Source organism: Sulfurovum sp. AR, from assembly GCF_000296775.1.
Lineage (GTDB): Bacteria > Campylobacterota > Campylobacteria > Campylobacterales > Sulfurovaceae > Sulfurovum > Sulfurovum xiamenensis.
The window spans coordinates 56,758-114,428 of sequence record NZ_AJLE01000002.1; the positions used below are offsets into that span (position 1 = coordinate 56,758).

Annotated in this window: 59 protein-coding genes and 1 pseudogene (2 of these 60 only partly in view); 40 read left to right on the plus strand and 20 right to left on the minus strand. The window is 40.0% G+C overall.

Features of this window, described 5'->3' with window-relative positions:
- Positions 1–621, minus strand: partial view of a metallophosphoesterase gene (locus tag SULAR_RS01880; RefSeq protein WP_008242411.1) — the 5' portion only. 273 nt of this gene lie to the left of the window's left edge; 621 of the gene's 894 nt are visible here — the first part of the coding sequence; its start codon is at positions 619–621; its stop codon lies off the left edge, out of view.
- 194 nt (positions 622–815) lie between these two features.
- Here SULAR_RS01880 and SULAR_RS01885 point away from each other — a divergent pair, with 194 nt between their 5' ends.
- The 6 genes from SULAR_RS01885 (at position 816) to trpB (ending at position 5,345) form a co-directional block, all read left to right on the plus strand.
- Positions 816–2,246, plus strand: a complete 1,431-nt coding sequence (locus tag SULAR_RS01885; RefSeq protein ID WP_008242412.1) for an SDR family oxidoreductase — start codon at positions 816–818, stop codon at positions 2,244–2,246.
- Positions 2,247–2,349: 103 nt separating this feature from the next.
- Entirely contained in the window at positions 2,350–2,898 is a 549-nt protein-coding gene (locus SULAR_RS01890; RefSeq protein WP_008242413.1) for a lipocalin family protein, read from the plus strand.
- Complete coding sequence (locus SULAR_RS01895) at positions 2,888–3,253, plus strand: sirohydrochlorin chelatase (protein ID WP_008242414.1); 366 nt, start codon at positions 2,888–2,890, stop codon at positions 3,251–3,253. Before SULAR_RS01890 ends, SULAR_RS01895 begins: the two co-directional genes overlap by 11 nt.
- Positions 3,254–3,311: 58 nt before the next feature.
- On the plus strand, positions 3,312–3,854 hold the full coding sequence (locus SULAR_RS01900) for a flavin reductase family protein (protein WP_081501814.1): 543 nt from the start codon (positions 3,312–3,314) through the stop codon (positions 3,852–3,854).
- On the plus strand, positions 3,851–4,021 hold the full coding sequence (locus SULAR_RS11085; RefSeq protein ID WP_155993677.1) for a hypothetical protein: 171 nt from the start codon (positions 3,851–3,853) through the stop codon (positions 4,019–4,021). Before SULAR_RS01900 ends, SULAR_RS11085 begins: the two co-directional genes overlap by 4 nt.
- Positions 4,022–4,136: 115 nt before the next feature.
- Positions 4,137–5,345 (plus strand): tryptophan synthase subunit beta, encoded by a 1,209-nt coding sequence (gene trpB / locus SULAR_RS01905; protein ID WP_008242419.1) that lies wholly within the window; start codon positions 4,137–4,139, stop codon positions 5,343–5,345.
- On the opposite strand, the gene SULAR_RS01910 is transcribed toward trpB, so the two are convergent.
- The gene (locus tag SULAR_RS01910; protein WP_008242421.1) at positions 5,323–5,781 is read right to left on the minus strand and encodes an SRPBCC family protein; all 459 of its coding nucleotides are present in this window, start codon (positions 5,779–5,781) and stop codon (positions 5,323–5,325) included. The two genes, trpB and SULAR_RS01910, sit on opposite strands and share 23 nt — an antisense overlap.
- A 150-nt stretch (positions 5,782–5,931) precedes the next feature.
- Between SULAR_RS01910 and SULAR_RS01915 the strand changes: the two genes are divergently transcribed.
- The 18 genes and pseudogenes from SULAR_RS01915 to SULAR_RS02000 all read left to right on the plus strand — a co-directional run bounded on the left by SULAR_RS01915 (position 5,932) and on the right by SULAR_RS02000 (position 20,709).
- On the plus strand, positions 5,932–6,699 hold the full coding sequence (locus SULAR_RS01915; RefSeq protein WP_008242424.1) for an SDR family oxidoreductase: 768 nt from the start codon (positions 5,932–5,934) through the stop codon (positions 6,697–6,699).
- 10 nt (positions 6,700–6,709) lie between these two features.
- Positions 6,710–7,132: a nuclear transport factor 2 family protein gene (locus tag SULAR_RS01920; RefSeq protein ID WP_008242426.1), complete on the plus strand. Its 423-nt coding sequence runs from the start codon at positions 6,710–6,712 to the stop codon at positions 7,130–7,132.
- A gap of 4 nt (positions 7,133–7,136) precedes the next feature.
- Complete coding sequence (locus SULAR_RS01925) at positions 7,137–7,427, plus strand: hypothetical protein (protein WP_008242428.1); 291 nt, start codon at positions 7,137–7,139, stop codon at positions 7,425–7,427.
- Positions 7,424–8,692 carry an MFS transporter gene (locus SULAR_RS01930; protein WP_008242430.1) on the plus strand — a complete coding sequence of 423 codons (1,269 nt, stop codon included), beginning with the start codon at positions 7,424–7,426 and terminating at the stop codon, positions 8,690–8,692. The genes SULAR_RS01925 and SULAR_RS01930 overlap by 4 nt, the downstream gene beginning before the upstream one ends.
- 25 nt (positions 8,693–8,717) lie before the next feature.
- Positions 8,718–9,143: an isoprenylcysteine carboxylmethyltransferase family protein gene (locus SULAR_RS10990; protein WP_238536350.1), complete on the plus strand. Its 426-nt coding sequence runs from the start codon at positions 8,718–8,720 to the stop codon at positions 9,141–9,143.
- Between the two features lie 82 nt (positions 9,144–9,225).
- Positions 9,226–9,741, plus strand: coding sequence for a lipocalin family protein (locus SULAR_RS01940; protein ID WP_008242435.1), 516 nt, complete (start codon positions 9,226–9,228; stop codon positions 9,739–9,741).
- The gene (locus tag SULAR_RS01945; RefSeq protein ID WP_008242437.1) at positions 9,738–10,973 is read left to right on the plus strand and encodes an NAD(P)/FAD-dependent oxidoreductase; all 1,236 of its coding nucleotides are present in this window, start codon (positions 9,738–9,740) and stop codon (positions 10,971–10,973) included. The genes SULAR_RS01940 and SULAR_RS01945 overlap by 4 nt, the downstream gene beginning before the upstream one ends.
- On the plus strand, positions 10,970–11,710 hold the full coding sequence (locus SULAR_RS01950) for a DUF1365 domain-containing protein (RefSeq protein ID WP_008242440.1): 741 nt from the start codon (positions 10,970–10,972) through the stop codon (positions 11,708–11,710). The genes SULAR_RS01945 and SULAR_RS01950 overlap by 4 nt, the downstream gene beginning before the upstream one ends.
- A 1-nt stretch (position 11,711) precedes the next feature.
- Positions 11,712–12,938 (plus strand): cyclopropane-fatty-acyl-phospholipid synthase family protein, encoded by a 1,227-nt coding sequence (locus SULAR_RS01955; RefSeq protein ID WP_008242442.1) that lies wholly within the window; start codon positions 11,712–11,714, stop codon positions 12,936–12,938.
- Complete coding sequence (locus SULAR_RS01960) at positions 12,935–13,489, plus strand: DUF3833 domain-containing protein (protein ID WP_008242444.1); 555 nt, start codon at positions 12,935–12,937, stop codon at positions 13,487–13,489. Before SULAR_RS01955 ends, SULAR_RS01960 begins: the two co-directional genes overlap by 4 nt.
- A gap of 76 nt (positions 13,490–13,565) precedes the next feature.
- Positions 13,566–14,048, plus strand: a complete 483-nt coding sequence (locus tag SULAR_RS01965; RefSeq protein ID WP_008242448.1) for a glutathione peroxidase — start codon at positions 13,566–13,568, stop codon at positions 14,046–14,048.
- A gap of 83 nt (positions 14,049–14,131) precedes the next feature.
- Entirely contained in the window at positions 14,132–14,950 is an 819-nt protein-coding gene (locus tag SULAR_RS01970; protein ID WP_008242449.1) for a TIGR01777 family oxidoreductase, read from the plus strand.
- 105 nt (positions 14,951–15,055) lie between these two features.
- Positions 15,056–15,966: pseudogene (hemH, locus tag SULAR_RS01975) on the plus strand (ferrochelatase).
- Positions 15,966–17,387 carry an NAD(P)/FAD-dependent oxidoreductase gene (locus SULAR_RS01980; protein WP_008242458.1) on the plus strand — a complete coding sequence of 474 codons (1,422 nt, stop codon included), beginning with the start codon at positions 15,966–15,968 and terminating at the stop codon, positions 17,385–17,387. The pseudogene hemH and the gene SULAR_RS01980 overlap by 1 nt, the downstream one beginning before the upstream one ends.
- Positions 17,380–18,387 carry a sensor histidine kinase gene (locus SULAR_RS01985; protein WP_008242459.1) on the plus strand — a complete coding sequence of 336 codons (1,008 nt, stop codon included), beginning with the start codon at positions 17,380–17,382 and terminating at the stop codon, positions 18,385–18,387. Before SULAR_RS01980 ends, SULAR_RS01985 begins: the two co-directional genes overlap by 8 nt.
- Complete coding sequence (locus SULAR_RS01990) at positions 18,368–19,063, plus strand: LytTR family DNA-binding domain-containing protein (RefSeq protein ID WP_008242460.1); 696 nt, start codon at positions 18,368–18,370, stop codon at positions 19,061–19,063. The genes SULAR_RS01985 and SULAR_RS01990 overlap by 20 nt, the downstream gene beginning before the upstream one ends.
- A 111-nt stretch (positions 19,064–19,174) precedes the next feature.
- Positions 19,175–19,948, plus strand: coding sequence for a glutamate 5-kinase (gene proB, locus SULAR_RS01995; RefSeq protein WP_037999868.1), 774 nt, complete (start codon positions 19,175–19,177; stop codon positions 19,946–19,948).
- A gap of 179 nt (positions 19,949–20,127) precedes the next feature.
- Positions 20,128–20,709, plus strand: coding sequence for a hypothetical protein (locus SULAR_RS02000; RefSeq protein ID WP_008242465.1), 582 nt, complete (start codon positions 20,128–20,130; stop codon positions 20,707–20,709).
- A gap of 14 nt (positions 20,710–20,723) precedes the next feature.
- On the opposite strand, the gene SULAR_RS02005 is transcribed toward SULAR_RS02000, so the two are convergent.
- From SULAR_RS02005 to nifJ, 3 genes are read right to left on the minus strand one after another with little or no spacing between them, the layout of a single operon-like run.
- Entirely contained in the window at positions 20,724–21,131 is a 408-nt protein-coding gene (locus SULAR_RS02005) for a PGPGW domain-containing protein (RefSeq protein WP_037999870.1), read from the minus strand.
- A gap of 29 nt (positions 21,132–21,160) precedes the next feature.
- Positions 21,161–22,156 (minus strand): dihydroorotate dehydrogenase-like protein, encoded by a 996-nt coding sequence (locus tag SULAR_RS02010; RefSeq protein WP_008242469.1) that lies wholly within the window; start codon positions 22,154–22,156, stop codon positions 21,161–21,163.
- A gap of 2 nt (positions 22,157–22,158) precedes the next feature.
- Positions 22,159–25,725: a pyruvate:ferredoxin (flavodoxin) oxidoreductase gene (gene nifJ / locus SULAR_RS02015; RefSeq protein WP_008242471.1), complete on the minus strand. Its 3,567-nt coding sequence runs from the start codon at positions 25,723–25,725 to the stop codon at positions 22,159–22,161.
- A 251-nt stretch (positions 25,726–25,976) separates the two neighbouring features.
- Between nifJ and SULAR_RS11315 the strand changes: the two genes are divergently transcribed.
- From SULAR_RS11315 to trxA, 6 genes are all read left to right on the plus strand, one after another.
- Entirely contained in the window at positions 25,977–27,188 is a 1,212-nt protein-coding gene (locus SULAR_RS11315; protein ID WP_008242473.1) for a cation:proton antiporter, read from the plus strand.
- Positions 27,178–29,856, plus strand: coding sequence for a calcium-translocating P-type ATPase, SERCA-type (locus tag SULAR_RS02025; protein ID WP_008242475.1), 2,679 nt, complete (start codon positions 27,178–27,180; stop codon positions 29,854–29,856). Before SULAR_RS11315 ends, SULAR_RS02025 begins: the two co-directional genes overlap by 11 nt.
- Positions 29,847–31,097, plus strand: coding sequence for an MgtC/SapB family protein (locus SULAR_RS02030; protein WP_008242478.1), 1,251 nt, complete (start codon positions 29,847–29,849; stop codon positions 31,095–31,097). Before SULAR_RS02025 ends, SULAR_RS02030 begins: the two co-directional genes overlap by 10 nt.
- Before the next feature lie 176 nt (positions 31,098–31,273).
- Positions 31,274–31,744 carry a phosphate-starvation-inducible PsiE family protein gene (locus SULAR_RS02035; protein WP_008242486.1) on the plus strand — a complete coding sequence of 157 codons (471 nt, stop codon included), beginning with the start codon at positions 31,274–31,276 and terminating at the stop codon, positions 31,742–31,744.
- A 23-nt stretch (positions 31,745–31,767) separates the two neighbouring features.
- On the plus strand, positions 31,768–34,494 hold the full coding sequence (locus tag SULAR_RS02040; RefSeq protein ID WP_008242487.1) for a cation-transporting P-type ATPase: 2,727 nt from the start codon (positions 31,768–31,770) through the stop codon (positions 34,492–34,494).
- A 215-nt stretch (positions 34,495–34,709) separates the two neighbouring features.
- Positions 34,710–35,081 (plus strand): thioredoxin, encoded by a 372-nt coding sequence (gene trxA, locus SULAR_RS02045; protein ID WP_008242488.1) that lies wholly within the window; start codon positions 34,710–34,712, stop codon positions 35,079–35,081.
- Positions 35,082–35,184: 103 nt separating this feature from the next.
- On the opposite strand, the gene SULAR_RS02050 is transcribed toward trxA, so the two are convergent.
- The 7 genes from SULAR_RS02050 to SULAR_RS02080 all read right to left on the minus strand — a co-directional run bounded on the left by SULAR_RS02050 (position 35,185) and on the right by SULAR_RS02080 (position 41,869).
- Complete coding sequence (locus SULAR_RS02050) at positions 35,185–35,463, minus strand: hypothetical protein (RefSeq protein WP_155993680.1); 279 nt, start codon at positions 35,461–35,463, stop codon at positions 35,185–35,187.
- Between the two features lie 215 nt (positions 35,464–35,678).
- The gene (locus SULAR_RS02055; RefSeq protein ID WP_008242490.1) at positions 35,679–36,806 is read right to left on the minus strand and encodes a hypothetical protein; all 1,128 of its coding nucleotides are present in this window, start codon (positions 36,804–36,806) and stop codon (positions 35,679–35,681) included.
- Positions 36,793–37,464, minus strand: a complete 672-nt coding sequence (locus SULAR_RS02060; RefSeq protein WP_008242492.1) for an ABC transporter ATP-binding protein — start codon at positions 37,462–37,464, stop codon at positions 36,793–36,795. Before SULAR_RS02060 ends, SULAR_RS02055 begins: the two co-directional genes overlap by 14 nt.
- Entirely contained in the window at positions 37,461–38,696 is a 1,236-nt protein-coding gene (locus SULAR_RS02065) for an ABC transporter permease (RefSeq protein ID WP_008242494.1), read from the minus strand. Before SULAR_RS02065 ends, SULAR_RS02060 begins: the two co-directional genes overlap by 4 nt.
- Complete coding sequence (locus tag SULAR_RS02070) at positions 38,689–39,909, minus strand: ABC transporter permease (RefSeq protein ID WP_008242495.1); 1,221 nt, start codon at positions 39,907–39,909, stop codon at positions 38,689–38,691. Before SULAR_RS02070 ends, SULAR_RS02065 begins: the two co-directional genes overlap by 8 nt.
- 11 nt (positions 39,910–39,920) lie before the next feature.
- Positions 39,921–40,652, minus strand: coding sequence for an outer membrane lipoprotein-sorting protein (locus tag SULAR_RS02075; protein WP_008242496.1), 732 nt, complete (start codon positions 40,650–40,652; stop codon positions 39,921–39,923).
- 41 nt (positions 40,653–40,693) lie between these two features.
- Positions 40,694–41,869, minus strand: coding sequence for a YbfB/YjiJ family MFS transporter (locus SULAR_RS02080; protein ID WP_008242497.1), 1,176 nt, complete (start codon positions 41,867–41,869; stop codon positions 40,694–40,696).
- Positions 41,870–42,155: 286 nt separating this feature from the next.
- Here SULAR_RS02080 and SULAR_RS02085 point away from each other — a divergent pair, with 286 nt between their 5' ends.
- The 4 genes from SULAR_RS02085 to SULAR_RS02100 all read left to right on the plus strand — a co-directional run bounded on the left by SULAR_RS02085 (position 42,156) and on the right by SULAR_RS02100 (position 46,433).
- Positions 42,156–43,913: a bifunctional diguanylate cyclase/phosphodiesterase gene (locus SULAR_RS02085; RefSeq protein ID WP_238536346.1), complete on the plus strand. Its 1,758-nt coding sequence runs from the start codon at positions 42,156–42,158 to the stop codon at positions 43,911–43,913.
- A gap of 91 nt (positions 43,914–44,004) precedes the next feature.
- The gene (amrS, locus tag SULAR_RS02090; protein ID WP_008242499.1) at positions 44,005–45,015 is read left to right on the plus strand and encodes an AmmeMemoRadiSam system radical SAM enzyme; all 1,011 of its coding nucleotides are present in this window, start codon (positions 44,005–44,007) and stop codon (positions 45,013–45,015) included.
- Positions 45,012–45,818 (plus strand): AmmeMemoRadiSam system protein B, encoded by an 807-nt coding sequence (gene amrB, locus SULAR_RS02095; protein ID WP_008242500.1) that lies wholly within the window; start codon positions 45,012–45,014, stop codon positions 45,816–45,818. Before amrS ends, amrB begins: the two co-directional genes overlap by 4 nt.
- Positions 45,819–46,433, plus strand: coding sequence for a protein-L-isoaspartate O-methyltransferase (locus SULAR_RS02100; RefSeq protein WP_008242511.1), 615 nt, complete (start codon positions 45,819–45,821; stop codon positions 46,431–46,433). It begins immediately after the preceding gene.
- A 55-nt stretch (positions 46,434–46,488) separates the two neighbouring features.
- Here the strand turns inward: SULAR_RS02100 and SULAR_RS02105 are convergent, their stop codons facing one another.
- From SULAR_RS02105 to SULAR_RS02115, 4 genes are all read right to left on the minus strand, one after another.
- Entirely contained in the window at positions 46,489–47,040 is a 552-nt protein-coding gene (locus SULAR_RS02105; RefSeq protein ID WP_008242513.1) for a cation transporter, read from the minus strand.
- Positions 47,041–47,121: 81 nt separating this feature from the next.
- On the minus strand, positions 47,122–47,358 hold the full coding sequence (locus SULAR_RS11440) for a GDCCVxC domain-containing (seleno)protein (RefSeq protein ID WP_081501818.1): 237 nt from the start codon (positions 47,356–47,358) through the stop codon (positions 47,122–47,124).
- Between the two features lie 79 nt (positions 47,359–47,437).
- Positions 47,438–47,896 (minus strand): bacterioferritin, encoded by a 459-nt coding sequence (locus SULAR_RS02110; RefSeq protein WP_008242516.1) that lies wholly within the window; start codon positions 47,894–47,896, stop codon positions 47,438–47,440.
- A gap of 193 nt (positions 47,897–48,089) precedes the next feature.
- Complete coding sequence (locus SULAR_RS02115; protein ID WP_008242517.1) at positions 48,090–48,494, minus strand: hypothetical protein; 405 nt, start codon at positions 48,492–48,494, stop codon at positions 48,090–48,092.
- Between the two features lie 109 nt (positions 48,495–48,603).
- Here SULAR_RS02115 and SULAR_RS02120 point away from each other — a divergent pair, with 109 nt between their 5' ends.
- Positions 48,604–49,422 carry a Sir2 family NAD-dependent protein deacetylase gene (locus tag SULAR_RS02120; protein ID WP_008242519.1) on the plus strand — a complete coding sequence of 273 codons (819 nt, stop codon included), beginning with the start codon at positions 48,604–48,606 and terminating at the stop codon, positions 49,420–49,422.
- Positions 49,423–49,436: 14 nt separating this feature from the next.
- On the opposite strand, the gene SULAR_RS02125 is transcribed toward SULAR_RS02120, so the two are convergent.
- Complete coding sequence (locus tag SULAR_RS02125) at positions 49,437–50,243, minus strand: hypothetical protein (RefSeq protein WP_008242521.1); 807 nt, start codon at positions 50,241–50,243, stop codon at positions 49,437–49,439.
- A 144-nt stretch (positions 50,244–50,387) separates the two neighbouring features.
- Here SULAR_RS02125 and SULAR_RS02130 point away from each other — a divergent pair, with 144 nt between their 5' ends.
- From SULAR_RS02130 to SULAR_RS02140, 3 genes are all read left to right on the plus strand, one after another.
- Positions 50,388–50,966, plus strand: a complete 579-nt coding sequence (locus SULAR_RS02130; RefSeq protein ID WP_008242523.1) for a ComF family protein — start codon at positions 50,388–50,390, stop codon at positions 50,964–50,966.
- Positions 50,967–51,235: 269 nt separating this feature from the next.
- Positions 51,236–53,413 (plus strand): catalase/peroxidase HPI, encoded by a 2,178-nt coding sequence (gene katG / locus SULAR_RS02135; protein ID WP_008242526.1) that lies wholly within the window; start codon positions 51,236–51,238, stop codon positions 53,411–53,413.
- A gap of 126 nt (positions 53,414–53,539) precedes the next feature.
- Complete coding sequence (locus tag SULAR_RS02140) at positions 53,540–53,722, plus strand: hypothetical protein (protein ID WP_008242528.1); 183 nt, start codon at positions 53,540–53,542, stop codon at positions 53,720–53,722.
- A gap of 66 nt (positions 53,723–53,788) precedes the next feature.
- Here SULAR_RS02140 and SULAR_RS02145 read toward each other — a convergent pair whose 3' ends face one another.
- The gene (locus tag SULAR_RS02145; protein ID WP_008242530.1) at positions 53,789–54,217 is read right to left on the minus strand and encodes a rhodanese-like domain-containing protein; all 429 of its coding nucleotides are present in this window, start codon (positions 54,215–54,217) and stop codon (positions 53,789–53,791) included.
- A gap of 161 nt (positions 54,218–54,378) precedes the next feature.
- On the opposite strand from SULAR_RS02145, the gene SULAR_RS02150 reads away from it, so the two are divergent.
- Together SULAR_RS02150 and SULAR_RS02155 are read left to right on the plus strand one after the other, a co-directional pair.
- The gene (locus tag SULAR_RS02150) at positions 54,379–55,659 is read left to right on the plus strand and encodes a nitrate/nitrite transporter (protein WP_008242532.1); all 1,281 of its coding nucleotides are present in this window, start codon (positions 54,379–54,381) and stop codon (positions 55,657–55,659) included.
- Between the two features lie 110 nt (positions 55,660–55,769).
- Positions 55,770–56,603: a mechanosensitive ion channel family protein gene (locus tag SULAR_RS02155; RefSeq protein ID WP_008242543.1), complete on the plus strand. Its 834-nt coding sequence runs from the start codon at positions 55,770–55,772 to the stop codon at positions 56,601–56,603.
- A 21-nt stretch (positions 56,604–56,624) separates the two neighbouring features.
- Here the strand turns inward: SULAR_RS02155 and SULAR_RS02160 are convergent, their stop codons facing one another.
- Both SULAR_RS02160 and SULAR_RS02165 read right to left on the minus strand, forming a co-directional pair.
- The gene (locus tag SULAR_RS02160; RefSeq protein WP_188084874.1) at positions 56,625–56,930 is read right to left on the minus strand and encodes a hypothetical protein; all 306 of its coding nucleotides are present in this window, start codon (positions 56,928–56,930) and stop codon (positions 56,625–56,627) included.
- 171 nt (positions 56,931–57,101) lie between these two features.
- Positions 57,102–57,671, minus strand: the 3' portion of a protein-coding gene (locus tag SULAR_RS02165) for a GyrI-like domain-containing protein (RefSeq protein WP_008242545.1). 294 nt of this gene lie beyond the right edge of the window; the window shows 570 of its 864 coding nt (coding positions 295–864); its start codon lies off the right edge, out of view — the gene reads right to left on this strand; the stop codon is at positions 57,102–57,104.

A 57,671-nucleotide genomic window follows, 5' to 3' on the forward strand; every position in this document is an offset into this window, starting at 1 on the left:
TTGCATGGTTCCTAGTTGTATGGCTGTAAGTTTTTTTCCATAAGAACACCCTGTATCAATACCATAAAAATTTTCTTCTGATATAACTTCATCAAAGACACAATGCCCGAAAATATTGATTACCTCTTCATTTTTAATTTTCATGCCATCCTCATATCTGTTGAGTAAATAGTCATTGTAATAAACAGGGTTGTTTCGGTGTTCATAAAATGGCAATGCAAAACCATGTGTTATGAAATATCTATCTATTTGTATATACATAGGTAGGGTTCTGATCCACTCGAGATGGGAGAGTATTTTGGTATGATCACCTTGATAACTCTCAAGGGTAACCATCCCACCGTAGCGTTTGTCTGAACTCCATGGACCGTGTTTGTTGTGAAAAATCGCATCTTCCAAGTAGGTATCCATGAGATGTTCATGATTCCCTTTGACACAAGCATAACCTTTTTCAATGACAAAATCGATAACATCTTTTGAGAAGTTACCTTTATCACACAAATCTCCAACAAATATGAGTTCAGCACCTCTTGGAAGACGTGCAATGAGGTTTTGTAAAGTATATAAGCATCCATGTACATCGCCTACAACATATATATTTTCGATTTTTAAGTCGTCCATAATGTATGCCTCCTTTTTTATCTGATTATAATGTGATTTCATCTACTTTCATAGTAAAAAGATGTCAATTCATTATAATACAGATGATGAACAGTCATAAGAACACTATGAATAATAATTTGTTTAGACTATACTTAAGCATAAGATATATGTATTTTATACAGTGCTTGTTATAATGTTAGAAAGGATACATGATGAAAGTTCTGCTTACAGGTGCAAACGGGTATATAGGAAGACGCCTCAAACAAACGCTTTTAAATGAAGATGTATTCTTACGCCTGCTTGTGCGTAATCCTAAAAGTCTTGATTCTAATCTAAATGCTGAAATAGTACAAGGTGATACTTTTGATATGGACTCTTTGGAGCGTGCACTTGAGGGCATTGATGTTGCCTACTATCTCATACACTCTTTGCAACACAAAAACTATAAAGAACTTGACAAACAAAGTGCGCAAAATTTTCTGGATGCAGCCATCAAAAAAGGGGTTAAACGTATCATATACCTGGGTGGACTTGGTGTGAAAGAACATGCAAGTGAACATCTTTTAAGCCGAATAGAAACAGGAGAAATACTTTCAAGCAGACCTGACAAGATAGAGACCATCTGGATACGTGCAGGGGTGATCATAGGTTCAGGAAGTGTCAGTTTTGAGATCATCAGGCATGTTACAGAAAAACTGCCTATCATGGTCACACCTAAATGGGTCAATACCTTAGCACAGCCAATAGGAGTAGATGATGTCATTGCCTACTTGAATGCCTCAAAGGATCTTAGTATAGATGGCAATCTTGTAGTGGATATAGGCAGTGAGAAGATGACCTATAAAGAGATGATGCTAGCTTGTGCCAATGCACTGGGTCTTCGACGCTGGATCTTTCCGCTTCCTATACTGAGCATTAAATTCTCTTCTTATTGGCTGAATCTCTTTACCCCTGTACCTTATACGGTTGCACGTCCACTTATAGAAGGACTATCGTCTGAAGTGCTCATACAAAATGACAATGCCAAGAGGTACTTTAGTCATATACACCCTATGAAATTTAATGAAGCAGTTAAAAAAGCGATCAAAGAGATGGAAGAGAATCAAGTTCTCAGTCGATGGAGTGATGCGAGTGGTGGACAGGACATGTGGGAGAAACAGCATAAACATGACCCTGCATCAGCAGTTTTGATGGATCGTCAGTCTATAAAGCTGCGTGGTATTCCAAAAGAGACAATATATTGCACTTTTTGCTCCATAGGTGGGGAAGAGGGATGGTTCGGATATGATTGGCTTTGGGAGATCAGAGGCTGGATGGATAAAATGATCGGTGGTGCAGGATTGAACAGGGGACGAAGAGACTGTCGACAACTTAGAATAGGAGAGAGTGTGGATTTCTGGAGGGTTGAAGATTTGAGTGTCAATGAAAGACTGCTTCTCTATGCACAAATGAAAATTCCGGGTAAGGCTTGGCTGGAATTCAAGATAAAAGGGGATGAGCTGGTGCAAACTGCTTATTTTTCTCCACGTGGACTATGGGGCAGACTCTATTGGTATATTCTTACTCCTGTGCATTATTTAGTATTTCGTAATATGATAAGGTCCATATTAAAAAAAGCACAAAACGATGAACAGACAAAATAAAACTATGAATACGTTGATAGAATGGCTAAAATAAAATAAATGGATTTACTCATACTTTATGTTGCAGGAATACTGTATTTCACTATTATAGAAAAGGATAAACATGAAAAAATTACTATTATCACTCGCACTCTTATTTGCGTTATTATTGACAGGGTGTGAAGAGAAAAAACCAGAAAAAGTAGCACCCGTTGAAAATTTCAAACTCACCGAGTACCTTGGAACATGGTATGAGATAGCAAGATTGGAACACAGATTTGAAAGGGGTATGGAAGCGATATCGGCAACCTACAGTATGAGAGAAGATGGTGGGGTTAAAGTACTCAATAAAGGATATAAAACACAAGAGAAAGAGTGGAGTGAGGCCGAAGGTAAAGCGTACTTTGTAAAAGATCCTGACAAAGGCTTCTTAAAAGTATCCTTCTTTGGGCCTTTTTATGGCTCCTATATCGTGATGGATACAGATTATGAAACTTACACGATGATCAGTGGACCAGATCTGAGTTACTTCTGGATACTCTCTAGAAAACCCACACTTGATGAGACAACACTGAAGAGACTTTTAGCGCAAGCAAAAGAAGCCGGCTTTGATACAAGCAAACTGATCTATCCGGACCAAAGTATGAATACAAGTAGGAATAATGACAAATAAAGCACTCATCATCGTAGCACATGGAAGCCGAAAAGACTCTTCCAATGAAGAGGTCAAGGCACTTGGAGAGAAAGTAAGATCCCTACAGATTAAAAACTATGCATTTGTCATGACGGCATTTTTGGAGTTTGCTGCGCCTTCTTTGGAAGAGAGTATGCTCTCCTGTGTTGAGAAGGATGCCAGTGAGATAGTCATCTTACCTTACTTCCTGGCTTCGGGTAACCATGTTACCCGAGATATCCCTGAAGTGGTTCATAAGATACAGGCATTATACCCGCAAGTAAAAATAACACTCAAAGAACATGTAGGCAGTTCCTCTGGTATGGTGAAGCTTCTTAGCGATATGGCAGAGTAGATATTTAGTATGAATTGACATAATTTCTATACGAAATACTGTTGTATCAGTATAAAATATGAGAAAAAATGAGGAACCAATGTTTAAAACCTATGATACTTTAGAACAAGCAACACACGCACAACCAAGAGTCACGGCTTTGCTCGCCTGCCAAGATAATCTCATGCCGGCTTCATGGCATATGCCTATCTCTAAGTCACCTTTTCGTTATGCAGTGGCGGTACGTGAAGAGAACTACACGCATGCACTACTGGAAAAACATCGAAGCTTTACACTCAATTTTTTACCATTTGATCATTATGAAACTATCAATATTTTGGGGAAAATACATGGTGACAGTGAAGATAAATTGGCTAAAAGTGGATTAAAGGTTGAGGGTAAAGATAGCCATGAAAATGTATTACTCAGTGCTTCAGACTTTATCTATGAATGTAAGGTATGTGATACTTATAAAAATGGTGATCATACCATTTTTATAGCAGATGTCACCAAAATATATGTGAATGATAAGCAAAGTGAGAAGCCTATGCTATTTTCTGGTCGTGGGAAGTATGGGACAGTGGAAGAGACATTTACATTATCAAAAAGGAGTATAAAATGACTTTAGAAGAAATTGAATTTGAATTGGAGCTAGCAGGGTTGAGTAGAGAACAACAGATCAAATTAATATCATCGATTAAAAGAAATGGTTTTGATGCAAAAACAGTGGATAAAAAATTACAACTTATGGGATTTGAACCGATCTTCACTATTTATGATGAAGATTGAGAAGATATCTATATAAAAAAACTAAGTGCAAAAAAGTGAGTGTATTTTTTAATCGACATAAATATACTACGAAAACTTTTTTAAACTGTATAGTATAGGTTATAAAGGAGTTTTCATGAAACCGTATATACCAACAGAATTTAGTTTTGACCCGGATGAAAGAGGCCACTTTGGCAAGTTTGGAGGCAGATATGTACCTGAGACACTGATGCCCATACTTATTGAACTTGATGAGGTCTATAAACAATACCGTTTTGACAAAACCTTTTGGAATGAGGTTAATGCACTCTACAAAGACTATGTAGGACGTCCATCCCCTTTATATAAAGCACAGAACATCAGTGATGAAATAGGTGCAGAAGTCTATCTGAAACGTGAAGATCTCAACCATACAGGTGCACACAAGGTGAATAACACCATTGCCCAGGGTCTTTTGGCTAAGCGTATGGGGAAAACGAAGATCATTGCTGAGACGGGTGCAGGACAGCATGGCGTAGCTACTGCAACTGTCGCAGCACTTATGGGTCTTGAGTGTGAGGTTTTTATGGGTGCAAAAGACGTAGAGCGCCAACAGCTCAATGTCTTTCGTATGAAACTGCTTGGAGCCAAAGTACATGCAGTGGAATCCGGCAGTAAAACACTGAAAGATGCGATGAATGACGCTATAAGACACTGGGTCACCCATGCCAGAGACACTTTTTATGTTATAGGTACCGCTGCAGGCCCCCATCCCTATCCTTTGATGGTACGTGATTTTCAGGCCATCATTAGTTATGAAGCCAAAGCACAACTCTTAGAACAGGCGAATACGCTGCCTGATTATGTCATTGCCTGTATCGGTGGCGGATCCAATGCATTAGGTATGTTTGCCCACTTTATAGAAGAAGAAAAAACAGAGTGCATTGGCATAGAGGCAGGAGGAAAAGGATTGGATAGCGGGGATCATGGTGCTTCTCTGGCATTAGGTAGACCCGGTGTTCTTCATGGACAGTTGAGTTATCTGTTGCAAACAGATGACGGACAGGTAGAAGAGGCTTATTCTGTCTCTGCTGGGCTTGACTATCCGGGGATAGGTCCTGAACACTCATTTTTAATGGAGCAGGGCAAAGTGATCTATGACTCTGTTACCGATGACGAAGCGATGGATGCCTTTGTATGGCTTAGCCGCACTGAAGGGATCGTTCCGGCATTTGAAAGTGCCCATGCCATCGCCTATCTTAAAAAAATGCCTAAAGAGAAGATCAAAGATAAAACAATTATCATCAGCCTTTCTGGAAGAGGAGATAAAGATATGATACAGGCTATGGAGATTTTGAAGCTATAAGCTCTTGAGTCTTTTGATGTCTGTAGGCAAACATTTTTTTCATATCTCGTTTGATCAGCCATACAATAGCTGTAGTCAGTGGCTCAAAAGGCAGCGAAAAAGTAATTTCGTCCCGTAGTACACTGTGTGAATCATCCACTTGTATAAAGTGATGTTCATGCCTGAAGCTTTTAAAGGGTGACTGTGTTGCTGTATCAATGATAAGATCCGGATATTCTACTTTTTCAAATGTCAGTTTCCAGACAAAAGAAAACCATCCTTTTTTAATGCGTAGCACGGCTTTATTTCCCTCTTTCAAAGGTGTATCAAGTTTGAGTATCTCAAGACTGGTATCTTTGGGTGTAATCAGAGGAAGATTCTTTGTGTTTGCATGAAAGTCAAAAAGGGTTTTGACACTGCATGGTATTGGAGTTTCAAATATTAGTGTATGTTTCATATTTGCATTATGTCATGGGATATAAATCTTTTGTATAACCTTTTTGTCAATTCATTATTTTTCAATCGACAATAAATGACTACAAAGATAGGTATAAAAATCATAAACTTACATAAAGATGAAAATAAAATCTCATAAAAGGAACCACAAATGAAAAAGCGCATCTGGATTGTCGGTGGAAGCAGTGGGATTGGACTGGAACTTGTAAAAAAGTGGTTACAAGAGGGTATGTATGTTATTACCAGTGCCAGAAAGGCGAGCAGTACAAAAGAACTTTTAACGCTCAAACAAATTTATGAAGAACAACTACAGATCGTAGACATAGATGTGACCTCTATAGCATCTGTAAAAAAAGCTGTACCTCAAGCATGGAAACGTTTTGAGGGTATCGATATATGGTTCTATAATGCAGCAGTCTACGAAGTGATGTCTACAGAAGAGTGGGATGTTGAACATTTTGAAGCGATGATGCAGATCAATTATATGGGAGCAGTACGTGTGATGAGTGAACTTTTACCATATTTTGAAAGAAAAGGGGAGGGAAGGTGGATATGGAATGCCAGTCTCTCAAGCTACTTTGGCCTTCCTCTTGGAGGTGGGTACAGTGCACCTAAAGCGGCATTACTGAATTTGGCTGAGTCTCTACAGCCTGAGTTGAATGTCAAGGGTATAGAACTTCAGGTGATCAATCATGGTTTTGTGAAAACAAGACTGACACAGAAAAACAGTTTTGATATGCCAGAACTTATGACACCTGAAGAAGCAGCAGAAAATATTATCAGAGCGACAAAAAAACCATATCGTTTTGAGATACATTTTCCGTTTAAACTCTCTACCTTTTTGCAGGTATTACGCTTGATTCCCTACAGGATCTCTTTGGCATTGACTAAAAAGATGCTGCCTAAAGACATTTCGTAAGGATGCTATGATGAACCAAGAGAAATTGAGCCATTATTTTGAAACACTGAATGAAGGTGTTGACATTGAAGATTTTCGTACTATCTATGATGATGCTGTTGTTTTCAAGGATCCCTTCAATGAAGTAAAGGGTATACGAGCAGTATATGAAGTATTTGAACATATGTATCAGACTCTGGATAAACCAAGATTTATCATTAAAGAATACATAGACAAACAAAATGTGGCCTACGTCAAATGGGATTTTACCTTTGCATTTAAAGGTGAAAAGAATGAAAACAGGTTTGAAGGGGTAAGTCGCTTGCAAATAAATAACCAAGGAAAGATTATATCGCATGTTGACTTTTGGGATGCGGCTGAGCATATATATGAAAAGATGCCTGTAGTAGGGTCTGTTCTTAGATTGATCAAGCGCAAGATTTCGAGAAGTTGACCTTATGCAAAACTCAAAAACCTTAGGAATATGTGCTACCTGTTCTCGTCATACAGCATTGACAAAACACCACCTTATACCGAAAAAAAGACATAAAAAAATGAAAAACAGTTCTATCAATGAATTGCTTGATGCGGTTATTTATGTATGTCGTACCTGTCATAACGGTATACATGATTTGTATGATGAACATACCCTTTCTAAAGAGTTTAATACACTTGAAAAACTCTGTGCTGATGAGAGATTGCGTAAACATTTTATGTGGGTATCAAAATGTAAAAAGGGTGTACAATGAAACAAGAAAAACTTACATATTTTACATTGATCTCCTACGCTTCAACTGCAATACCCCTTGCTATGTTAGGACTTCCACTGTATATCTATCTGCCTACCTTTTATTCACAGAGTGTAGGAATAAGTGTAACACTAGTAGGTCTTATTCTTTTTTTTGCACGACTCACGGATGTTATTACAGATCCACTGGTAGGACTTTACAGTGATAGACTTCAAAGCAGATATGGGAAAAGAAAACCTTTTATACTTACAGGTTCCTTGATCTTAGTTGCAAGTTTTTATGCACTGATACATCCACCTGAAAATCAGACTGAACTATGGCTTTTTAGTTTTTCAATATTGGTTTACTTAGGATGGAGTATTGTATCCATACCCTATCTTGCATGGAGTGCCGAGATCACTTCAGACTATCATGAAAAGACCCGTTTGAGTGGAGCAAGAGAGCTTTTTACTATACTCGGTGCATTGGCAGCACTTCTTATACCGTACCTTTATAGTGTTTCAGAATCCGCAGATAAAAGCCTGAGTATCTTATATACTGCATTTCTGATAGCACTCATTTTGATGCTTCCTCTTACCCTTACGGGTATTAAAGAAAGTAGAGTAAAACCTACTAAGCACATTACATTTAGAGAGGTTAAAACACTCTGGCAGAAAATACCTGCACTTAGCCGACTGCAATCAGCTTTTACACTTAACTCACTGGCAAATGCTCTTCCTGCAACACTTTTTTTGTTTTTTGTTCAGCTTGTCTTGGAAGAAGAATCAAAAACAGGTCCACTGCTTTTACTCTATTTTGCTTCAGGTATAGCAGGCTTACCTTTTTGGACTATGTTAGCCAAAAAGATAGGCAAACGGAAAAGCTGGCTGGGTTCTATGTTACTTGCTTCTACTGCCTTTGTCTTTGTTCCCTTTCTCGGTAGTGGCGATCTTGTATGGTTTGCATGTATTACTTTCGTCTCAGGGCTCTCTTTAGGTGCAGATATGGCATTGCCATCTTCCATTCAGGCAGATGTGGTACAAAAGATAGAAAAAGAAAAATCTTCTTATGCCGGCATACTGTTTGGAATCTGGGCTATGTTGACCAAGTTTGCACTTGCACTATCTGTGGGTATAGGGTTTGTCATATTAGGGGCAGTGGGGTTTGATCCTCATGAACCTACACCATTGGCACTGACTACACTTGCCTTACTCTATGGCGGTGCACCGGTTTTTTTCAAAATGATCGCGTTTTGGATTATGAAAGATTATCGTGAAACAGTCTAACCTTAGTCCTTCAATTTTATTTTTAATGACATTTATTTTAGGTGTATATCTTTCGTGGATTCAACCTTTGAATTTTAAACTTTATATAGATAGTGATAGTGATGTAATACGATTTATAGGGCTAATTTTACTTTTCGTTAGCCTGATACTCACTATCTTGGCTTATAGAATGTTTAAAAATCATTTCACCCCTCATGCCCCCTTTTCTACACCTACGGTACTTATAGACAGCGGTGTTTTTGCTATGAGTAGAAACCCTGTCTACTTGGCATTGGTATTGTCTCAATTTGGTTTGGGTTTTGTATTAGATATGGTGTGGCTTTTGCCTTCTGCTCTGATTTTATGGATTACCCTTTATTACCTGATTGTACCAGATGAAGAAAAGATTTTAGAAAGCCTATTCAAAGAGAGATATACACACTACAAACAACACACACGTCGCTGGTTTTAATCAACTGACAAAATAACAATACAAAAAGATTTAAAAACAGCATAAACTACAGTTAGAGTAAAAAACTGTAAAGGAGCTAGAGATGAAAAAATTGTTATTTATTTTATTTTCAACATTTTTGTTTTCTAACGCCCCTTTGCCTGTACCTCATGTAGACGTTAAAGCGTTTAGCGGTCTATGGTATGAAGTAGCAAGAACTTATAACAGTTATCAAAAAGATTGTGTTGCATCGTCGGTTGAATATGCATTGCAAAACGACAGTACTTACAAAGTTTTCAACCGATGTTTTGAAAATATCATAGGTGGAGATCTTATAGAGTACAAAGGTACTGCGGAGCCTAAGAATGGAAACTCTATGTCAAAGATAGACATGACCTATTTTTATATTTTTACACGTGAATACCGTGTTATTTACTTAGAAAAAGATTACTCTGCTGCAGTGGTAACAGATGAAGAGATGGATCAGGTCTGGGTGCTGAGCAGAAAGCCTCAGTTGCCAAAAAGAAAACTCAAGAAGATTCTATCGAAACTTGAAAAAAAGATGGATGTGAAGAGACTGATCTTTACACCACAAGACAAAAAAGGACGTTACAAATGAAAATTGCAGTACTTGGAGCAGGCATCAGCGGTTTGGGTTCTGCCTATCTTTTAAGCCAAAAACATGAAGTAGATCTGTATGAAAAAGAAGGACGTCTTGGAGGACATGCACGTACTACCATGGTAGAGGAAGATGACAAACGTTTTGGTGTTGATACAGGTTTTTTGGTATTCAACCATGAGACCTATCCGCTTTTGACCAAACTCTTTTCAAAACTGGATGTCAAGATAGAAAACAGTGACATGAGTTTCGGTTTTTGGGACGAAGTATCCAATACGGCCTATAATGGTCAATCTCTTAGTGGTCTATTCTTCCAGAAAAGAAATCTTTTTTCATTGTCTCACTACAGAATGATAGCCGATATTATGCGGTTCAATAAAACGGCTAACATCGATATAGACGAAAATAGTTCTGCACTAGATGGTACTCTTGGAGAATATCTTGAGTCCTATTCGAAGGTATTCAAAGAACGTTATATCATACCGATGGGAGCTGCTATCTGGTCAACACCGAGTGACAAAATGCATGATTTTCCTGCAAGGACTTTTGTACAGTTCTTTAAAAACCACGGACTGCTTGGTGTTACGACACAGCATCAGTGGCTTACTGTAAGCGGAGGTTCAAAAAATTATGTAGAGAAGATTAAAGCGCACATTTCAGGAAAGATCATTTTGAACAGTGATGTGGTGGGTATTAAGCGCCATGATGACTATGTGATACTTCTCCATCAAGACGGGAGTGAGAGCCATTATGACAAAGTAGTCATGGCAATGCATGCACCTGAGGCATTAGAGTTGCTACAGGATGCCACAGCTGAAGAAGAGGAGATACTTTCTGCTTTCCCTTACAAGCAAAACGATGCACTACTGCATAATGACAGTAAGGCACTTTACCCGGACAAGAAGATCTATGCAGCATGGAACTATAAAACAGGTGGGAAAGAGAATGCCGTGACACTCTCTTACTGGATAAACAGGCTGCAAAATCTTGACAGTAAGAAAGAGTATTTTGTCTCTTTGAATGAAACTTCAGAGCTGGAAAATGTGATAGAACAGATCTCTTATGCACATCCGCAGTTTGACAGCAGGGCGATCATGATGCAATCCAGACGTGAAGAGATCAATGGTCAGAACCATACGTACTATGCGGGTGCCTACTGGCGTTACGGTTTCCATGAAGATGGACTCTGGAGTGCCAACACGATAGCCCAGAGCTTTGGATGTGCATTATGAGCCATAGTTTTTTTGAAGGAACGGTCTATCATAAACGGTATACACCAAAGGTTCATGAATTTACCTACCCCTTCTATCTGTTGGATATCGATCTGAGCTTACTGAATACACTGAAAAACAAGCTTTTCTCATTCGAAGGGGTGAACCTTTTTTCTTTCAAAAGTAAAGATCATTTTGGCCAAAGTGAAGATTTTAAGCAGAATGTAGAAGCATTACTCCAGAAGTTTGAACTTACACCTAGTGAAAATATGCATTTTATGACCCTTCCAAGAGTTGCAAATTTTGTATTTAATCCTATAAGTGTACTGATACTTTTTAATGAGAAGACACCAACACATCTTTTTGCTGAAGTACATAACTACAACGGTGGGAGAGTCGTCTACCCTGTGATATTAGAGACAAAAAAGAATGATGTCTATGAAGGCAAAGTAATGAAAGATATGTATGTTTCTCCTTTTTTGGAAACGAAGGGAGAGTACCGATTTACACTGCAGTATCAAGAGACAAAAATGTCACTGAAAGTGGATCTCTATGAAGAAGGAAACAAAAAACTGACTGCTTCTTTCAGAGGCAGAGCAAAGCCCTTTAAGAGTACAACGGTTGTAAAACTGTTTGCACGTCACTCTTTTTTAACATTTTGGGTGGTTACAAGAACATTGTGGCAAACCTTAAAGCTTTGGCGAAAAGGATTGACCTGGTATTCGCCAACAGCAGCAGATCAAATAAGGAGGTATTGAAATGAAAGGATTTTGGAACAAATTCGGAGACAGATATTTAAAGCGTATTGAACAGGGAACACTGAAAGTAATCTACAGTGACGGAACCAAAAAAATCTATGGAAACGGTGAATCTCCAAAAACAAGTATGATCATACATGACAGCCGCTTTTTTAGACGTCTTGCACTTTATGGTGATATAGGATTTGCAGAGAGTTACATGGACGGTGATTTTGAAACTACCGACCTAACGAACCTGATCAGTATTGCACTGCTGAACTCAAAAGCATTGGCAGCAAAAAGTGAAGATAAAAGCACTAACCATTTTATCAACCTATTGCCTCAGCTCAACAAGATAAAGCACTGGATGCGTAAAAACTCTAAAACGCAGTCACAAAAAAATATCTCACAGCACTATGACCTCTCTAATGATTTTTTTGAATTGATGCTGGATGATACGATGATGTATTCCAGTGCAGTATTTGAACACCCGGAAGAGTCACTGTATGAAGCACAACAAAGAAAGATCAAACTGCTTTCAGACAAGCTACGCCTTAAGCCGGGGGCTAAAGTACTTGAGATAGGTTCGGGCTGGGGAGCAATGGCGATTCACCTGGCCAAAGAGAAACAGTGCGAGGTGACAACAGTTACACTGAGTAAAGAGCAAAAAGCACTTTGTGAAAAGCGTTTTAGAAAAGAAGAGGTCGATAACCAGATAGAGATCCTGCTTAAGGACTACAGGGATCTTGATGGCACTTTTGATGCCATCATTGCAGTAGAAATGTTTGAAGCAGTCGGAAAAGAATATTTTGATGTTTTTTTCAAAAAATGCGAATCACTCCTCAAGCCTTCAGGTGTAATGGTGATGCAGGTTATTACTATGCCAGATCAGCGCTATGATGCCTATAGTAGAGGAACCGACTTTATCCAGAAGTATATTTTCCCGGGAGGACATTTGCCAAGTGTCAGCAAAATACTTCAAACAACGACAAATCACACCCGTTTAAATCTTTTACATATGGAAGAGTTTACAGAAGATTATGCGAAAACTCTAAGATTATGGCATGATGCGTTCAGGTCCAAGCTTCATAAGGTTAAAGAACTCGGATTCGATGAATACTTTATACGGATGTGGAAAATGTATCTTTGTTACTGTGAAGCAGCATTTTTAACGCGAAATATCAATTTGGTACAAGTGGCTTTTACCCGTGATCAGAACATACATTTGAATAAAGGATTGGTAGCATGAAACTCAAATCTATTTTAACACTTGGAATATGCGGACTCTTAACAGGGTGTGGCAGCAGTATGAAGATTGATGATTTCTCCAACACTACACCTGAGTTCATCCCTCAAAAGTATTTTAACGGACCAATGACCGCATACGGTATAGTGAAAGACAGAGATGGAAAGATCATTAGGCGTTTCAAAGGAAAACTAGTAGGAAGCTGGGACAAGAATGGTGTAGGTACCCTGGATGAGAAATTTGTCTATGATGATGGAGAAACACAGACACGTGTCTGGACCCTGACACCTACTGGAGAGAAAACCTTTACAGGCACTGCCGGAGACATTGTTGGTGAAGCGCAGATGATTGCAAAAGGCAATACAGTTATGATAGACTATACGATGCGTGTCCCGTACAATAAGTCAACGATAGATATCAATGTACGTGACTGGCTGCATCTTCAAGAAGATGGTGTAATTTTAAATCATTCTAAAATGAAAAAATTCGGTTTTGAAGTGGGTGAACTGGTGATCACAATCATTAAAGATTTTCCTGCCGATGCAATGGATTAAAGGAGACAGTATGTTAAAAGGTATCTTATCTTTATTGTTTATATTGAGTGTGAATACGTTAGCAAAGGATGTACAGATGAAAACAATTTATGATTTTAAAGTTAAAACTATTGAAGGGAAAGAGACAACACTGGAACCATACAAAGGAAAGGTGTTGCTTATCGTAAATGTTGCGAGTAAATGTGGCTATACACCTCAATATGATGGACTTGAAACACTCTACAAAAAATATAAGGATCAAGGATTGGTGGTACTTGGATTTCCATGTAACCAGTTTGGTTCCCAGGAACCAGGTTCTGAAAAAGAGATACAGAATTTTTGTCGTGTGAACTTTGGTGTGACTTTCCCTATGTTCTCCAAGATCAATGTCAACGGCGATGATACGCATCCACTTTACAGATATCTTAAATCAGAACAGCCGGGAATTTTGGGTACAGAAGCGATCAAATGGAACTTTACGAAATTCCTTGTGGATAGAGAGGGTAAGGTAGTTGAGCGTTTTGGTTCATCTACCAAACCTAAAGAACTCGAAGAAAAGATAGAAGCACTACTAAAATAGACCTGATCTGTTTACTCTATGTAATATATTATTGCACACGGAGTACATAGAGAGTCTCTACAATAATAAAAAGGAGACAAGTGATGAAAGTAGCACTGACTGGAGCCAGCGGGTTCGTTGGAACGGCTTTACAGAATCATTTTAAAGAGTGTAGTGTCATAGACAGGAAAGATGACATCTCTATGATAGTAAAAAAATTAGAAGACGTTAATGTTGTCATTAATCTTGCCGGTGCTCCTATTATCAAGCGATGGAGTGATCCTTATAAAAAAATTCTTCTTCAAAGCCGTATAGAAAGTACAGAACGATTGGTAAAAGCGATCAATCAAAGTCATGTGAAACATTTTATTTCTACTTCAGCCATTGGTATTTATCCTGATGATCAAAAATGTGATGAAAGCTGTACAGAAATAGCAGACGATTTTTTGGGTGAACTTGCCCATAAGTGGGAAGAGGAAGCTAGATTGTGTGAGAAACCAACCACTATATTACGTTTTGGTGTGATACTTGGCAAAGAGGGTGGTGCATTGGCACAGATGCTTACACCATTTAGATTGGGTGTTGGAGGCATTATTGGAAATGGGAAGATGATGACCAGTTGGATAGCTATGAAAGATCTGGTACGCATCTATCAATTCATTATTGATAAGCATCTTACCGGTGTTTTTAATGCTGTTTCCCCCAACCCTGTTACAAATTATGTTTTAACCAAAGCATTAGGAAAGGTTTTACATCGTCCTACCATACTGCCTATTCCTGAATTTGCTTTGCGCATCATGTATGGGGAAGCCAGCTCTGTCCTTACAGGTTCGAAAGAAGTCTATCCTACTGCACTCCAGGAACAAGGTTTTGTCTTTGAATATACAGACATAGAAAAAGCGCTAAAACACCAGTTAACCTAGTTTTTACAATGAATCGACATTATGAGGCTACGAACACAACCCTATTATTTGTAAAATAAACAAAAAAGTGAGGTTTCCGTGAAACGAGCCATAGTATTAATGAACATGGGTGGACCCAATAACTTGGATGAGGTAGAAGTTTTTTTGAACAATATGTTCAACGATAAACGCATTATTTCAGCACCAAAGCCTATACGTAAGATGTTAGCAAAACTTATTACATGGAGAAGAAAAGAAGAAGCCAAAAGCAGTTATGCTGCTTTAGGAGGAAGATCACCTTTGGTAGGGTATACAAAACAACTCATATCAAAACTTGAAGAGGGTATTGATGCTACCGTACATATGGCTATGCGTTATACCCCTCCTTATTCATTTGATGCACTTCAAGGACTTAAGCATGTGGATGAGATCTATGCTATCCCTCTATATCCGCATTACTCAAGTACAACGACACTTTCAAGTATGGAAGATCTCGAAGAGAGTATCAAAAAGCAGGGTATTCATGCAAAAGTAAAAACACTGCATAGTTATTACCGTCATCCAGATTATATCGCTGCAAGTGTAGAGCGGATCAAAGAGGCACTTGGTACAGACAATCCTGAAGAGTTTGAGTTGGTTTTTTCTGCACATGGACTACCCAAAAAGATCATAGATAATGGAGATAACTATCAGCGTCATATCAAGTACAATGTATATCATGCTCGTAAAGCATTGCTCGAAGCAGGTATTCAGTTTCATAAGACCCATCTTGCCTACCAGTCAAGACTTGGACCACTGGAATGGATACGTCCCTATCTTGAGGATAAACTCAAAAGTCTAAAGAAAAAAAAGTTATTATCTATCCGATAGCCTTTACCATTGATAATTCTGAGACAGAGTTTGAACTTGATGTAGAGTATAGAGAGATCGCTGAAAAAATTGGGTTTGTGGAGTATCGTGTGGCAAAGGCCCCTAATGATCATCCCTCATTTGTCAAATGCATAGCAAATCTATATGAGAGTATGAAAGTCTCCTAATGATCGAGTATGCAGTAGTTGGTTCTGGTATAGGTGGCAGCAGCATGGCTGCATATCTGGATGCTAAAGGGTATGAGACTGTTTTGTTTGAAAAAGAGCCATATCTTGGTGGATGCAGTTCGACCTTTGTACATGGAGGTTATGCTTACAATACCGGTGCTACGACACTGGCTGGATATCAAGAGGGTCATATTGTAAAATCAATGTTTGACAAAATAGGCTTTACGCCTGAACTTCTGGTCACAGACCCTACAATCGTTATTATACAAAATGAAAAAATCACACCTCGTTTTTCCGACTTGGAAGATTTTTTAGAAGTGCTTGAAAAAAACTATCCTCATCCTAAAAATCGTGAATTTTGGACATTGGTTCATAGACTTGGAAAAGAGTTTTATGCTTTGCATGGACATTACTACTCTAATCGTTCTCTATGGCATAAACTTATATCACTGACAAGTTTTTTCCCTTTATTGGTCAGATTTCAACGTTTCTTACGGACCAATGCCTATGATTTTATCAACGATTTTTATGGAGATATTTCGGAAGAGTATCAAAAATTTCTAGAAGCACAGATCCTCATCGTTGCACAGGCTCATTCAAAAGAGATCAATTTTTTTACTGCAGCACTCTCTTTGGGATATTCTTTTAATGAAACTCATTATGTACCAGGTGGATTCGGAAGATTGTTTGATCAGATGACAGCAAAGATGAAGTATATCAAACGTAACACACAAATAGAAAAGATTGAACGACACAGTGATCATTTCACACTACATACCAAAAATGAGTCACTAAAAGCCAAAAAAGTGATACTGAACAGTACCATTTATGACAGCGAAAAACTTTTTAATGATGAAAAAGTAAAGAACTATTATCAAAAGTATGAAACACTCAACAATCACCAAAGTTCATTTATGCTCTATATGACAATAAGAAGTGACAAGAAGTATGAACATCATTATCAACTGATACAGGATGAACAATATACACACAGCATATCCAATGCAGTCTTTGTTTCTTTTTCAGATGTGACAGATAACATGCTTACACCTGAAGGGCACTATAGTGTGACAGCATCCATACATACTGATGTAAGGTTTTGGGAAGATAAGCAAACCTATCAGAGTAAAAAATCAGAACTTCAAACTCAAATGCTAAAGAGTATCTGTGCTATACTTGATATCAATGAAGAGGAGATAGTGCATCAGTTCGCTGCTACACCTAGAAGCTTCAAGCGTTATATTAACCGTTCACAACTTGGAGGAAATGCTATCACTATGAAAAACTTCCTACCAAAACTTCCTTCCAATGATACTCCAATTAAAGATTTATATCAGGTAGGTGATACAGTCTATGCAGCACAGGGATGGCCTGGAGTGATGTTGGGTGTTGAAAATCTCAGAGGATTGCTGGATGTATAATATCGCTTTGCGTATCAAGGTACTTGATTGGCTTTACATTTTACTTATTGGCGTTGTTTTTGCGATGTTGCTCTCTTCTTTAGGGTATGTGCTTTTAGGTCTTGAATGGGTCCAAGGTATGTATTTTGGAGCTATGCTTGGTTTTTCTATTACATTTTTCTCTCTTTTGTTCATTACGTTTATGAATCAAACTATTTTACCAAAGATCTCAAAAATATTTTGGCTACCATTGGCAATATTCTTCTCGTTTCTTTCTGGTTTTTTAGGTACTTTATTAAGTACTGAAATTGCAGAGTTATGGGATATTGATCTTATCCCCTTATTTCATACCCACCATGTCCAAATAGCTGTTACCATAGGTGTTCTGACGTATATAGTAGGTGCTTTGCTGTATCGTTTTGTAAAGATGCGTAATGAAAAAGAAGAGGTTGATCATCATTATTTGCAAAGCCGTCTCCGTTCATTGGAGACTCAGCTCAATCCACATTTTCTTTTTAATGCTTTGAATTCTATAGCAGAACTCATTCACCAAGATCCGAACAAAGCTGAGACTGCCATATTAAAAGTATCTACTTTTTTACGCAATACTATGGATGAAAAAGCACTCATTCCATTGAATGATGAACTCAGAAATGTGCGTGATTATGTCGAACTTGAGAATATACGTTTTTCAGGTAAGATCCATATGCATATTGATGATTCTATACCTAAGATAAAAGTACCGAAATTTTCCATTCAGTTACTTGTAGAGAATGCTATAAAGCATGGTTTTATAGACAAAAAAATATTAGAAATATCTCTATTTTATGATCAAAGTCAAAATACACTGATATTGAAAAATAATGGTAGAGCAATGAAAAACACCAAATTTGGAACCGGCTTAACGAATCTAGCCCAGCGTCTAAAGCTTCTCTGTAAGGGAAAGATAGAAATAACAGACAAAGAAACCCCCACTTTTACTATCTATTTAGGAGATTGTCATGAAAATACTCATCGTTGATGATGAAGCTTTAGCACTTAGCAGACTGAAAAGAATGCTTAATACACTTGGATATGAAGATATCATAGAAGCAGAGAGTGCGACAGGTGCACTTCAAGCGATCAAAGAGAATCATGTTGATCTGGCACTATTAGATATTAACATGCCTGGAAGCAGTGGACTTGAACTGGGGTATGAACTACGTTATCATCAGGAGGACATAGCCATCATATTTCAAACAGCGTATGATGAACATGCGCTTAAAGCGTTTGATATCGGTGCAGTAGGGTATCTGGTCAAACCTTTCAGTATAGAACAGTTAGAGCAGTGTATAGCACGTGTTAAAGTGGAAAGTAAAAGCAGTAATGATCTTCGTTTGATGAGTAAGACGGGTGAGAGCTATTATCTACTGAAACCAGAGGAGATCTATTATGTCAAAGCGGATCTCAGTGAAGTGATGTTACGTTCTTCGAAAGGATTTTCTTACTATGCCCAAAAGATCTCTGATCTTGAAAAAAGATTATTGGCTTATCATTTTGTACGTATCCATAGATCCTATCTGATCAATATTAACAAGATCAAAGAGATAGAGACCATAGAACAGAGTAAACTCCGTTTTTCATTTCAAGATATCCCTGATCAGATAGAATCCAGTAAAGATGGAGCAAAAGCATTTAGAAACCAATTTTCTGTCTAAAATGTTTTCACTCATTCTTCATGGAGTAAAGCATAGTGCTTGATGAAGTCTATAACTTTAAAGTTATTTTGTTATTATCGTCCGCTACATCAAAAATCGATTAAGGTTACTATGAATCAATATAACAGAGTCGTTATAAAAGTAGGAAGTTCTGTGTTAACAGAGAAGGGTGAGATCGCAAAAGAGCGTATGCTTAATCTCGTTTCTTTTATCGTAGAAGTTCGCAAAAAATATGAGGTTATATTTGTAAGTTCTGGTGCAGCAGCAGCAGGGTACACAGCTTTAAAATTAGACAAAAGAGAACATATTAGCAAGAAAGTACTGGCTGCAATTGGACAGCCTATACTCATGAGCTCTTACAAAAAAAAGTTTGATATCTATGATACGGATATTGCTCAAATTCTTTTGACCGAAGATGATTTTAACTCCAGAAAACGTACAGAGATATTTAGCCAGATCATACAAACATCATTTAAAGAAGACATCATTCCTATTGTCAATGAGAATGATATTTCAAGTACACCTGATCAGATATTTGGAGATAATGATCTACTTGCAGCCAAAGTGACCCATCATACAGACTCGGATCTCTTGGTTATTTTGAGTGATATAGACGGTTACTATGACAGCAATCCAGATGAAAATCCTCATGCACAAATGTTAAAAGAAGTGAATAGTATTTCAGAAGATGAACTTGCTGCAGTATATAGACCTCATAATGAATTTACATCAGGCGGTCTATATACTAAGTTGGTTGCTGCAGATTTCCTGATCAATAAAAAACGTGAAATGTTTCTATGTAGCGGGTTTGATCTTTCGACTGCCTATGAGTTTCTCATGGATGGTAAACATACGAAAGGAACGCTTTTTAGAGCAAAGAACTAGTGCATCCTGACCATTTGGGATTGTAGATTCTGTTCATGCTTGGTATGCTCTTCCAGCATTCAACTTTTTACTACTGCTTCACGGCACTCTTTTATTTACACATATTATAATAATTACATTGATACCATAGAGTTAACTCTGTATAATAAGCAAGAATTGAAACATATGAAGGGTTATCTATGAATGATAAGATAAGAGAAATGATTGAAGAGATCGACAAGATGAAGGTGAAACTTGCAAAAGAGATCGACAAACAAGAGAATCATATCTCTTATGAGATCAAAAATGGCTATGTGACATTTGAACAAGAGGTTTTGGCCAAACAAAAAGAGAATATGAAAAATCTTTTAACCTGGTTTAGGGAAGTGCCTTTTTTACATTTGCTTACGGCACCTCTTATCTATGTGATGGTCATTCCTGCTATCATCTTTGACGTGTTGCTCTTTATCTATCAACAGATCGCATTCAGAATTTTTAAGTTTGAGTTTATCAAACGAAGTGACTATATGCACTTTGACCATCATTACCTTGGATATTTAAACGCTATTGAAAAGCTCAATTGTCTTTATTGCTCTTATTTTAATGGCCTAATGCTGTATGCTTCAGCCATTTCTGGTAGAACCGAACTCTACTTTTGTCCTATAAAACATGCGAAGAAGGTGATAGCGCAACATAAGTATTATGAGGAATTCCTCTCTTATGGTGATGAAGAGGATTATCAAGAGAAGTTAAAGGATCTTCGGGAAACTTCTCAACAGTAGAAAACAGTGAATTTTTAGATCACTAAAGGGCGCTTTTTTGCTTTCGTACGTAATTTATTGACAGATTTTAGCACAAAAGGGTGTTTTATGACCCAGATCTCAAATCTGTATTTGTAGGGAAAATCTATGATAAGCAATCCTATCAGGATGGTAAGTATTCCCTGACCGGGTAAAAAAAGCAGGAAAATACCTCCTATGATGAGCAGCACTCCAATGATATTTTTAAGGAATATAAACATAAAGCGTACCATTTTTGGTTTTTGACAGCATAGATACCTTTGGCGTTTTGGATGCGTAAAATAATCTGCAGGTATTTGAGTCACTATCCAAGGAATCAACAGTATCGAGGCGATAAAGCTCATGATCGACACTAGCGTTAACCCAAACAATAGATTTTCATGATTATCAATAAACTCCATCATTGCATTATTTCTATTTCTTTATTGTAGCATCAGCGGCGATACTGCTGTAAAGCGTACATATAGGAGTTGCGTTCATACGCAGCCGGGTTATCGGTATGGGTCAGAGAGATACTTCCTTTCATTTGCGAGATAGAGTCATACTCGTATTCCTGCATCCATTGGGTGATTTCATTGAGTATCACAGCTGCCTGGGCTTCTCCTTTGGTAAGAAGTATGGAAGCCAGTGCCACTGCATCTGCTCCACTCATGATGGCTTTGAGCACATCTTCACCGCTGTGTATCCCTGTACCCGCACACATTGAGCAGGAAAGCTTGTTATAGAGGATCGCACACCATCTTAAAGTTTCACTGATATTGGCTGGGCTGGTGATATTGGCACGCTGCAATGGAGTAAGAAGTTCAAGGTCCACATCCACACGTGCAGGATTGTCAAAAATGGTCAGACCGTTGGCTCCGGCTTCCACAAAGCGTTTTGCCATATTTGCAGGGCTGGAAAAATAGGCGTTCATTTTGACATTGAGGGGAATAGATATATGCTCTTTGACTTGCGTTACGGTGTCGACATACATTTGTTCTACGGTATGACCCTCCATATCTATAGAGGTAGGAATATAGGTGATGTTAAGTTCTAAAGCATCCGCACCGGCTTCTTGCAGTTTTTTGGCATATTTCACCCATCCTCCTGCAGAAACACCGTTCAGACTTGCGATAATCGGAATTTGGACAGCTTTTTTGGTTTTTCTAATCTCTTCAAGATAGTTTTCAGAGTGGAGATTCTCAAAATCCACTTCATTTGGCAGATAAGTAGTTGCTTCAGCATTAGCGTTACTGTGAATGTGCAAAAAATGGTCGATCTGATGGATCTCATGGTTAATCTCTTCTTCGAAGAGGGAATGCATGATGACAGCGGCGATACCGTTCTCTTCAAGCTTTTTTATGCTATCAAGAGATGCCGTTAACGGCGAAGCACTAGCAATAAGAGGATTTTTTAACTCCAGCCCTAAATGCGTAGTAGTCAGTTCCATGGTCAGACCTCCTTTTGTATTGGTTGATAATGTTCATATAGGTTTTGGTATCTTTTGTAGAGAGTCTGAGCTGTATGTGCCGCGGTTTTCAGGTAAGATCCTGCAGATTCAGCATTCATCTTCTCAACCATTTTAAATCGTGTTTCACGATACATAAAATCTTTGACATCTATTTTAGGACCTTTGTAGTCCAGTGTCATCGGATTTTCCCCTTCTTTGATCTTATCTGGGTTAAATCGGAAAATCGGCCATAATCCACTGTCAACAGCACGTTTTTGCTGATCAAACCCGTATTTTAGATCATACCCGTGGGCGATGCAGTGCGAGTAGGCAATGATGATGGAAGGACCTTCATAACACTCTGCTTCAACAAAGGCTTTGACCGTTGCTTTGTCGTTCGCACCCAGTGAGACTTTTGCTACATAGACATTTTCGTAATTGATGGCCATGGCAGCAAGATCTTTCGGTACCCCTGCCTTTCCGTCTGCAGCGAACTTGGCCACAGCACCCGTCAGGGTGGCTTTGGACTGCTGGCCGCCGGTGTTGGAGTAGACCTGGGTATCGAGTACCAGAATATTGACGTTTTTCCCGCTGGCAAGCACATGATCCAGACCGCCATAGCCGATGTCATAGGCCCAGCCGTCTCCCCCGATGATCCAAACAGATTTTTTCACAAGATAATCTGCGATCTCATGTAGTTTTTTTGCTTCATTGTCTTCACGTTCAGCAAGAGCAGATTTAAGCAGTGTAATCCGTTCCCTCTGCTCATTGAATTCTGTTTCATTCTTCTGAGAAGCACCCAGTATCGCTTCAACAAGTTTTTTGTCCAGACCATCTTGAAGTCCTTCAAGCAGGCTTCGGGCATGGGCTATGTGGTTATCGATGGCAAGGCGGAAGCCAAGACCGAACTCTGCATTGTCTTCAAAGAGTGAATTGGACCAGGCCGGTCCGCGTCCTTCATCATTTTTTCTCCATGGTGTGGTAGGAAGATTCCCTCCGTAGATGGAACTGCATCCAGTGGCGTTGGCAACGACCATCCTGTCACCAAAAAGCTGTGTAGCAAGTTTAATGTACGGGGTCTCTCCGCACCCTGCACATGCACCGCTGAACTCAAAGAGAGGTTCAAGGAATTGTGACTCTTTTAGGTCATCATGGTCTAGTTTGGAACGCTCAACCTTTGGGAGTGAAGTAAAGTAATCCCACTGTGCAATCTTCTCTTCTTTAATGTCGGGAAGCGGGGTCATATTGATCGCTTTGAGGTTCGTTTGTGATTTGTTCTTTGCTGGGCACACTTCAGTGCAGAGCGAACATCCAGTACAGTCCTCGACCGCTACAGAGATATTGAAAAGATCATTTTCTCCGAATTTCTTTCCCTTGGCCAGTTTTGATAGAAACCCTTCAGGCGCTTCATCCATAAAGGAGACATCAAAGACATTGGAGCGAATGACCGAGTGGGGACAAGCAGAGACACATTTGTTGCACTGGATACAGGTATCAGGGTCCCATACAGGCACTTCATGGGCAATGTTCCGTTTTTCGTACTGTGTGGTCCCTGTGGGCCATGTCCCGTCAGCCGGGATCTTGGATACTGGAAGTTCATCTCCCATGTAGGCACTCATTTTTCCGATCACTTCAGAAACGAATGGGCTTAGTACCCCTTTGAGTACAGGCTGAAGCTCTTGGGTACTCTCTGCCTGTGTGGGAATATCGACTTCATAGAGATTCTCAAGTGTATTGTCCACGGCGGCAAAATTCATCTGTACAATGACATCACCTTTTTTTCCATAGCTTTTTTGGATCGAGTGTTTTATCTTGGCAATCGCTTCCTCTCTTGGAAGAATACCGCTGATGGCAAAGAAACAGGTCTGCATCACGGTATTGATACGAGACCCAATCTTACTTTCTTTGGCCACACTGTAGGCATCAATGACATAAAATTTAAGCCTTTTATCAATGATAAGTTTCAGGGTCACACGGGGAAGATGCTGCCATACTTCCTCTTTGTTGTGCGGGGTGTTCAGCAGAAAAACGGCACCTGGTTTAGCATGCTGCAGCAGATCGAGTTTTTCAAGAAATACAGATTGATGTACGGCGATAAAATCGGCTTCTTGTATCAGGTAGCTCGAGCGTATCGGATCGGGACCGAAACGAAGATGAGAAATGGTCATAGAACCGGATTTTTTGGAGTCATAGACAAAATACCCCTGGGCATAATAGTCTGTCTCTTCTCCGATGATCTTGATGGTATTTTTGTTGGCTCCTACCGTACCATCCGAGCCCAGTCCGTAAAAGAGGGCCTGAAACTGATTAGGGTTTTTTAAGATGAAATTATGATCATAATCAAGTGAAGTATGGGTAACATCATCGTCAATACCGATAGTAAAGTGATTTTTCGGAGATGCTTTTGAAAGTTCCTTGTAGATCGCTAGTATCATAGCAGGAGTAAACTCTTTGGACGAGAGGCCGTAGCGTCCCCCGATGATAGTTGGCAGCTCAAAAGGTAGTTCGGTACGATGTTCATACAGTGCACTCACTACATCATGATAGAGTGGTTCACCCAGACTCCCTGATTCTTTGGTACGGTCAAGCACGGCAATGGACTTGACTGAGCTTGGAAGTGCATCAATGAATGTTTCGACCGCAAAAGGCAATGCCAGCCGTATCTTTATCATGCCCACTTTTTCATCTTGCGCATTCAGATAGAGTACACTCTCTTCTACTGCCTGGGTACCAGAACCCATCAATACGATCACTCTCTCAGCATCTTCAACACCGACATAATCAAAAAGCCGGTAGGATCTTCCGGTTAATTCGGCAAAGGTATCCATCTGCTCCTGCAAGATCTTAGGCAGTGCCTGATAATACTTATTGACACTTTCACGCCCTTGAAAATAGACATCGGGGTTTTGGGATGTACCACGAAGTACAGGGAGGTCAGGTGTCAGACCCCGTTTATGGTGTGCTTCGACCAGATCAAGGTTGATCATGCTTTTGAGTACTTCATCAGGGAGTTTTTCGATACGATTCACTTCATGGGAGGTTCTAAATCCGTCAAAAAAATGTAAAAAAGGAATGCGTCCATGCAGGGTTGCTACCTGTGCAATAAGGGCAAAATCATGGGCTTCCTGTACGGAACCAGAGGCGAGTAGGGCAAACCCGGTCTGTCTTACTCCCATGACATCCTGATGGTCACCAAAAATGGAGAGTGCCTGGGCAGCAAGAGAGCGAGAAGCCACATGAAATACCGTCGAAGTGAGCTCTCCTGCGATCTTATACATATTGGGTATCATCAGCAGCAATCCCTGAGAAGCGGTAAAGGTCGTGGTCAGTGCACCTGCCTGCAAGGCACCGTGCACAGCACCGCTTGCGCCTCCTTCACTTTGCATTTCATACACTTCAGGCACCGTACCAAAAATATTCTTCTGTTTTTTGGCACTGTAAATATCACTGAATTCACCCATAGGAGAGGCGGGGGTGATAGGGTATATGGCAATGACCTCATTGATCTTGTGGGCTACCATTGCAACGGCTTCATTGCCGTCAACCATCATAGTTGAATGCTCTGCCATGATCATACTCCTTTAGTTGTCTGTCAAAAAGTTCATAAACTATATTGCCTTTAAGTGATCACAATATAAACGCATCAAATAGTATTTGCTAAGATGACTTGTATCGGTCATTCTTATATTGTAGCGTGTATCCCTAAAATATCTCTATGAAATATTTAAGCCTTCAATTTGATTTTATTGTTTTAATTATATTTTGCACTTATTTTGTTTTATGGTAAGATTTAATAAACTGCTCGAAAGGTGGAATAGGTATGAATGAATTAGAGTTGGGAGAACTTCTTTTAACTTTTGCCTTGGTATTTGCTTTCACTTATGCACTTGCTTTTTTACTTTCAAGATTTCGTATACCCAGTATACTTGCCGCACTATTTGTTGGAATTGCGCTTAGTTATACCTCTTTTTCTACATTGATCCACGGTAATCCTGATTTTGAAAGTACTTTTTCCTTTCTTTCTGATCTTGGTGTTCTTTTTCTACTTTTCTATATAGGCTTACAGATAGATTTGACTGAGATGAAGAAATCAAGTTCGGATATAGCATGGCTTACATTGTTCAATACGATCATTCCTTTTATCTTTGGTGTGATGGCTATGCTTTTATATGATTATGGATGGGCGATCGCATTGGTAATAGGTTTGACACGTATGCCAACGGCTGAAGCCGTTATCGTGCCTATCTTAGATGAGTATAAAATGCTCAAAACACGTATCGGTACGTTTATTATCGGTGCGGGAGTCCTTGATGATGTGATTGAAGTGATATTAGTTGGTATCGTTTCTATCTGGATAGGAGCAAGAACAGGCCAAAGTCATGGAGGGGTATTAGGGCTGTTTGCCGGTATTATGACATTTATTTTACTTTCTTGGATTTTATATCAATGGATGCCTAGGATTCTGCAAAAGTGGGAACCAAAAAATTTAAGTGCTCTGATGATCTTCTCATTGATCATTTTATTTGGTTTTGGCGGTTTTGGAGAGTATGTCGAACTGGGGATGGTTGTAGGTGCTATTACTGCAGGGATTATTATGCGTCCTCTTTTTGAACATGAAGAACAGAAGGGTGAATTGCTTGCTAAAACAACACAGACCTTAAGTTATGGTTTTTTTGGTGTAATCTTCTTCTTTTGGGTCGGGTTTAATGCTGATATGGAAGGATTCCTGCAGGAGCCGCTTTTAGCTATCATACTCTATCTTGCAGGTACATTTGGCAAGCTATTTGGTGTTTTGCTCATGGTACCAATGAAAAAAATGTGTCTAAAAGAGGCGATAATAGTAGGAGTAGGTCTTGATGCTAGACTGACAACAGAGATCATCGTTGCACAGTTACTTTTTAGTGCAGCGATCATCGATATAAAACTCTTTACGGCACTGGTCGCTGCATCCTCTTTTACTGCGATAACGGTACCCATCATCTTTTCACTCTTGATACGTTTTTGGGGTGACGAGGTTTACCATGAAAAATAGTGTTCAATGGCAGACAAAAGATATAAATGATCTCCTCAGTGCTTTAAACAGTGATATACAAACCGGATTAAGTGAAGAGGAAGCGAAACATAGGGTTGAAGTATATGGACCGAATGAACTTGTTCGTATAGAAAAATCTCCCTGGTATCAAGTATTTCTACGTCAGTTTACGAATGTACTTATCCTTATACTCATAGTTGCAGCAGCGATCTCTTTGGCCATTGGTGAATTGGGTGATGCTGTCACTATTTTAGTAATCATTGTACTTAACGGTATTCTCGGATTTGTTCAGGAGTTCAAGGCCGAAAATGCCATTGAAGTATTAAGAAAGATGTTGCATCCAAAGTGCAAGGTACTTCGTGCATCCAAAGAGCAGATCATTGATGCCAAAATGCTTGTTCCCGGAGATATTGTCTTATTGGAGATAGGTGACAGGGTACCTGCAGATCTGAGGCTTATTCAAAGTTTTAACCTAAAAGTGGATGAGTCTTCCCTGACAGGTGAATCCGCCTCAGTCTTTAAAAAAGTGGATACGGTAGATAAAGATACTCCTCTTTCAGAACAGTCTGATATGGCCTGGATGGGTACAGCAGTGGTGAATGGAAGAGGAACGGGGATAGTGGTTGAGACTGGTATGCAAACCCAGTTTGGAAAAATTGCACGTATGACGCAGAGTGTCGATACAGTCAAAACACCTCTACAAAAGAAACTTGCTGTATTGGGTAAAAAACTGGGGATCTATTCTGTAGCTATTTCTATACTTGTTGCTTTGATCGGATGGCTTCTTGGCAAAGATCTTTTTGAGATGTTTCTGACGGGGGTCGCATTGGCTGTTGCTGTGGTACCTGAAGGACTTCCTGCAGTTGTGACGATCACACTGGCACTTGGTATCAAGGCTATGGCAAAGCAAAAAGCACTTTTGAGACGCTTGCAGGCTGCAGAAACACTTGGTGCAGCAACCACGATATGTACAGATAAGACTGGAACATTGACGCAAAACCAGATGACTGTAAAAAAGATCTGGCTTCTCTCCGGAGAGATCGAAGTAACCGGAAGTGGCTATGAACCTAAGGGTCATTTTGAAGTAGCAGGGGAGAAGATCGATCATAAGAGCCATACAGACTTGATGATGCTGTTAAAAAGTGCTTTGATATGTAATCATGCCAAAGTACAAAAAAACAATGCAGATTGGGAAGTGATCGGTGAACCTACAGAAGCATCCTTGGTTGTTTCCGCCTACAAAGCAGGTCTTTATGATGATGAGAATGATACTAGAGTAAGCGAATTTTCTTTTAACTCCAGCCGGAAACGTATGAGCGTTATTGTACATGAAAAAGATACTTTGACAGCCTATGTCAAAGGTGCTCCGGAAGTCATCCTTGAAAGAAGTACTCAGGTGTTCAAAGATGGGAAGGTACTTCCTTTGGAAGAATCCTATAAAAAAGAGATTGAATCAGCGTATAAAAAGATGGCTACCAATGGACTACGAACACTTGCCATTGCTTTTAGGAGACTTCCTGTTGATACAACACTTTTAGAAGAGAGTGTTGAGAACTCATTGGTTTTACTTGGTTTTGTAGGGATCATAGATCCACCGCATGAAGAAGTTCCTGAAGCTATTCATATGGCTAAAACAGCTGGTATCGATATTATTATGATCACTGGGGATAATGCGGATACAGCACTCTCTATTGCCCACACGATCGGTCTGGAAGTAGACAGAGCGATAACATCAAGTGAACTTTCTCAAATGGATAATGATACATTAGGTACGGTATTACAGGAAAAGGTATTATTCGCAAGAGCAAGGCCCGAAGATAAACTCAGAATTGTAAATACCCTTAAAGCGAGAGATGAAGTGGTCGCAATGACTGGTGATGGGGTGAATGATGCTCCGGCACTGAAAGAAGCAGATATTGGTATAGCTATGGGGAAAAAAGGTACGGATGTCGCTAAAAGCGCTTCTGATATTGTATTAGTGGATGATAACTTTGCATCTATTATTAATGCAGTAAAAGAGGGACGACGGGAGTATGATAATATTAAAAAATTCGTGCAGTACCTTATGGCATCCAACAGTGGTGAGGTCATCGTCATCTTTTTAAATATTTTATTGGGCGGACCACTGGTCCTTATCCCTGTACAGATATTGTGGATGAATCTTATCACCGATGGTATGACAGCGATTGCTCTGGGTGTGGAACCGGCAGAAAAAGGTATTATGAAGCGACCGCCAAGAGAGGTAGATGAACCTATCCTTGACCGTGGTGGCACTATTATGATTGCTGTGTTAGGGACTTATGTAGGATTGGTAACGCTTTGGCTTTTTCATTACTATCTTGCAAAAGATCCTCAAAATGGCATGGTGCTTGCACAGACCATAGCATTTACGGGGATCATTATTCTTGAGAAGATGATCGTGCTGAATTTTCGTTCACTACGTGAGCCTATCAATGTCATAGGTTTTTTCACAAACAAGTGGCTTCTATTGGCTATCGCACTCACTTTGGGACTGCAGGCATGTGCCGTCTATGTGCCGTTTTTACAAAGTGCATTGCATACGACTGCTATGAGTTGGGAAGATTGGGGTATTATAGTGTTAGTCTCATTACCAATATTTATTTTGACAGAGCTTTATAAATGGATCAGGTGGACCAAATGGAAATAGATATCATAAGAAAAATTGCTATTACCCTTATCATAGGCTTTATGATAGGTTTACAACGTGAAATGCGTGAACATAGTAAAGAACATATTAGATCTGCAGGTACAAGAACATTTACACTGATCGCTCTTTTAGGGTATTTGAGTGCATGGATGCAGACATTTATACCATATTTTCTGCATGTATCACTTTTTTTATTTGGATCATTGATCTTAGCTACCTATGTCTATAAAACAGTTAAGAGTGATTCACATGGTACAACGACTGAGATCGCTGCATTTGTGACGTATATTCTGGGGATGATGATGTATCTCTCATTGGAAGATTATGCTGTATTCATAGCGGTGATCATGTTGCTGATACTGGAGATCAAAAGTACACTTGCTAAGGTAGAACAGGAGATCACACAGACCGATATCAAATCCGCCACGCTTTTTTTGGTCATGACCTTTGTTGTCCTGCCTCTGCTCCCCAATGAAATGGTCGATCCTTTTGGTGTGTTCAACCCCTATAAAACATGGCTGATGGTCGTTCTGATAGCCGGTATCTCTTTTATCGGTTACATAGCCATTAAGATACTTGGAAATAAAAGAGGGGTATATATGACGGGTATATTTGGAGGTCTTGTATCGTCAACCGCTGTCTCCATCAGCCTTTCAAAACTCTATGCATTGGAGAAAACATATCTGAAAAACTTTGCCGGTGGGATGGCCATTGCTTCAACGATTATGTATCTAAGGGTACTTGCTGAAACTGCCGTTTTCAATTCTGATCTCGCTAAGTCACTGGCACTCCCCTATATTTCAGGCACCATAGTGGGATTGGTATTTGTTTCGTATCTTTATAAACATGAAAAGGTCTATAAAGTAGAACATATAGCTGTGACCACCAATCCTCTTGAACTCTCACAGGCACTGAAGTTAGGTTTGCTGTTTGGAATTATTTTCGGTTCGATCTATATCTTTCAGTCAGAATTTGGAGATTCAGGTGTCTATATCATCTCCTTTTTATCGGGATTAACGGATGTAGATGCCATTACACTCTCTTTATCCCAGATTGCAACAGTGAAGATATCCGAACTTACAGCCATGTACGGGATCATGATTGCAACGGTTGTAAACTCTATCGTAAAACTGGGTATTGTTTTTGCTTTGGGAGGAAAAAAAGTAGGCATGATTATGGCCCTTTTTTATCTATTGAGTATAGGGGTGATGGTGATTACTTTTGGTATGATGCATATATAAGGTTTTCATAGAAGATATTTTTGATAGATTTCTGCTTAATAAACAGTTTAGAGTCTACGTTTAACCTGAGATTATTCTATCATATATATTTGTGTTATAATATCTAAGAGGTGCCTTGTTCTATCAATAAAGTACAAGGCAGATAGCATTATCATGATGAACTATAGGATAAGCAGATGGATAATGAAAACAAAAAGGATACTTTTGTAGACATTGGTCATGAATTGACGGATAAGGTAGAAGACCCCTTTATAGATTTTCTTCACAAGATCATACGTATGGCAGTAAAAGTGCTGGCGACTTTGATGGTTTTGGTTATTGTCTGGGGTATAGGTGATGTCATTTATGTTTTGTATCAGCGTCTAGCATCCCCGCCATATCTGCTGTTAAATATCAGTGATATTCTAGCGACTTTTGGTGCCTTTCTTGCCGTTCTGATCGCTATAGAGATCTTTATAAACATTACACTTTATCTCAAAACCAATGTGATACCCGTTAGACTGGTTGTTGCAACTGCACTCATGGCAATTTCACGTAAAGTGATTATTTTTGATTTCAAAGAGATCACACCTTTTTTTGTACTTAGCACAGCAGCGGTTGTCTTGGCTTTGGGGATCACATATTGGCTGATCACTAAGGAAACCTAACAACTGTCTAGAAAGGTGCAACCATGAAGAACCAAGTAGATACGTCGGTTTTGATATCAGAAGATTGGCACACTAAAAGTACAAATTCTGTCTTCACATTACTTGAAACATCTACAGATGGCCTTGATCAAGAAGAGGTAGAGAAGAGACTTGAATCGTATGGGCCAAATCAGCTTCCTGTAGTACAGACACGCAGTGCATTTTTACGCTTTATCTATCAATTTCATAATATATTGATCTACGTGCTGCTTGCTGCAGGTATAGTGACTGCTATATTGGAGCATTGGGTCGATGCCGGTGTGATCTTTGCTGTCGTACTTCTTAACGCATTAATCGGATTCATACAGGAGGGTAAAGCAGAGGATGCTTTGAGATCCATACAACAGATGCTTTCTCCTCATGCAATCGTGATACGTAATGGCCGACAGGGAACGATACAGGCAGAAGATCTGGTGCCAGGAGATATCGTAACTTTGCAATCTGGTGATAAGGTACCAGCAGACTTGAGACTTTTTCGCGTCAAGGGACTTCAAATTCAGGAGTCGGCCTTGACAGGTGAGTCGATAGCGGTAGAGAAAATGACAGATCCTGTAGGAAAAGAGAGTGTGATAGGCGATCGGAGTTGCATGGCGTACTCGGGCACCATTGTCACACACGGTCAAGGCAGCGGCATCGTTATAGGCACGGGTGCACATACACAAATAGGCCGTATCAGCAGCCTGGTATCGGAGGTGGAAGCAGTGACGACGCCTCTACTTCGCCAAATGGCCCAGTTCGGCCGTTGGCTTACAATCGCTATTTTGGGTATTTCTCTGATCACCTTTGCCTTTGGCTTATGGGTCAGGGATTATGCTGCGTCTGAAATGTTTCTTGCTGCAGTCAGTCTGGCAGTCGCCGCTATCCCGGAAGGACTGCCTGCCATCATGACCATTACGCTTGCTATTGGTGTACAGCGAATGGCAAAACGTCATGCGATCATCCGTAAATTACCGGCGGTTGAAACACTCGGGGCGGTTACCGTGATCTGTTCGGATAAAACAGGTACCTTAACCCGTAATGAAATGACCGTCTCTACGATCGCGACGGCCAAAGATCTGTTTCAACTCAGCGGAACAGGCTATGACCCACATGGAGAGATCTCTTTATCTGGCAGAGCTGTTCTGGCAGAAGAGAGACCACTTTTAGAGGAAGTAGCCCGGGCTGCAATGCTTTGCAATGATGCATCATTGGAACAAAAGAATGGTGAATGGTTTGTACATGGTGATCCGATGGAGGGAGCCCTTCTGATAGCTGCTTTAAAGGCAGGACTGGATATGGAGATGGAAGCCAAAGAGTACCCTCGTACCGATCTTATCCCTTTTGAATCAGAACATCGTTTTATGGCGACACTCCACCATGACCATGCTGGTGATACTTTTATTTTTCTCAAGGGTGCCCCAGAGCAGATATTGGAGATGTGTACCTATCAGAGAAGTCTCGATGGTGACCAACCTTTGGATAAGCATTACTGGCTGGAGCGTATTGAAGAGCTTGCAGGGCATGGACAGCGTGTATTGGCCCTTGCTTCCAAGCCGGCAAAGCCTAAACAGGAGGAACTTGCATTCAGTGATCTAGAGGGAGGTCTGATCATGCTGGGTATGCTTGGTTTGATCGATCCACCTCGTGAAGAAGCGATTGAAGCGGTGCAGGTCTGTAACAAGGCAGGGATCAGAGTGAAAATGATCACAGGTGATCATGGTGCCACTGCACGTGCCATCGCCAAACAACTGAAACTTGTGAATACCGATGATGTGCTGACAGGCACAGAACTTGAATCCATGAGTGAGGAAGAGCTACGTCAACGCGTGCTGGACGTTGATATCTATGCACGTGTGAACCCTGAACATAAACTTTGTCTGGTACGATCATTACAGGAGCATGGTCTGATAGTAGCAATGACAGGTGACGGGGTGAACGATGCACCTGCACTCAAACGTGCTGATGTAGGTACTGCGATGGGGCATAATGGTACAGAAGCCGCAAAAGAAGCATCTGAAATGGTACTTGCAGATGATAATTTTGCTTCCATCATTCATGCGGTAGAAGAGGGTCGTACAGTCTATGATAATCTCAAAAAGGCCATACTTTTTATTCTTCCGACCAATGGCGGTGAGGCATTGATCATTCTGGCTGCTATTGCATTTGGCTTTCATCAGATGCCTCTTATCCCGGTGCAGATCCTTTGGGTAAATATGGTAACAGCTGTGACATTAGCGCTGTCACTGGCCTTTGAACCACCTGAGCAAAATGTTATGCAAAGACCCCCGCGTGATGCACATGAGCCTATACTTACAGGGTATCTTATTTGGCGTATTGCTTATGTTTCAATGATCTTGATGGGTGGTACATTTGGGCTTTTTATTTGGGAAATGGAACAGGGTGCTAGTATTGCGCATGCACAAACTGTAGCGGTAAACACTCTGATCATGTTTGAGATCTTTTATCTGTTCAACTCCCGTTATATCACAGGCTCGGTTTTGAACTGGGAAGGTTTATCTGGAAACCGTTATGTACTGATCGCTATTGCTATACTGGTCATACTGCAGCTTGGCTTTACCTATCTTGGACCAATGCAGTCTCTGTTCGGCAGCACTGCGATCGACTTTACCATATGGTTGCGTATAGTGTTGGTTGCATCTTCTGTACTCTTCCTTGTAGAGCTTGAAAAGTATGTTGTACGCTACAGGGATACAAATAAAAGGAGTGTGTAGATCGATGGATAGAGAGATTTGAACTGTATCTATTTATCTTGCCGCTCTTCTAAAACAGCATTCAATGTGTATAAAAAGCTGATTTTAGTAGGCAAATGATGAGGGCATTGGGAAGAGTGGGAGAGATAACATAAACATTCATTATCCAAGTTATAATATTAAGAGAACAGATATGATCGCTATGCTATACTCCATCCTCATATAAAGGAAAGACTATGGCATATATAGATTTAACAACGCAAAATTTTAATGAAACACTGGACAATAATGAAATAGTCATTATCGATTTTTGGGCAGAATGGTGTGGGCCTTGTAAGCAGTTCGCCCCAATTTTTGAAAGGGTAGCAGAAAAGTATCCTGATATTACCTTTGCCAAGGTCAATACTGAGGAACAACCTGCGATATCGGCGCAGTACGGTATCCGTTCGATTCCAACACTGATGGTCAGCAGAGATGGTATCATCTTGCTCAATCAAGCAGGTATGCTCCCTGAAGAAGCCTTTGATAAACTCATCACCCACGTGAAGGGACTTGATATGGATCAAATACGTGCAGAGATAGCCAAAGATGAAGAGGATGACGAGTAACACATCATAGTGATACTCATTCATTATCCTTTGCTGCATGTTCAGCTAGTGTGAATGCACCTTTACACTTCAGTGCATCAAACAATGCTTCATGTCGAAGAGTCTAAAAATCATCCTCGTCGTCATCATCGAAATCAAACTCTAACTTTACGGGTTCTTCTACCACTTCTTTTAACTCACTGATATCTTCAGCAGGGATACTCAGTACCATTGAAACAAAAGAGACCAAAGCATTATCATCTATAATTTCCTGGCATACATTAGAGGTGTTGTAAATCGTAAGTATGCCGTCTTTTATAAGTACATCTCTGGTTCCAATACCTAGTTCCGCCGCGAGATTATGCAACTCTGGACGCGTAAGATGGACCCCGCTAATTTTCATTGAGAAGCCTTTTCTTATCTTTCCTGGGTACATTTTTTTATCCTTTAAGTATGTCTTTTCGTCGATTATTTTCAGATTATAGCTGATATAGTATAGGCATACCTTAGCTTTTGGCTTTTGGAAGCTCTAAAAACCCTATATTTACTGAAGGATACAAGAAGCCTGAAGCTTAGATAAAAACACTGAAAAGTGCTTAAAAAATAGGTGGTAAAGGATCAATAGGTCACTCTGAAACGCAGATAATAGCTGTTCTCTACACTACCGAATTCACTCTCTTCTGTTCCTCTATAAAGCATTGCACCTATTGATACGGAAGCATCGTCACTGAGACTGTAAGTGAGAAGAGGGGAGATGAAACTACTTTGGTCTTCTGGACTGTGTATCATACTCAGTGTACCGCTATAAAGTAGGTTGAAGTCATAATAGGCAGAGGCTCCTATATAGTCTGAAGAGAGATGACGGTTATAACCCAGGCTGCTTTTCTGGAAGTTGAGTATTTCATCAGCTGTATAGGTTTTGGTAGAGTGCAGCCACTCGGCCATGACGGTCAGTCCATTGACAAAACCATAGTCTACACCCAATATGGTTTGATAAAAGGATCTATCTAGCAGTTTATCTTTGTAGTACCCGCCTTCACTTCGCCATTCTATACCAGTATCAAAAAGATTACCTTCTATCTCATAGGCGATCATTTGGGCATCATTACTTGAAAAGAGATCCAGTGCGACATCCCCGATCTTGGTATTCCCTTTGATCCTTCCTGCATATTTGTAACTACCATCATGACGTTTAGCTACCACTCCCATCATCTGGCTGAGTGTTCCCAGTGCATAGGTATAGGAGAGAGAAAAGTTACCATAGATCTGGTCAGGTTCCAGTGCAAGAGGATTTCTAGGGTTAAAAAGATCGGTAGGTGTCCATATGCGTCCCACACCCATCGTGATCTTTTGTAGACCGAAGAGTATATTATGTTTTTCATCTGCGTAACCGATAGAAAAACGGTGCAGCCGTCCAAATACTTCGCCATTCCCATAGTTTTTGCTATGTGTCTCTATATCAAAGGGGGTATCTGCTTGGATAGAGCGAAAAAACCCGTATTCAAAGCTATCTATATAGGTTTCTCCGTAATAGTTATCTATATCTGCGATGATATGGGCAAACCAGTTTCTCTCTGTAATGTTATCGGTCAACCTTAGCCTGTTGTAATTGTACAGTGTTCTTTCCTGTTGGGTATAGGGTATCTTTGAGATCGTATAGTTGGTGTTCTCTATGGTAAGGTCATGCTCTATGGCCATGATCGGCACGGTCAAACAGAGCAGGGCTAGAGAGTTAACGATCTTCAACGACAACTCCGTCATCCAGAACTATGATACGTTTGGACTGTTCCAGTACATACTTGTCATGGGAAGCAAAGATGACCGTCACATGCTCTTTTTCATTGAGTGTTCGCAGCATATTCATCAGACGTTCACTGTTCTTTGAATCAAGGTTTGCTGTGGGTTCATCAGCGAGTATCAGTTTGGGACGTGAAGCAACTGCACGTGCTACAGCCACACGCTGCTGCTGTCCACCGCTTATTTCACCGGGCAGTTTGTCAAGAAGGTCTTCGATCTGCAATATAGAAGCCAGTTCCATGATACGTGCATCGATCTCTTTTTGATCAAACTTGAGCAGTTTCATAATGAACCCTATGTTTTCTCTCACATTGAGTACATGGATGAGATTGTAGGCCTGAAAGATAAAACCGATATCATGCAGTCTCAGTTTTGCCATCTTCTCTTCACTATAAGCCGATATCTCTTCTCCTTCAAAAAATATCTCTCCGCTTGTGGCAGAGTCAAGTCCACCTATGATATTCAAAAGGGTGGTCTTTCCTGAACCTGACTCACCACTCAGTGTAGTGAACTCACCCTTTTCAAAGGTAAGATTGATATCGGTCAGGGCTTTGACCTCTTTGGGGGTATCAGGGTAGAATGTTTTGTAGACATGGTTGAGTTTCATAACATTTTTCCTTGTATAACTTGTATAGGTTTTATCTTTTTCAGTTTACGCAGAGGCCAGATCACTGAGAGCAGGGTAGCAAAAAATACAGCAAAGAATGCTTGAAAGAAATAGTAAAGATGCATATTGGCATACATGACTGCACTGTAGCCATAGAGTTCCAATCCTGCTTCAAAAGCACGCATATCCACACCTGCAGTTGACATATACAAAAGGAAGATCCATCCTCCCAAAGCCCCTGCGATATAACCGATCAGACCGAGAAAAGAGGCTTCCATAATGATCTGGTTTCTGACGGTTCTGTAAGGGGTTCCTATGGCAAGCATAATACTGAATTCGCGCATTCTTTCTAGAACAGAGACAAGCATTACACCAAAAATTCCCAGTGCAGCGACGATAAAGACAATGGCATAAGAGGCCAAATTGAAGATATTCATCCACTCCTGCATCTGTATCAGTAAAGGGTAGAGTTCATCCCAGCGAAGTACATCTATGGCAGGAAAACGTTTTTTCAGCTCTTGTTGTACCATAAGGATATGCTCAGAATCTTTCACCCGCAACGCTATCTGAGTAGCACTTTGATGCACATCGAGAAATGTGGACATCTTTTCCATAGAGATAAATACAGCCTGATCATCGATAGTAGGGTTACCGGTCTTGAGAATACCGCTAATACGAAAAGAGATAGCATTGATCTCACCTGTTGCATCTTGCGCGGTGAAGATCACACGGCTTCCTATGTTAAGATTGAGTTTTTTAGCCAGTGCTGAACCGATCAATGCCTTTTGATTCTTTTCACCAAAACTGTACTCCCCTTGGGTGATAAAATCATTAAGTTCTCCGAAATTCTGTTCATTTGAAAGAGAGATGCCTTTGAGGACTGCCCCAAGAGACTTATGTGCGGTAGCGATGAGACCTTCTTTTTCCAAACGCACGGAGTAAGCGTCTATAGCTTCTATCTTGGAAAAAGCCTCTATATAGTTTGAAATAGGCGTGAGTCTGTACTCCAGTGTTTTATTCAGTCTATACTTTTTGTTGTAGAGAGATATCTCTCCTGAATCACTGCGGATGGTCGTATTGATCAAATGGAGGATCATACCATCATAGAGTCCCTGGAGTCCAAGCAGACCAGTCAGACTCAGTGCGATCATCATGATCACCATCAAAGAACGGGTTTTACGTCTCCAAATACTCAGCCAGGCCAGCACGGTACTCAGTGGATATTTAGACATATCTCATCGCCTCCATTGCCGTGAGTTTGTTGACCTTGAAGATCGGGTAGATAATGGCTGCCAGATTGAGTATAAAGATCGTCAGTGCATTCCATGAGATAGTAAAGAGATCAAAGTTCATAGATATCTCATCACTGACCACACCATACTCTTTATAGGTCTCAGCGATACCCGATATTACGATAGGATGAAGTTCAAAGTAGTAGGCGATGGATGCACCGATAAGGGTACCCAGAATGATGCTGATCGTAGCAAGTATCAGGATCTCAATAAAAAGCATGCCAAAGATATCTTTGGATGTCAGTCCCAAAGCACGTAACAGTCCTATTTCTCTGGCACGCGTATAGATACTGACATAAGAAAATATCATGATCACAAAAAAGATCACGATAAAGAAGATGGAGATGGAGATATACCCGAAAATAGAATCCACCAGCATCGCCTGTACCAGTGCAGTAAGAAGTGTTTTCCAATTGACCGATTCATACCCTGAAGGGAGTACATTTTGAAGTTTTGTGGTCATTATATCTATCTTGTCATTATCATGGAAGCAGAGGGTAAAATAACTGGCTATATTTTGACTCATCATCAGGGTGTCCAGATAGGATTTGTTGACAAAAGCGGACTGGGAATCAAATTCGAAAAGGCCTGTTTTAAAGATCCCTTTCACAGTAAAAAGGTCTGCAGCGATGGAGTAATCGACGGAAGATCCCACCATGGCTATCTCGCTGCCTACCTCTGCATCCAAACGCTCTGCAAGTGAAGAGCCGATGTAGATGGCATTGGTATCATTATCATCGAGATAAGCACCTTTGATAAGAGAATCGTTCAGTTTACTCAGTGTTTTTTCCCGGGAAGGAATGATCCCTCCGATCAAACTTCCTATGGTCTTTATCTCTCTTGAGAGTAGCGCATAGGTCTCAAACCTTGGACTATAGTGTTTGATGGAAGGGTCATTTTTGAGAATAGTATCAATGTGATCTGCATCTTCTATGAGATGATCGTAACCGCCTTCATCTCTATACCCGTCAAGATTCACATGTGCATACCCGGTATAGATCTCCACCGAACTTTTAATGATCTGATGGTGTGAACCATCCATCAGTGCAACATAAGAGATGAAAAGAATCGTACTGAAGGTGCTCAAAAGCAGTGTGGTGATACTTCTGCCTTTGGATTTTACAATATTTCTAAAAGCGAGTGAAAAAAGCACGGTCCTACCTTTTACCTTGAATAGCGTTTCAAAGCTTGTTTTGTAAAATACGAAGGATCTATTTTGGTATCAAAGTTGACCTTTTCAAAGATCACCTTCGTACGGTTTTTCTTTTTGTCCGGATCTAGAGGCTGGAGTTCCATGACCATAGGGATCGTGTGTGAACCATGTGCTTCTATTTTGGAGAAGGTCATTATCCTTACTTTTTTCATCATGTCATCGTAAAATATCTCTTTGATTGGGACAGCATTTTTGAGATCGACATCAATGACGATCTTTCCCCAAACTACTGCGGCATTGGGTTTTGGTATCAGTTCCAAGGTAGCAAAATCACCTTTCTTTGAGAGAAGAGAGGCGCTGTAGTCCTCTTCCAAAGAGCTCTCTTTGACCATATCATCATTGGTGAAGTCACTTCCCATCCAGCTTTGCAGCATCATAGATGGTGGTATCTTGATGGTACGTTCTATCTTGGGAATATACTGCCACATTTGATTGTCGATCTTTAAAAAGGTGATGCCTTTGTCTTTTTTAGGGTAGAGTATTTTGATAAAGCTCTTGTCGTTCCCCTCAGACCAGCTCTCTATCTTTACCGTGCGTTTGCCACGCTTAGAGGTAACGATCATACTCATAGTGGAGTACATGTAGTCACCACGGAGATTTTTTTCAAGTTTTTTGATGATGGCTTGGGCTTCGTTAGCGTGTAAAGAGAATGCAATAAAAAGCAGAGAGATGAAGTATTTCATATAAGCCCCTTTTTTTTATTATAGCAAAATTGTAGAGAGGTTTATTTTAGTTTGTTGATTCTCTTTGCGTACGCTAAAAACACTATACCTAAAAACACGATGAATGCTGTGACATAGAGTGTAGAATTATAGTTTCCAAAATGATTGATAAGAGCAACACTGTAAAGCGGTGCACCGACTTGACCGATGCCGTAAGCAGCAGTCATGGATCCCATAAGTACTACCGGATTTTTCCCGGCCAGTTGACCGCCGAGATTCAGAAACAGTGCTACAAGGCCTATGAAAGTACTGCCGTATAGTGCACCGCTGAGCAGGTTGAGTATGATGTTGGTACTCCATGCGGGTATGAGAATACCTATGATCTGAAGTGCCATCGCGATGATGATGACATTGACACTTCCATAGTGATGTGCCCATCTCATCCAAAGGATAGAAGAGGGGATACCTGCAATACCCACGATAAGCCAACCGAGATTTCCATACCCCTCCAATCCTTCAAGAGAATTAATGATGTCCGGTAAAAAAGTACCCTGCACAACAAAACCGACACCTTCTGTGAAATAGGCCAAGATAAGCAGTATGACATAGGGTGAGAATATAGACTTTGAGAGAGGATGTTTTACTGCTTCCTTTTTGACCACTTTATCAAAAGAGAGAATATAAAGTGTATAAAAAGTGATAATAAAAGCAAACAGAGATAAAGCCAGCCAGGCATCACTCCATGTGCCATTTTGCAGCACATACTGGCTGAAAAGTTCAGATATAACTATAGCAAAGCCAATACCGCTGAAGTGGATGCCCATAGCCTTTGTTTTATTCTCAAAATTCAGTTTTACCATGACGATGGCACCACCCACGATAAGGACCATGGCTGAACCAAAACCAGCGATAATCCTTGAGATAAGCCACAATGTTTCATTGGTAGTAGTTGCCAGCACCAGTGTTGTAAGGATACTGAGTACCATGCCGATGCGAAAATACTTTACTTTTGTGTTGATATCTTTGATAAAGATAGAAAAGAGAGCACCGGCCAGATAGCCTGCAAAGTTAAAGGATGCCAAGACACCGGCATAGGTAAGTGACAAGAAGTCTTCAAGCATAGAAGGAAGAAGTGAAGTAAAAGCAAACCTTGCCACACCTACACCTACGACGATAGCGAGTATACCGGCCAGGAGTATAGCAGTATTATGGTTCTTATCAAAAAGAGTTTTTATCATAATGGTCTTTTTTTTCGAATTATAGTCACAGTAGACTTAATTATGAGTCGTAAAAAACGTCAAGTATAAGAGGAAGATATTTCTACTGTATTTACGTGTGTATAGTCTATATGATAGATTTGTAGGTCGGTTTTAATCTTATGTTATAAAAGATAGTTATACAATAATCATTATGCAGAAACAAAAATTCTATGGCTTTTTACGAAAACAGATCTTACTGACAATAGGATTCTCTTTTATACCCGGTTTTGCATACCTTGGATTGGGCTGGATGAAGGGGGTCCTGATGCCAGCTTTAATCGTGAATGGTTTGGTCATACTGGTATCAGTATGGGGATGGAAGCTTTATAGAGATTTTGAATTTGAAGAGATGGATAAAGAGGAGCTGAAACATTGGTATAGAAAACTGACACTCTTTTTTTATATCATCTTCGGCTTATGGACCCTTGATTTTCTTGTCTATTCAGAAGAGATAGAGAGTAAACTTCATTATATCGCTGTTTGTACGCAAGTAGGTATCTCTATCGTAGCATCCATATTACTCTTTTCAGAAAGAAAACTTTTTTATCCTATTTTATTGATCCTCATTTTACCTTTGATCGTCTATTCTCTCTTGATCGGAGAGTTCTATGGTGATGTGCTTTCTCTCTTCTCTCTTATTTTTTTGGGTGTATTGATCTACGCATCAGACAATAGTTATAACCTGATCCAAAAAGCCTATTATCAGGCACAGCATGATGCATTGACAGGTTTATATAACAGCCGTTATTTTATCAATTATATGGATTATATGATCAAGAGAATTCACGCTTCCAAAAAATGTGCCTATCTTTTGCTTATCGATCTTGATCATTTCAAAACGATCAACGATTCACTGGGGCATGAATTGGGAGATAAAGTACTTCAGGAAGTTTCAAAACGTATTAGAGAGTATTGTGAAGATACGCATACGATCGCCCGTCTTGGAGGAGATGAATTTGCAATCATAAGTGATACATTATATGGTGATGGAACTTGTCAGGAGAGTGCTTACAGTTTTTCTGTGGAATTGTTGGGGGTTTTGAAAGAGACCTATGTGGTGGATCGTCATCATCTCTATATTAGTGCAAGTATCGGAGTCAATAATCTGGGCGGTTCATCAAAAGAAGCCAGACAATTCATAAAAGAAGCAGATATCGCGATGTATCAGGCAAAAGCACAGGGGCGTGATGGGATCATTTTATTCAATGATGAATTGGCCAAAGAGGTTGAATATCGTCTGGAGATCGAACGAAAACTTTATTTTGCTTTGGAACATAATGAAATTGAACTGCGCTACCAGCCACAGTTTAACAGGGATCAGAAGATCATTGGTTGTGAAGTACTTGTCCGATGGAACAGTCCAGATCTTGGACTTATCTCTCCGTTTGAATTTGTTTCGATCTCGGAAAAGACAGGGCTGATCATTGAACTGGGAAATTATATTATTGAAGAGGCTTTTAAAACACTTCAGGCATGGGAGATCATGGGCTTAGACCTAAAACAGTTCTCGATCAATATCAGTGTGAGACAATTTTTTCATAGTACTTTTTTAGATGAGGTGAAGCGGCTGTCTGACAAGTATCTCAATGAAGATACAAGAAAAAAGATCATTTTTGAAGTGACAGAGACGATCCTCATCGAAGATGTTTATAGAATCAGTGTCATCATCAATAAACTAAAGCAGTTGGATTTTTCATTTTCCATGGATGACTTTGGTACAGGATACTCCTCGCTCAGTGCGCTACGTGAAATGCCTATAGAAGAGTTGAAAATAGACCGTTCATTTGTGATCCATTTAGGTGAGCGCAAATCGGATGAACTGATGATTACTACGATTCTTTCCCTGGCGAAAATATATGATCTTAAAACGGTAGCAGAAGGTATAGAGACACAAGAACAATTTTTATTTCTATTGGAAAATGGCTGTGATATGTTTCAGGGGTATTATTTCTCAAAACCACTGTCAAAAGATCATTTTGAACTATTTTATAAAGAAAGCTTCTCTAAGAAATTAAGTATATGAAAAATTTATTGACATTTATAATAGCCTGTGATATGATTAAGTATAGTTGAGTCAACTTTAGTTACGAAGCTGGCTCATTAAAGGAGTCAACATGACATCTAACAAAGATATGAAATACTACACAAAAGAAGAGGGTAAAGACAGGATCATCTGTCTGCTCTGTCGCCACTCCTGTAAACTGAAAGAGGGACAGGTCGGTATCTGCGGAATCAACAAAAACGTAGGAGGAGAGCTTGAAACGCTTGTATATGGCCATCCTGTTGCAGTCCATGTGGATCCTGTAGAAAAAAAACCGCTGAATCATGTACTACCAGGCAGTACAGCACTCTCCTTTGGGACAGTTGGATGTAACTTCAAATGTCCGTTCTGTCAAAATTGGGATATCTCCCAGGAGAAAAAAGTCAATGAATCCATCAATGTAAGTCCTGAAGAAATGGTCGAATTGGCCATCTCACATGGTGCAGAATCCATTGCCTACACTTACAATGAACCCACGATCTTCTACCCTTATGCCAAAGATATCGGTGTGATTGCGAAAGCAAAAGGGCTTAAAAACCTTTTTGTCTCTAACGGCTTTGAATCACCAGAGGTCATAGCAGATATGGCAAGCTGGGTGGATGCTGCAAACATCGATCTTAAAAGCTGGGATGATGCCTACTATAGAAAGGTACTCAAAGGCGGGCTCGATGAGGTGAAAGACACACTTAAAAGAATGATAGATGCTGGGATATGGGTCGAGATCACGACACTGCTTATCGAGGGTGAGAACGACAGTGATAAAGACTTGGAAGAGATGGCATCGTACATCGCCAATGACCTTGGTAAACATGTGCCATGGCATTTAAGTGCGTTCCATCCTGATTATAAAATGATGGATCATGAGAGAACAAAAATAGACACACTGATGCGTGCAAAAAAGATAGGTGAAAAAGCAGGACTTTATTATATTTATCTAGGGAATGTACCGGTGCATGCTGATACACACTGTCCGCAATGTGGAACGTTACTCATAGACCGTTCAGGCTATGATGTAACAGTGAATAACTTGGAGAATGGGCACTGTCCGAAGTGTCATAGAGCGATAGAAGGAGTATGGTCATGAGTACACGAGAAGCTTCGGTAGCCGGACAGTTTTACCCATCCAGCCCGGATGAGATACACTCCATGCTGGAACATTATAATCAAATTATTGATGAGCATCTCAAAGAGAAGGATAGTGTGCTACACCTTAAACCAAGAGCGGTCATTGTACCGCATGCAGGATATGTCTACAGTGGTTTTACTGCGAATATCGCATTAAGACTGTTGTCAAATTCAGATGTCAAACGTGTGGTGATCATCGGTCCTAGTCATAGGGTTTACCTCACTGGAACAAGTATTTCTGAATTTGATACCTATCATACACCTCTTGGTGCATTGCTCATCGATAAACCATTGGTATTAGATCTGAAAGAACGGTTTGATATAGGATTTGTACCTGAAGCCCACCATGAGCACAGTACAGAAGTACAGGTCCCTTTTGTCAAAACCTATACACCGGATGTGTCCGTGGTCGAGTTGGTCTATGGTGATGAATCACCACAAAAGCTGGCAGAGGTCATCGAGTATCTTCTGGATGATCCTGAGACTGCAGTCGTGATCAGTACGGACTTAAGCCACTATTATGATATCAAAAAAGCCAATGCACTTGACAGTATCTGTTTGGATGCGGTGGAGAAACTGAGCACTGCTGAATTGCATGAAGGATGTGAAGCCTGTGGTAAGATCGGTGTAGAGGCGATGTTGCTTGCAGCAAAAAAGAACGGGTTGAGATCTGTGCTGTTGGATTATCGTACGAGTGCGGATGCCAGCGGAGATGAATCACAGGTTGTAGGGTATATGAGTGCAGCATTTGTGGAGCAGTAGATGAAGAAGATGGATAGACTCGTGGATAGTATGATCTCCTCGAATATGTTGAAAAGTCCACTGATCATTGATGCCTTTAGAACGATCGATAGAAAATACTTTGTACCTGAAGAATATGAAGATGAAGCCTACGCAGATATGCCTCTGCCCATAGGAGATTACCAAACCATATCCCAACCTTCCACAGTAGCCTTCATGTTGGAACGTCTTGACCCCCAGGATGGGAACACGGTGTTGGACATTGGTTCGGGGTCAGGATGGACCACAGCACTTCTTTGTTATATGGTAGGAAATAAAGGCAGTGTGATCGGGCTTGAAAGGATCAGTATATTGGTGGAGCAAGGAAGAGAAAACCTTTCCAAGTTTGGTTTTAATAGTCATTGTCACATAGAAAGGGCAGGAGATACGCTTGGCCTGCCGGGAAAACAGTTTGACAGGATACTGGTCTCTGCTTCAGCTGATGAAACTCCGGAAGAACTTTTTTTACAATTAAAAATAGGTGGTATCCTGGTGATACCTATAGGAGAGTCTATTTTTAAATTTACAAAGACTTCAGAAACAAAGATTGAAAAAGAAGAGTTTTACGGATTTGTGTTTGTACCGTTGATCTACTGACTTTTACAGGCTCAATATATACATACATTTTTTGTGTATCAAAATGGACAGATGATTAGATGCAACTCTCTGTATGTACACGTTTTTCATGATATGCATCCTTGATAATATCTATACCACCACGAATGACTATGATTGAAATAATCATACCAACAATCAGATCTGGTAATCTTGTCTCTAAAAGATATACAAATCCACCACCAATAATAATACCTACATTAGCAATCACATCATTTTTTGAAAATATCCAACTGGCACGCATATGAACCTCACCTTTTTTGTATTTTGAAATCAGGATCAAACAAATAATGTTTGCTACTAGAGCTGCCATCCCAACAAAAATCATCAGGAGTGACTCTGGTTCACTTCCATAAATCAATCGGCGTATAACATCTGCAAAAACCAATACTCCCAATATTACTTGAAAAATACCGCTTAAATGTGCGGCTTTTATTTTTACAAGCGGTGATTTTCCAACTGCATACAGCGCTATACCATAGACTGTTGCATCAGCCAACATATCAAGAGAATCTGCTATGAGGGCAGTTGACTCACTCAAGATGCCAAGTGTAATCTCAGCCATAAACATAAAGGCATTGATACTCAAGAGGATTTTTAATACCTTGCCTTCTAAACGATGATTGATTTCCGTGTCAGATCTACAACTTGCTATTTTTATTCCTTCTATCTATGATTGACAACAAGAATCTGAATCTTTCTGCATGGGAGGACAGGGGACTGAACCGTATGAACAAAAGACACAGCAATCACACTTTTTAGGCTTAAGAATTGCACCGCAATTCTCACACTCATAAAACCATTGACACGCATCTGTTGGCATGGTTTCTATTTTTTTATAACCACATTTAGAACATGTGATCTCAGATTCTAAAATAAGTTCTTTTTTCACTGAATCTCTATTCATTTTTAAAAATATTCTCCTCGTCTGCATATGTAATAGAGGAACACAAAACATCCCAGTAAGATGGACAGGTAGAGCTTCGTTAGGTTTTAAATGCCTCTACATCTCCAGGATGCCTTAACATCTTATTCACACTATCAAGATGCATCTCCTCTTCTACGATCATTTCTCTGGCGTATTCTTCCAATAACACGGAAGTACCACCTTCTGTTAGTTTCAATAATTCGTAGTAGGCATCAAGAGCTGTTTTTTCATGCTCCAGGCTTTCTCGGAGTATATCTCCAATGTCATGCTTCGCTGTTTCAAGTAACTTTCCAATACTGAGTGATGGATGACCACCCAAAAGCGTTACAAGTTCACCAGCCCTATGTGCATGAGTTAAACCTTCTTGCGCATTACTTTTCATCCAATCAACTATAGGTAACCTATTGTAGCCATAAACCATTAAAGAGTAATGGGTATAACGTACAACCCCGGCTAATTCGACCTCCATTATCCTGTTTAAGATCTCAATAGCATTTTTTGTATCTGTATTATTCATTTGTCTATCCTTTCCGTCAGCTTTTATTTTTTTGCATAGGAACAATTTTTAGTAGACCAAGTAAGCACTTGCTTGTTTTATTTGGACACTGTATCCAGAAATCGTATAAATATACAATACTACAATGTAATGAGTGTGTAATGGAAATTCAAATGCTGGTATTATTTACGATTGAAGTAGGGGTATTGTAAAATTACAGTATACGTTTCACCTTGGCCATTAAAAGTGGTGAGATCAAACTTACTGCCAGTACAATGATAAAGAGGTTTCCTCTCATAATATGAAAGACCTCTGAGATATCAGACCATGATTTCCCCATCACATAATAGCCAAAGATGAATTCAAACAGGAGTGTCATTAAAACCCATTGAAGTCCAATAACAAAGTAGGTAAGAGCATGATGTTTTCCAAATAGTGGAAAAGAGACATAGGTAACGATCAATACGATCATGGAGAGTGTGATACCACTCACCGGCACTGCCATATTTGGACCAATCATGCCAACTAAAACATTTTCTCTAAAGATACCGTTGATGATCGCCATGAAAGCTATGATCAACCAGATCATACTTGTTTTCAGAAAAAGATTGACTGTCATATGACACTCCTGAGGCAACATGCATACAACCATTATCTCTTATTTTTGCTTTATTTCAGTAGGAAGGTTTTTTGATAGGTAGGTGGGATTATATGCTATAATCTTCCCCATGAATATTACAGAAAACCTACAAAAAGCAAAACAATTACTGGAAGAATCAGATGCACTTTTTATCACTGCAGGTGCAGGGATGGGTGTGGACAGTGGATTGCCTGACTTTAGAGGAGTGGAGGGCTTTTGGAATGCCTATCCAAAGGCCAAAGAGTTGGGGCTTCATTTTGAAGAGATGGCTAATCCGGAGTGGTTTGAGTCTGACCCTCGGTTGGCTTGGGCTTTTTATGGTCATAGATTACACCTTTACCGTGATACAGTACCTAATGAGGGCTTTAGAAAGCTTTTGGAACTATCTAATACTAAAAAATATGGAGCTCATATTTTTACCTCAAATGTAGATGGACAGTTTCAAAAATCTGGTTTCAAAGAGGAGCAGATCATGGAGTGTCACGGTTCCATTCACCATATGCAGTGTATCGATAATTGTCAAGGCATGCTTTGGAGTGCGAATGATACTTTTATAGAGATAGAAGAGGGGTTTAAAGCCAAAGAACCTTTACCTTCCTGTCCTTTCTGTGGGGCTATGGCACGCCCGAATATTTTGATGTTCGGGGATTTTGGTTGGGAGTATGCACGTACCGATGGACAAAGAGAGAGACTAAGTCGTTGGATGGACTCTTTGGAAAAGGAGGGGGTAAAGCTTGCTATCGTAGAGCTAGGGGCAGGAACTGCTGTACCAACGGTCAGAAATACGTCTGAACAGATAGCCAGAAGATTTGATGTTCCTTTGATACGTATCAACCCAAGAGAGAGTTTTGGAGCAGAGATAGGTCTTCCTATGGGTGCCGTTGAAGCATTGAAGAAGATTATTTAGATAATAGAGTATCTTTAAAATGCAGTATTGTTAAGCTCTTCTATGTCACTCATGGTTTGGCTTTGACTCTCTTTTTCTGATTCTTTAGCATTTAGGACCTTTACATCTATCTTTACGTTTGATAGTTCATTGGCTTCCGCCTCTCTGGTTACAGCCTCCACTTTATTTTTGATGGTAGTAGGATCTATTTTGGGAGAAAAAGGTTTTATTTTTGGTTGTCTTTGTGCCTTTTTGAGTGCTTTATGTATCTCGATCAAACCCGTTTCATAACTACATAATTTATCATAGTTCTCCATATCCCGTTCCAACATGGCTATGGTGTAACTTTCTATCATCCTTGTCTTTCGCAGGAGCATTTTTTGTGCATACTTTTCTCTTGCTATTTCCACACCCTGTTTAATTTCGGGAGACAGTGCATTTTCATAGGCTATTTTTGCTTTATTAGTGCCATTACCACTCTTTTTAATATAGAGTTTTTTGGCACCATCTGTGATATGTTTCATGCCAAATGCTTGGCTTACACCATCAAAAATATCCATATAGAGCCCTTGTTTTTTAGGGTTGGATGATTTATTGAGCGGATTGTCCAAGTAGTGCTGACACTGAAGATTTGATTTCATGATAAACTCGCCTATCATGGCATTACGATCTTCTTTTGTAGGTGACACTTTATCAACAGTAGCGATAAACATAGACCTATCTGTATGAAAACCGGCTACTTTGCGCTTTTTTTCCTCAGGTTCTGGCGTATCAGAACCACATCCATTGATAAGCAATAGAATAGATGCTGCTACCATAGTATGGATCTTATTTTTTATCATACATACACTCGCTTGTAATTAATATGATATTATACCATTTCGCTACAATTAATACTTTGATAGACTATCTGGAATTTTATACCTGATAACTATGATTATCTTCAGAATATATAGGCTTGATCAAGCAAAGTGGAAGGGTTTGTTATGCGTTGTTTTTCTTGTTCAAAATTAAGTTTTAAGATCATTTGCAAGCAATGTGTAGAACACTTGTTTATACCTACGGTAAGTACTCGAAAAGTAGGAACACTGGATGTCATCAGCTTTTTTAAGTACTCCACACTGGAGACACTGCTACATAGTAAACATAAACCCGAAGGATACCGTATCTACAAAGCTTTGGCCCATATGACCATGAAACCATTTATTGAAGAGTTTGTAGAGTCTGATGAGAGAGCTGTTTATATAGTGGGCATAGATGAATATGTCAAAAGCGGATATTCTCATGTGGCACTGCTTACACAGGCGATGAAGACAAAAACCTCTATCATACAACACAGTGCACTCATGGCACAGAACAGGGTGAACTATTCGGGTAAAAACCTACAGTTCCGTTTGGAAAACCCGAGGGATTTTCTTTATAAAGGTAAGTCAGGTATAGATGTGATATTGGTAGATGATATCATCACAACGGGTATTACACTGCAAGAAGCACAAAAAGTACTGATATCTCACGGAGTCAATGTACTCTTCGCTTTGACTTTAGCTGATGCAGAGGAATCCTGATCTGTTGAATGCAGTAATATCTGTATACTCCTTAAGTGTAGCTAGAATGGTAAACATTATAAAATATGTTAAATTATAAGGTTTTAGAACTATAGGATACAATTTTTATTATAAACCAGTTAAGAATACTTTTCCTACACACTCTTTGCACATTATCGTCTTATACTTTAAGTTAAATCAATAAATAGAATTATCTAAATGTTTATAAAATGGTTTAGATGCATGTGTGGCATCTTTAAATCAGATTCTAACACAATGAGGAGAATGTCATGTTTGATAACAAAAAATTTATACAACATACTTCGGGTGGGGGTATGTCGAACCAGGACTGGTGGCCTAACCAGTTGAAACTCGATATTTTGCACCAACACTCTTCACTATCCAATCCTATGGGTGATGATTTCAACTATGCTGAAGCCTTTAATAGTCTTGATCTTGAAGCTGTAAAAAAAGATCTCATTGCAGTGATGACCGACTCTCAGGATTGGTGGCCAGCAGATTTTGGTCACTATGGCCCACTGTTCATACGTATGGCATGGCACAGTGCGGGTACTTACCGTAGTGGTGACGGCCGTGGTGGTGGGGGGAGTGGAAATCAGCGTTTTGCACCCCTTAACAGCTGGCCTGATAATGTCAATCTCGATAAAGCACGTAGATTGATATGGCCAGTGAAGCAAAAGTATGGTCAAAAGATCTCCTGGGCTGACCTGATGATACTTGCAGGTAATGTTGCGATGGAATCCATGGGCTTTAAGACCTTTGGTTACGGAGGTGGACGTGAAGACATTTGGGAACCGGAAAAGGACATTTACTGGGGTATGGAAAGTACCTGGTTGGATGACAAGCGTTATTCCGGTGATCATGAGGAACTTGAAAATCCTCTTGCAGCCGTTCAAATGGGATTGATCTATGTAAACCCTGAAGGTCCCAACGGAAACCCGGATCCTCTTGAAGCAGCCAAGGATATCCGTGAAACCTTTGCCAGAATGGCCATGAACGATGAAGAGACAGTTGCCCTGATAGCGGGGGGACACACTTTTGGAAAATGCCATGGAGCCGGTGATGCAGCCCATGTCGGTCCAGAGCCTGAAGCAGCGGGGATCGAGGAACAGGGACTCGGTTGGAGCAGCAGTTACGGCACAGGAAAAGGTGGTGATACGATCGGTAGCGGACTGGAAGTGACCTGGACCAAGACACCGACACAATGGAGCAGTAACTTCTTAGAAAACCTTTTCGGCTATGAATGGGAACTGACAAAAAGCCCTGCAGGTGCCCATCAGTGGAGAGCGATAAACGCGGAGGATACGATACCGGATGCCCAGGATCCATCAAAACATCATACACCCACCATGTTGACCACAGACCTCTCGCTTCGTTTTGATCCTGTGTACGAAAGGATCTCACGACATTTCTTAGAAAATCCCACTGACTTTCAAGATGCCTATGCCCGTGCATGGTTCAAGTTGACCCACCGTGATATGGGACCGAAGTCACGATATCTGGGTCCTGAAGTACCGGATGAGGATCTCATCTGGCAAGATCCCATTCCTGCTGTGGATCATACTCTGATCGATGATGCAGATATTGCTTTGCTTAAGGCTAAAGTTCTTGATTCCGGACTCTCTGTCTCGGAACTGGTATCAACAGCCTGGGCAACTGCTTCAACCTTCCGTGGTTCTGATAAACGCGGCGGTGGTAACGGTGCACGTATCCGTCTGGCACCCCAGAAAGACTGGGAAGTAAACCAGCCAGATCAACTTTCAAAAGTACTTGCTATACTCCAAGGCATCCAGCACGAGTACACTGAGAGCCAGCCTGGAGACAAGAAGGTTTCACTCGCTGATCTTATCATACTGGCAGGCTGTGCAGGTGTTGAAGAGGCAGCGAAGCGTGCCGGTCATGATGTCACGGTGCCATTTACACCGGGCCGTATGGATGCTTTAGAGGAACAGACTGATGTGACTGCCTTTGATGTACTCGAACCGGTCGCGGATGGTTTCCGTAACTATTTGAAGACAAAATTCTCCGTCTCTGCTGAAGAGATGCTTGTAGATCGGGCTCAACTGCTCACGCTAACAGCACCAGAGATGACTGTACTTCTTGGAGGCATGCGTGTTTTGGATACCAATGTTGATCAAGTGCAGCATGGTGTCTTTACCCAGCGTCCGGAGATGCTTACAAACGATTTTTTCATCAATCTGCTTGATATGAGTATTGTATGGAAGGCAGTTTCAGAGGATAAGGATATCTTTGAAGGCAGTGACCGTGTGACAGGTGAGCCTAAGTGGACTGGGACACGTGTCGATCTGATCTTCGGTTCAAATTCCCAGCTACGTGCCCTGGCTGAAGTCTACGGAAGTTTGGATGCGCGAGAACGTTTTATCCATGACTTTATAGCCGCATGGACCAAGGTGATGAATCTGGATCGGTTCGATCTTGACGCGTAGTTGTGATATAAAGGATGGAGTTATCAGGAAATTTCAACTCTAAGTATTGCATGGTACAATCCTTAAAAATACTGAGATCTGTGAAAATGCCATGGGTATTTGTGACAGGTTTTATAAGGATATAGAATGACTTTAGAAGAGATGGAATTTGAGTTGGAGCTGGCAGGGTTGAGTAGAGAACAACAGGTGAAATTATTATCATTTGTAAAAATGAACGGTTTTGATGCAAAAACTCTCGATAAAAAACTGCAACTTATGGGCTATGAAGCGATCTTCAGTATATATGATGTAGAGGATGATCAAAAGTAGGATTGAACAGAAGTACTGTTTTACTTGTGTATGGGGGGACTTGGAGTATGCTTCATCCCATACAGGTCACCTTACGATCTCTGCATCATTACGTATCAACTCTATGATACCCCCCTCAACATTCAGTGGCGTAAATCCGTTTTTTTCTAAAATACGTGATGCTTTAATACTTCTACTCCCTGACCGGCAATAGACCATAATAGGTTTGGATCTCACTTTTTCCAGCCTGATAAGATTACTATCAAGTTGTTGAACCGGTATGTTTATAGCATTCTTTAAGTGTTTTTCTTCATACTCTTTGACCGTTCTTACATCAAGCAGTGTAATGTTGCTATCATTGGCTAAACGTACAATAGCCTGTTTGGCATTGATAAACTCAAAGTCTGCGAATATCCAGCCTTTAGAGTATGCAAAAGAGATAAATAAGCCTGCCATTGCGATCCAGTAAAGTATCATTGTAGAAATGAAAAAAATGATAAGTCGTGTGATTCGCATATAACTCCTTTTCTCTAAACATCTTCATAGTCAAGTATATCCAATATGTGTATGTTGTATAAACATAAGTATGTATAATATTTAATCACTATAGAACTGATCTTCGTATCATTTTCATGTATACTTTACTATACTATTTATCTTGTCCTGAAGGAGTAAAAATGATAGGTATTAATCGTCTGAAAGGGCAGGGGAGCCCCTCTACTTTGTTTGCAGCATTTTTGTATTTTGATTTTAGTTTTATGGTCTGGACGATACTTGCACCACTTGCTACAGAGATCACGGACAGCTTGGCCAATTATGGATTTTTAATGACATCTTCCGAGACAGCAACACTTCTTTCGGTGCCCATACTGGTAGGGTCACTATTGCGTGTCGTACTTGGTTTTTTAGTCGGTAAAATCGGTGCTAAAAAGAGTGCTTTGGGAGCACAGGTTATTGTCATATTAACCCTGTTTTATGTGACATCATTTGGTGAGCATATCTCTTATGAAGAGTTGTTGTTCGTAGGTGTTGGACTTGGTTTTGCAGGGGCATCCTTTGCGGTGGCTTTACCCCAGGCAGGGCAATGGTATCCACCAAGATTACAAGGGGTTGTACTTGGTATCGCGGGTATAGGAAATATAGGTGTGGTACTTGGTTTTCTTTTTGCACCTAAGATCGCTGAGATCTGGGGATGGAAATCGGTATTTTTTGTAGTTGCAATTTTGTCTCTGCTCATTTTTGTCATGTATGTTTTAATGGCAAAAGATGCGCCCAAAGAAGTGTATGTCCCAAGACCCAAAAATCTCTCTGATTATATAAGGCTCTTAAAAGATAGAGATACATGGTGGTTCAACCTCTTTTATGCTGTGAGTTTTGGCGCTTTTGTAGGATTTGCCATGTATATGAAGGTCTATCTGATGGCGATGTATTCTAATGAGATGGCACTGTTTGGATCAGAAATATTGGGAGAAGAGAACATCCATGTGGTTGCGGGTTATTTTGCAGCATTTTGCATCATGGCTGGTGCGCTGCTTAGACCTGTAGGCGGAGCTGTCGCCGATAGAGTGGGAGGGATCAAGTCACTTTATATTTATTTTTCAAGTGTTACATTGCTTATCTTTATCAATGCCTTTATAGGATTGTCATTTTGGTTTGCGATTTTTGTTATGTTCCTTATTATGGCAAACCTTGGTATGGCAAATGGTGCTCTGTTTCAACTTGTACCACAGAGGTTTTCCAAAGATATAGGTATTATGACCGGTCTCATTGGAGCAGCCGGTGCACTTGGAGGGGTAGGAATTTTAGTAGTACTCGGAGCATCTACAATGATGTTTGGGGATTATACTATAGGGTTCCTGTTTATAGCTGCAAATGCCTTGATCGCTATGGCAGGACTAAGTTTGGTAAAGACTAGATGGCGAACCACATGGGGTGCCAAATCTGGAGGAATCATATGATTCCGAACTGTTTCATAATATTAATATTATGAAAATATAATACTATACTGATGTTGGTTCAATGTATGACCAATGTTTATACATAAAAACTTAGGAAATAAAGGGAGACAATGGAAGTAACAAACACAGAAGTCAATAAATATGTAGATATGGCAATACAGTACGGTACTGAATATGGCATAAAGGTGATCGGTGCTATCGCCATTTTTGTCATTGGTAAATGGGTGGCACATAAAATCTCTGCTTTCATTAAAAAACTTATGGAGCGCGGAGAGATCGATACCACGCTCAGTGCATTTATAGCAAGTGTCATCGATATACTTCTGCTGATTGTAGTGGTCTTAGCCGCGATCAATAATCTAGGTGTCGATACCACCTCGTTCATAGCGATATTGGGTGCGGCCGGTTTGGCTATAGGTTTGGCACTTCAGGGTACATTTGGAAATATCGGTGCGGGTGTGATCTTGATACTGTTCCGTCCTTTTGAAGTAGGGAACTTCGTTACCGTAGCAGGGGAGAGCGGCACAGTGGAGGCTATCACACTATTCAATACAACACTTTTAACACCGGACAATAAGGTCATTTTAATTCCAAACAGTGCGGTTGCTTCAGGGAATATCACGAATTTTTCCAAAAAAGAAGAACGCCGTGTCGATTTTGTATTTGGTATAGGTTATGATGATGATCTAAAACTGGCAAAGGCAACCCTCCAAGAGATCATTGATGCTGACACCCGTATATTGAAGGATCGTGCAAGTTTTATAGGTGTAGGTGAGCTTGGAGACAGTTCTGTGAACTTTACGGTACGTGTATGGGTCAAAGCTGCAGATTACTGGGGTGTACATTTTGATACCATTGAAAAAGTAAAACTTACATTTGATGAAAAAGGTATCTCTATCCCTTACCCGCAAATGGATATTCACACACATGTGGCAAACGCTTAGATACTATTTTAAATGATATTATTAATCTTTAATAGCATAAGTAGTCAATATGCGTCCATTTCTAAAAATAGTCCCTGCATGATCAATGACATCAAATACATCTTTTTGAGTCCATCCCAAATTATAGAGTAGTTCAAAATCTTTTTTTGTAAATAATTTACTTTCGTAAATAGCTTTAATCGATTTAGCAGCCAAGATTTGATGTTTTTCATCAAAAGGCACTAAATCAATATCTGCTATTACATCATCTAATTGTTTTTGTGTGTATCCTTTTGCTAATAACATTTTTGTATTAAACATTTTACAATAAGGATAATCTTCATTCACATCTGTCATTTACACGAATAAATGTAAATTCTATAATAGGTTAGAATAAAGTGATAGTTTTGTTTTAAATCTTTTGTTAAATTATTAATTGAGTATATCAAACCAAGAACCTCTTCATTGAGCATATTCAAACATTATAATAAATTTAACCAATTATTTCATATGATGTAATCATATCAATTGGATTGGCAAAAAATACTTCACTCTGAACCTGCCGTCTTTTGCAAGAAAATGGTTCGTATAAAATTCTGTATAGGATGGCTGTGTCGTTGTTTCAAATCCGCTTTGAGGCAGCCATTCATGGTAGGCCCATTGAATCAGCTTTAGTATATCACCGTATTGTCCTTCAGCTTCAAACGTCGCATAGAGTCCTGAGGGGATGATAAATGAGGGGAGTACACTTTCTTTGAGCTTTGTCTTTGTGTCGGGAACAACAGCAGCAATATAGTAACACTCTTTCAATGGTGTGACAATAGGGTTGTTATGATAGATCCCTATCTGTTTATATTCTGTGATGTTATTACTATAGACCCAGGCCATGAGTTTCTGCCAGCTTTTTTTGATCTCATAATTATATCCTTTGTGACGGATATAGTAAGCCTCTTGAGGTTTGGTTTTTATGATTTCAGGTTCCAAGTGGGAGAAGTCTGCCTGTGATATAGAAGCGGTTGAGGAAGTAGAGAGTATCTGATCTGAATAACTTTTGTATCCTCCTTTCCGCCATATTTTAGGAGAGCTTGA

Coding starts and splice junctions, on each gene's coding strand:
- SULAR_RS01910 (WP_008242421.1), bottom strand. CDS start 5,781: ATGAAACATACACTAATATTTGAAACTCCAATACCATGCAGTGTCAAA.
- SULAR_RS02120 (WP_008242519.1), top strand. CDS start 48,604: ATGAATATTACAGAAAACCTACAAAAAGCAAAACAATTACTGGAAGAA.
- SULAR_RS01955 (WP_008242442.1), top strand. CDS start 11,712: ATGAAAGGATTTTGGAACAAATTCGGAGACAGATATTTAAAGCGTATT.
- SULAR_RS10990 (WP_238536350.1), top strand. CDS start 8,718: ATGACATTTATTTTAGGTGTATATCTTTCGTGGATTCAACCTTTGAAT.
- SULAR_RS02130 (WP_008242523.1), top strand. CDS start 50,388: ATGCGTTGTTTTTCTTGTTCAAAATTAAGTTTTAAGATCATTTGCAAG.
- SULAR_RS02000 (WP_008242465.1), top strand. CDS start 20,128: ATGAATGATAAGATAAGAGAAATGATTGAAGAGATCGACAAGATGAAG.
- SULAR_RS02005 (WP_037999870.1), bottom strand. CDS start 21,131: ATGATGGAGTTTATTGATAATCATGAAAATCTATTGTTTGGGTTAACG.
- SULAR_RS01950 (WP_008242440.1), top strand. CDS start 10,970: ATGAGCCATAGTTTTTTTGAAGGAACGGTCTATCATAAACGGTATACA.
- SULAR_RS01970 (WP_008242449.1), top strand. CDS start 14,132: ATGAAAGTAGCACTGACTGGAGCCAGCGGGTTCGTTGGAACGGCTTTA.
- trpB (WP_008242419.1), top strand. CDS start 4,137: ATGAAACCGTATATACCAACAGAATTTAGTTTTGACCCGGATGAAAGA.
- SULAR_RS02150 (WP_008242532.1), top strand. CDS start 54,379: ATGATAGGTATTAATCGTCTGAAAGGGCAGGGGAGCCCCTCTACTTTG.
- SULAR_RS02080 (WP_008242497.1), bottom strand. CDS start 41,869: ATGATAAAAACTCTTTTTGATAAGAACCATAATACTGCTATACTCCTG.
- SULAR_RS01980 (WP_008242458.1), top strand. CDS start 15,966: ATGATCGAGTATGCAGTAGTTGGTTCTGGTATAGGTGGCAGCAGCATG.
- SULAR_RS02050 (WP_155993680.1), bottom strand. CDS start 35,463: ATGAAAATTAGCGGGGTCCATCTTACGCGTCCAGAGTTGCATAATCTC.
- SULAR_RS02125 (WP_008242521.1), bottom strand. CDS start 50,243: ATGATAAAAAATAAGATCCATACTATGGTAGCAGCATCTATTCTATTG.
- SULAR_RS02010 (WP_008242469.1), bottom strand. CDS start 22,156: ATGGAACTGACTACTACGCATTTAGGGCTGGAGTTAAAAAATCCTCTT.
- SULAR_RS01885 (WP_008242412.1), top strand. CDS start 816: ATGAAAGTTCTGCTTACAGGTGCAAACGGGTATATAGGAAGACGCCTC.
- SULAR_RS11315 (WP_008242473.1), top strand. CDS start 25,977: ATGAATGAATTAGAGTTGGGAGAACTTCTTTTAACTTTTGCCTTGGTA.
- SULAR_RS01985 (WP_008242459.1), top strand. CDS start 17,380: ATGTATAATATCGCTTTGCGTATCAAGGTACTTGATTGGCTTTACATT.
- SULAR_RS02060 (WP_008242492.1), bottom strand. CDS start 37,464: ATGAAACTCAACCATGTCTACAAAACATTCTACCCTGATACCCCCAAA.
- SULAR_RS02140 (WP_008242528.1), top strand. CDS start 53,540: ATGACTTTAGAAGAGATGGAATTTGAGTTGGAGCTGGCAGGGTTGAGT.
- SULAR_RS02085 (WP_238536346.1), top strand. CDS start 42,156: ATGCCAGCTTTAATCGTGAATGGTTTGGTCATACTGGTATCAGTATGG.
- SULAR_RS01965 (WP_008242448.1), top strand. CDS start 13,566: ATGAAAACAATTTATGATTTTAAAGTTAAAACTATTGAAGGGAAAGAG.
- proB (WP_037999868.1), top strand. CDS start 19,175: ATGAATCAATATAACAGAGTCGTTATAAAAGTAGGAAGTTCTGTGTTA.
- trxA (WP_008242488.1), top strand. CDS start 34,710: ATGGCATATATAGATTTAACAACGCAAAATTTTAATGAAACACTGGAC.
- SULAR_RS02075 (WP_008242496.1), bottom strand. CDS start 40,652: ATGAAATACTTCATCTCTCTGCTTTTTATTGCATTCTCTTTACACGCT.
- SULAR_RS02035 (WP_008242486.1), top strand. CDS start 31,274: ATGGATAATGAAAACAAAAAGGATACTTTTGTAGACATTGGTCATGAA.
- SULAR_RS01925 (WP_008242428.1), top strand. CDS start 7,137: ATGCAAAACTCAAAAACCTTAGGAATATGTGCTACCTGTTCTCGTCAT.
- SULAR_RS01940 (WP_008242435.1), top strand. CDS start 9,226: ATGAAAAAATTGTTATTTATTTTATTTTCAACATTTTTGTTTTCTAAC.
- amrS (WP_008242499.1), top strand. CDS start 44,005: ATGACATCTAACAAAGATATGAAATACTACACAAAAGAAGAGGGTAAA.
- SULAR_RS01990 (WP_008242460.1), top strand. CDS start 18,368: ATGAAAATACTCATCGTTGATGATGAAGCTTTAGCACTTAGCAGACTG.
- SULAR_RS02115 (WP_008242517.1), bottom strand. CDS start 48,494: ATGACAGTCAATCTTTTTCTGAAAACAAGTATGATCTGGTTGATCATA.
- SULAR_RS01890 (WP_008242413.1), top strand. CDS start 2,350: ATGAAAAAATTACTATTATCACTCGCACTCTTATTTGCGTTATTATTG.
- SULAR_RS11085 (WP_155993677.1), top strand. CDS start 3,851: ATGACTTTAGAAGAAATTGAATTTGAATTGGAGCTAGCAGGGTTGAGT.
- SULAR_RS11440 (WP_081501818.1), bottom strand. CDS start 47,358: ATGAATAGAGATTCAGTGAAAAAAGAACTTATTTTAGAATCTGAGATC.
- SULAR_RS02110 (WP_008242516.1), bottom strand. CDS start 47,896: ATGAATAATACAGATACAAAAAATGCTATTGAGATCTTAAACAGGATA.
- SULAR_RS02155 (WP_008242543.1), top strand. CDS start 55,770: ATGGAAGTAACAAACACAGAAGTCAATAAATATGTAGATATGGCAATA.
- SULAR_RS02065 (WP_008242494.1), bottom strand. CDS start 38,696: ATGTCTAAATATCCACTGAGTACCGTGCTGGCCTGGCTGAGTATTTGG.
- katG (WP_008242526.1), top strand. CDS start 51,236: ATGTTTGATAACAAAAAATTTATACAACATACTTCGGGTGGGGGTATG.
- SULAR_RS02145 (WP_008242530.1), bottom strand. CDS start 54,217: ATGCGAATCACACGACTTATCATTTTTTTCATTTCTACAATGATACTT.
- SULAR_RS01920 (WP_008242426.1), top strand. CDS start 6,710: ATGAACCAAGAGAAATTGAGCCATTATTTTGAAACACTGAATGAAGGT.
- SULAR_RS01915 (WP_008242424.1), top strand. CDS start 5,932: ATGAAAAAGCGCATCTGGATTGTCGGTGGAAGCAGTGGGATTGGACTG.
- SULAR_RS02025 (WP_008242475.1), top strand. CDS start 27,178: ATGAAAAATAGTGTTCAATGGCAGACAAAAGATATAAATGATCTCCTC.
- SULAR_RS01900 (WP_081501814.1), top strand. CDS start 3,312: ATGAGAAAAAATGAGGAACCAATGTTTAAAACCTATGATACTTTAGAA.
- SULAR_RS01960 (WP_008242444.1), top strand. CDS start 12,935: ATGAAACTCAAATCTATTTTAACACTTGGAATATGCGGACTCTTAACA.
- SULAR_RS02030 (WP_008242478.1), top strand. CDS start 29,847: ATGGAAATAGATATCATAAGAAAAATTGCTATTACCCTTATCATAGGC.
- SULAR_RS01895 (WP_008242414.1), top strand. CDS start 2,888: ATGACAAATAAAGCACTCATCATCGTAGCACATGGAAGCCGAAAAGAC.
- amrB (WP_008242500.1), top strand. CDS start 45,012: ATGAGTACACGAGAAGCTTCGGTAGCCGGACAGTTTTACCCATCCAGC.
- SULAR_RS02040 (WP_008242487.1), top strand. CDS start 31,768: ATGAAGAACCAAGTAGATACGTCGGTTTTGATATCAGAAGATTGGCAC.
- SULAR_RS01945 (WP_008242437.1), top strand. CDS start 9,738: ATGAAAATTGCAGTACTTGGAGCAGGCATCAGCGGTTTGGGTTCTGCC.
- nifJ (WP_008242471.1), bottom strand. CDS start 25,725: ATGGCAGAGCATTCAACTATGATGGTTGACGGCAATGAAGCCGTTGCA.
- SULAR_RS01930 (WP_008242430.1), top strand. CDS start 7,424: ATGAAACAAGAAAAACTTACATATTTTACATTGATCTCCTACGCTTCA.
- SULAR_RS02100 (WP_008242511.1), top strand. CDS start 45,819: ATGAAGAAGATGGATAGACTCGTGGATAGTATGATCTCCTCGAATATG.